We start from the raw sequence: 46,595 nt of genomic DNA, 5'->3' as shown, positions 1-46,595 counted from the left end.
GTTACTGGCGTATCCGCCGATATTTAGTCTTGCCGTTTAAAACGGCTGAGAAGCATGTGACTTTAGCCATGTGAGGTTCACCCCCATGGACGAAAATGTTATAATTTTTATACTTTGGTTGCCGGAATCCTACGGCACAATAAATCGAAATGAGATGAATAAAATGCAAAAAAATCAAAATGATAAATCATACAAGAGAGCACAGCCAAGTGAAAAACAGGAATCCCGGATTCCAGCGGAAGGCGTTCGTTTGAATCGCTTTTTGAGCGAGGCGGGCATCTGCTCCCGGCGAGAGGCGGATCGGCGGATCGCGGACGGGCGTGTGACGATCGATGGGCGCGTGGCAGAGGTCGGGCAGAAGCTGATGCCGGGACAGCGCGTGGCGTGCGATGGCGTAGTGGTGTCCGGCAAGGATGCGCCGGTGCTTTTAGCGGTCAATAAGCCGCGGGGGATTGTCTGCACGACTTCTGATAAAGATCGGGCAGAAAATATCGTAGAATTTTTAGATTATCCGGTCCGGATTTACCCGATCGGGCGTCTGGACAAGGATTCAGAAGGGCTGCTTCTCATGACGAATGAGGGCGAGCTGGTCAATCGGATTCTAAGGGCTCGTTACGGACATGAAAAGGAATATCTGGTAACGGTGGATAAACCCATTGATAGTGAGTTTGTCCGGAAGATGAGCGCAGGAGTGAAGATTTTAGATACGGTTACCCGTCCTTGTGAGGTGGAAAAGACCGGGAAGACGAGTTTCCGGATCATTCTGACCCAGGGACTCAACCGCCAGATCCGCCGGATGTGCGAGGCGCTGGGGTACCAGGTGCAGACGTTAAAACGCGTTCGGATGCTGAACATTACGCTGGATGGGCTGAAAACAGGCGAGTACCGGGAAGTGACAGCGGCAGAGAGACAGAAATTAGAAGATATTTTGAACGGAAAGAAGAATGGCTGAGACAATGTTGTCTGGCAGTCAGTGCAGGTTCACATATGAGGTTGCATAGAAATGCTTGAAAACGCATTCAGAGGCAGTGGAGAGAGCGATGGGAAAGGTGGAGTCAGATAGATGGCAGAGGACAAGACAAAACGGATACGGGAGCTGATTGGGACGCTGCGGGCAGCAGGGCGCGCCTATTATCAGGAGAGCCGGGAGATCATGAGCAACTTTGAGTATGATAAGCTTTATGATGAACTGGTTTCATTGGAGAAAGAGACGGGAATTGTGTTTGCGAACAGCCCGACGCAGAATGTAGGATATGAGGTAGTCAGTGCGCTTCCGAAGGAGCGCCATGAGAAACCGATGCTTTCGTTAAATAAGACGAAGAGCGTGGAAGAGCTGGCAGACTGGCTCGGCGGGCAGACCGGGCTTTTATCCTGGAAGATGGACGGTCTGACGATCGTCCTGACCTATCAGAATGGAACACTTGTCAAGGCGGTTACGCGTGGAAATGGTGAGATCGGCGAGGTTATCACGGCAAATGCAAAGGCGTTCGTCAATGTGCCGTTAAATATTTCCTACCAGGGTGAGCTTATCCTGCGTGGCGAGGCGATCATCCGGTATTCGGATTTTGAGAAGATCAATGAGCAGATCGAGGATGTCGATGCGAAATATAAGAATCCGCGAAACTTATGCAGCGGTTCGGTGCGTCAGTTAAACAGCGAAATCACAGCGCAGAGACAGGTCCATTTTTATGCGTTCAGCCTTGTAAAGGCGGATGGCATTGATTTCAAAAATTCGCGGAAAGAGCAGTTTGAATGGCTGAAAACACAGGGGTTTGAGGTCGTAGAGTACCATGAGGTGACAAAAGAGACGCTGCCGGAGACGGTCAAAATGTATTCTGAGGCGATTGCGGAAAATGATACGCCGTCGGATGGACTGGTGCTTTTGTATGATGATATTGCCTACGGCCAGTCGCTGGGGCGGACGGCAAAATTCCCGCGCGATTCGATCGCATTCAAGTGGGCGGATGAGATTCAGGAGACGAAGCTTCTCTATATTGAATGGAGCGCGTCGAGAACGGGGCTGATTAACCCGGTGGCAGTATTTGAACCGGTTGAGCTGGAGGGAACGACGGTCAGCCGCGCCAGTGTTCACAACATCAGCATCATGGAGGCGCTGGAGCTGGGGGCAGGCGACCGGATTACGGTTTATAAGGCAAATATGATCATTCCGCAGATCGCGGATAACCTGACGCGCAGCGGCGTCCGGGATATTCCGGAGGCATGTCCGGTGTGCGGCGGTCAGACGGAGGTGCGCCAGCTCAACGATGTAAAATCACTCTACTGCACGAACCCGGACTGCCAGGCGAAGAAGATCAAGAGTTTTACTCTTTTTACAAGCCGCGATGCCTTAAATATTGCGGGACTTTCAGAGGCGACGCTGGAGAAATTTATCGGCGTCGGCATGATTCATGAGTATGCGGACATTTTCCATCTGGACCGCCATCAGGAAGAGATCGTCGAGATGGACGGATTCGGGCAGAAATCGTATGACAATCTGATTGCGGCGGCTGAGAAAGCGTCCCACACGACCCTGCCGAGAATGGTGTACGGTTTGGGCGTTGCAGGCATCGGTCTGGCAAATGCCAAGATGATTTGCCGTCATTTTAAAAATGATTTTGAGGCGATGCGCCATGCCACCGTGGAAGAGCTGGTCGAGATTGATGGAATCGGGGAAGTTCTGGCGCAGGCGTGGACGGCATTCTTTTCGGATGGAAAGAATAATGCGATCGTTGATCATCTGCTGGCGGAGCTGACCTTTGAGGCAGGAGACGAAGAAAGCAGCGAGGGTGCAGATGAGGCATTCGCCGGGATGAATTTCGTCATTACCGGTTCGCTGGAACATTTCAAAAACCGGAAAGAGCTGCAGGAGCTGATTGAGCGCCGCGGCGGCAAGGTGACTGGAAGCGTGACGTCCAAGACGAATTATCTGATCAATAATGATGTGGCGTCGTCGTCTTCGAAGAATAAGAAGGCGCGGGAATTGGGGGTGCCGATTCTTTCGGAGGAGGAGTTTTTGAAGCTATAGGAGAGGTGAAAAGCCGGACGCCAGACTGTGTTTAGCTGGCTTTTTTTTGCAGCTTGTGTTATGATTAGGAATGCTGATATAGTTTTTATTGTAAGTAGAAATGAATCATATCGGTATATAATAGAATCCTAAAATTCAAACGAATTTTATATAAAAAGGGGATATATAACTATGCCAATTAAAATACAAAAGGATCTTCCTGCTAAGGCAATTTTGGAATCGGAGAATATATTTGTGATGGATGAGGATCGGGCGATGAGCCAGGATATTCGTCCGCTTGAGATTTTGATTCTGAACCTGATGCCGATCAAGGAGGATACGGAGACGCAGCTTCTGCGGGCACTTTCGAATACACCGCTGCAGGTGGACTGTTCATTCCTGATGCTGGAAACGCACGTTTCGAAAAATACATCGCAGACGCATCTGAATAAGTTTTATGTGACGTTTGACGAGATCCGCCGCAAGCGCTTTGATGGTATGATTATTACCGGCGCGCCGGTGGAGAATATGGAGTTCGAGGAGATCAACTACTGGGACGAGCTGACGAAGATCATGGAGTGGAGCAAGACGCATGTGACTTCGACACTTCATATCTGCTGGGGCATGCAGGCGGGACTCTATTATCATTATGGAATTCAGAAACATCAGAGAAAGACAAAGCTTTCCGGCATTTACAGACATCGTCTTTTGAACCGGAAGATCCCGCTGGTCCGTAGTCTCGATGATTATTTTTACTGCCCGCATTCCCGTTACACGGAAGACCGGGAAGAGGATATTCTGAAACATCCGGAATTGCAGATTCTGGCGAAATCGGATGAGGCTGGCGTATTTCTGGTGATGAACCAGGATGGAAGCCAGATTTTCGTTCAGGGGCATCCAGAGTATGATCGCATGACGTTAAACAACGAGTACCACCGCGATCTGAAAAAAGGCTTAAATCCGCAGGTACCGTGCAACTATTACCCGGACAACGATCCATTTTCCATGCCGGTGCTGAAATGGAGAAATATGTCCAACACGCTGTACACGAACTGGCTGAATTACTATGTATACCAGATGACGCCGTACGTGCTGAAAGAGGATGAGCAGGAATAAAAAGAGAAAAAGGCTGTCACATCAGGCAAATTTAAATTTGGTTCCATGGATTGGAAGCAGATTGAGTGCCTGGGGCGACAGCCTTTTCTAAAAGTTATAGAATAAAAACGATACTTTTTGATACTTAAAAGCGGATTGCCATTGACTTGTACGTATGAAAATGGGATAATGAACGCAGAGGTGATTGGTATGTTTAAAATTAATCCATACAGACCCGGCGCGGGCTTGATGCCGACGTATCTGGCTGGAAGAGATGCCGATATGGATGCGATCCGGGATTTGCTTGATGCCCTGAAATTGGGGATTCCGACCCAGTCGGTTATTTTCAGCGGTTTAAGAGGAGTGGGAAAGACCGTTCTTATCAATAAGCTTCAGGAAATTGCCGAAGAAAAAGGAATTTTTTGTAAACACATTGAGGTGGAAGAACGAAAAGATTTTATTTCTCAGATTGCAAGCTGTTCGCAGGCTTTTTTGCGTCAGATCAGTACTGCAGAAAAATTTAAATCACTGATACAGAAGCCATTGGATGCAATTAAATCTTTGATTGTTTCATTTGATCCAGATGGAAATACATTTTCGCTGTCGCTGCAGGAGCGGGAGCTGTATCGTACAAGTAACCTGACACAGAGCCTGACAGATGTATTTACGGCGTTAGGGGAAACGGCGTATAAGACGGAATCGCCGCTTTGTTTTTTTATTGATGAAATTCAGTATATGAAACCGGAAGAGCTGGGAGCTTTAATTGCGGCACTTCATCGGACCAATCAGCTTGGCTATCCTCTTATGCTGATTGGAGCTGGACTGCCTAAAATTTATGCCATGCTGTCGGAAGCAAAATCATATTCGGAACGGCTGTTTATTTATAAAGAGATAGATTCTCTGGATCGCGATCAGTCGATCGAGGCAATCCGGAAACCAGCGGAAAAATTAAATGTTTCCTATACGGACGAGGCGGTTGGAGAAATCATTGATATTACGAAGGGCTATCCATTTTTTATCCAGCAATTATGCCAGATTGTCTTTCAGAACACAGATGGAAAGCGGATCGATGAGAAACATGTGGAATCCTGCATTCCAGAATTTTTCCATAACTTAGATAATGGATTTTTTAAGGTGCGCTACGAGAGATGTTCGGAAGCGGATAAGAAGTTTATTTTTGCAATGGTCTCATGCGATAAACTGCCATGTACGATTTCAAATATTGCGCAGGTTATGCATAAGACGGTCAGTGCCATTTCTACGTCGAGAGCGCAGCTGATCAATAAAGGGATTATTTATGCAGTCCGCTATAAAGAATTGGATTTTACGGTACCAGAGTTCAGTGGATTTATAAGGAGACTTCCGGAATTTGGGGAGTGGGAGAAAGAAAATCAGGAAGAGCAGAAATAGGAAATCCACTCTTCTAGATTACGCGCGCAAGTCTTATATGCGTTCCATCTAAATTACCGGGCATGTTCCCGCATCAGCGCGATTTCCGCCGCATATCCATCCGGATCGTTCGGCGTTTCCAGATAGAAGGGAAGATGCTTTAACGCGGGATGCTGTACGACGCGGATCAGGGCTTCGGCTCCGATGTAACCTTCGCCGATGCGTGCATGGCGGTCTTTGTGAGCGCCAAGCGGATTCAGGCTGTCATTCAAGTGGATGGCGCGCAGACGGGAAAGACCGATGACGCGGTCAAATTCGGTGAGAACCTCATCCAGGTGATTGACGATGTCATAGCCGCCATCCCAGATATGGCAGGTATCCAGGCAGACACCGAGATGGTCGGAGAGTTCAATGCGGTCGATGATTTCCCGAAGCTCTTCAAAGCGGCTGCCGACTTCACTTCCTTTTCCTGACATGGTTTCCAGAAGAACGGTTGTAGTCTGTTCCGGTTTCAAAATGGAATTTAACATTTCGGCAATGAAGGCAATGCCGGTTTCAACGCCCTGCTTTACATGGCTTCCCGGATGGAAATTATAGCAGTTTCCCGGTGTGTATTCCATGCGCGCCAGGTCATCCGCCATGGTGCGGCGGGCAAAGTCACGGATTCCCTCATCGGCAGAGCAGGCATTCAAGGTGTAAGGAGCATGGGCGAGAATTTTTTCAATCCCATGTTCTTTTGCAAATGAAAAAAATTTAGCAACATCTTCTGGATCGATGTCTTTGGCTTTGGCACCGCGCGGATTCCGGGTAAAAAACTGAAACGTATTGGCATTTATTTTGACCGCTTCCTTTCCCATGGCGAGATAGCCGCGGGAAGAGGAAAGAAGACATCCAATTGTAAGCATGATTAGGAACCTCCGTATGTGTAGTAAATGATTTGTGTGATATCTGATGCTGCGGATTGACTTGGCAGCAGTGATATTGAAGCAGAGCCGAACGAAATGGCTGAACTTAGTATTTATGATAGACTTATGATAGCATAGAAGACGGTTAAGAGGAAGCTGTATTATCAAATATAATTTTATAAAAGCAGTAAACAGGTTAGGATTAAAACGAGAATGGCATTGGAATCAGTTCGATGCCATTTTTTATATTTTTTTATGTAATAAAAGCAGTCCGCCCGCATACAAAAGACAGAGACCCCCAGCCTGGAAAAGCACCGACGGAAACAGGTGCGGGAGTGTTTCAAACGTAAAAAGAGTGTGTAAAAGGTGATTTGACCTCTCAAGACCCTGCAGGATTCCAAGCGCTGTCAGGAGGCAGAAGACGGGCTTTACGATCCCTTGGCCAAGCGGCAGCCGGATCGGGACTTCGCAGGCGAGGGCGTGGATGTGGAGAAAGGCGAGCACCAGTTCGCTGATGAGAAGCGCTGCCAGATAGGCGAAAATTCCCCATCGCGGGATGGCGAAAAGGACGAGCGACAGGGTGAGAAGCATGGAAACCGTATGGTGGAGGAAGACGGTTCCCGTTTTCCCAAGCCCGTTTAAAATACTTCCCATGGTGGTGGAGAGGTAGAGAAACGGGCAGAGCCAGGATAAAATCTGGATGAAACGTCCGGCATCGGCGTTGTGGTAAAAGGTTTCGCCCAGTGCTGGACCGAAGCGGGTGAAGAGCCCGACGCAGAGAATTCCCATGTACAGGCTGTATCGGAGCGCCATGGAGATGGTGTGTTCGATTTTGTCCGGCTGATTCTGCGCCTGCGCCTCCGAGACTGCCGGGAGCAGGACGACGGCGAGGGAGTTGGTGATGGCGGATGGAAAGAGGATAAAGGGGAGTGCCATGCCTGTGAGAACTCCGTAAATACTGACCGATTCAACCCGCGAGAGCCCGGAGAGGAGAAGCTGGTTCGGTACAAAGATGGCTTCGAGGCTTTGGAGAAAGCTGAGCGTGAGGCGATTCGCCATGAGGGGGAGTGCCATGGTGAGGAGGGGGAGGAGCAGGGGAGTAATAGGTGTGTTTGCATTTGGCAGTATGGCAACGGACTTCGAGCATCCATAAACTAACAGACAGAACACCGCCGAAGCCGCTTCCCCGATCAACAGCCCCCAGACAGCCAGCAGCACCGTGATCGGAATCCTGTTCGTGTGGCAGACATGGACGATCAGCAGGACGGAGAAAATGCGGATGCACTGCTCGACCACCTGTGAAAATGCCGGGACTGCCGTTTTTTTGAGCCCATAATAATACCCGCAGCAGCAGGCATGGATCGCGCAGAAGGGGATCGAGAGGGCGAGTGCGGGCAGAAGCGGCGCACATTCGGGCGCAAGAAGGACGCGCGCGGCGAGAAAATCGGCGAAGGTGTAGATCAAAGAGGTCAGCGGCAGGGCGATCGATAGTGAGAGTGCGAGGCTGACCCGCAAAAAGGCGCGTCCCTTTTCCGGGGAGGCGGCGGTCAGGCGGGAGAGTGAAGTCTGGATTGGACCGGCGCAGAGAGCAAATGCGATGCCATGTATGGGAAAAATCATCTGATATAAACCCAGACCTTCGGCGCCGATCGTCCGGGAGAGAAAGATGCGGTAGAAAAAGCCGAGAATCCGGCAGAAAAATCCGACTGCCGTCAGGAGCAGGGTTCCGGTAATCAAAGGATGAAATCTTCGCATAGCAGATCTCCGGGGAGGGTATGTTAGAAAAGTATATGAAGAAATAGAAAAAAGTAGAAGAAAGCTGGACGATTATAAAATGTTGGGAAGTCTTCTTTTTTAGATCAAGAAACAAACGAATAGAGAAAAAGCAGGGATTTTTTGCGTAAGATACAAAAATTAGCTGTATTTAATACATAAAATAACAGATGGACATTAAGGTGGAACAGGAATATACTAAAAACATCAAAAACAAAAGATTATGATGAAAAATAACAGGTTGGTAGGAAAGAGAGAGGAAGTATGCTGGAGGGAATTGTATTACTTGCATTCATCGCAGCGCTGGCAGGCTGCGTGTTTACCGGCGCGTCCGTGCTTTGGGCACTGGCGGGCGGCTATCTGATTTTCTGTGCGTATGGCCTGATTCGGAAGCACAGCCTCGCGGAACTTGGAAAAATGTCGCTTTCCGGCGTTAAAACCGTCCGCAATATCCTGATGATTTTCGGACTGATCGGCTTTATCACAGCGCTGTGGCGGGCATCCGGCACGATTGCGGTGATCGTGTGCTGGTCGTCGAAGCTGGTGTCGCCGTCGGCATTTCTGCTGATCGCGTTCCTTCTTAACTGTATGGTGTCGATCCTGACCGGAACCTCCTTTGGAACCGGCGCGACGATGGGTGTTATCTGTATGGCGATGGGACGTGCGATGGAGCTTGACCCGTTCTGGATCGGCGGCGCGATTCTTTCGGGCATCTATTTTGGCGACCGCTGTTCACCGGTATCGTCCAGTGCGAATCTCGTCTGTGTGCTGACGAAGACGGATATTTATGAAAATATCCGCGAAATGATAAAGACATCCCTGGTGCCATTTGTGGCTACATGTATTCTCTATTATATCGTGGGACGTTCCATGAGTGCCGGAAACGGACGGATGGATGTGGAAGGGCTGTTTTCCAATAGTTTTGTGCTTCACTGGAGCGCGGTGATTCCGGCGGCGATCATTCTGGTGCTGTCCACTTTTCGCGTGGAAGTCAAGAAAACGATGCTGATCAGTATTATTCTGGCGGCATTTTTGAGCGTGGTGCTCCAGGGGCGGTCATTCGGGGAAATTTTACAGATGTGTCTGACCGGTTATCAGGCAAACGATCCGGCGCTCAATGCCATGATGAACGGCGGCGGTTTGAAATCAATGATTAAGGTGGCTGCGATCGTAAGCCTTTCTTCCTGTTATGCGGGAATTTTCGAGGGAACCGGGCTCTTGAAGCCGATTCAGGGGAAAATAGAGGCACTGAGCCGGAAAATTACTCCGTTCGGTGCGACCTTTGCGGTGGCGGCGGTTGCCTCCATGATTGCCTGCAACCAGACACTCTCGATTATGCTGACCCATCAGCTCTGCAAAGAAGGAAATCCAGATAATAAACGATTTGCAATCGATCTGGAAAATACGGCGGTTGTGCTGGCACCGCTGGTTCCGTGGTCGATCGCCGGAGCTGTTCCGCTGGCAGCCGTCGGTGCGCCGATTGCGAGTGTGGCGGTGGCATCGTATCTGTACATATTGCCGATCTGGAGTTTTTTGATGCGGCTGGTAAAAAAGGGGTAAGCTGGTTTGTGTTGTTATAGATGGTGGGCAAGAGTGAGTTGATTTTGAAATAGTTTACAAGGATTTTGTGTTTGTAAACGGCTTATTCATGTATTTGGAGTGGATACAGAGTGAGAAGGATTGCAGTATAAAAGGCATGTCGTACAAAAAAGGAGGAAGCCCCATATGAATTTACTCGAACTTTGCAACCTACAGGGGGCTTTATTCCTGATGATACTGGCGGGCGCGATACTAAAACGGCGTGGGATCATCAGCAAGGAGGGAGAAAAATGCCTGACGGATCTCTGTGTGAACATCGTGATTCCCTGCAATATCGTGAAATCGTGCCTGATTTCATTTGATGCTTCGATTTTTAAAACCTGCGGACTGCTGCTGGCGGTTGGCTTTGTTTTGCAGCTTGTCTGTGTGGCGCTTAACAAAGTGCTGTTTAAGGGCTACTCGGAGCAGCATCGGAAGGTGCTCCAATACTGCACGATCGTTTCTAACGGCGGATTTCTCGGAAATCCGGTCGCAGAGGGTGTGTATGGAAGCATGGGACTTCTCTATGCGTCTATTTTCTTGATTCCGATGCGCGTCGTCATGTGGTCGGCGGGTACGTCTTATTTTGTTGGCGGTGGTTCCGATCGGAAAAAGGTATTGAAAAATGTCCTGACGCATCCGTGTCTGGTCGGCGTCTACATTGGCATGTTCCTGATGGCGACGCAGCTGCAGCTTCCGGGCGTGCTGAAATCGACGGTGACATACATCGGAAACTGTAATTCAGCGCTGACGATGTTCATTATCGGCACGATTCTGACCGATGTCAAACTGCGTGAGATTATTAATCCGACGGCTCTCAAATTCAGTGTGCTTCGTCTGTTCCTTCTTCCGCTTCTGGCATATGGAATCAGCCTGGTGGCCGGATTGGATCCGGTGGCAGCAGGTGTAGCAGTCATCATGACGGGAATGCCAGCCGGTGCAACTGCAGCGATCTTTGCGGCGCGCTATGACAGCGATGCACCGTTTGCAGCGAAAACGGTAGTGCTCACGACACTGATTTCGATGATTACGATTCCGGCGTGGTGTCTGTTTATAGGATAAAAAGAATAGGTAAGAAGCAACAATAATAGAAAAATTAAGAAAATAATGTAAATATGGTAAATGAATATAAAAAGACCTGAAAGGTGCGGTAAATGGCTGCTCTTCAGGTCTTTTATATTTTAAAATGAATAAAAGGATAAGCAAACAGAGGTTGAAAGAATTAGTTTATGATTCTTATTCATTCGTTTCACTCTTTCGTGAAATCCGCGCCTCTTCCAAGTAGTTATACAGTGTATACTTGGAAATCTGCATCGCGTCGCACAGGAGCAGGCTGGTTTTTGTGATCTTGAAGACGCCTTTCTGGTCAAGATAGTCGAGTGCACGAATCTTTTCTTCCTTGTTCATCAGCATCATCGGTTTTCCGATCATGGCTGTCTGATTTGCGCCGCTGGTACCGTCCGTGCTGCCATGTCCAGTTGATCCATTTCCGGCAGCGTTGCCGCCGCCTCTCTGTCTGTCGTAGTTCGCTTGCTTTCACAACATCTGTTCGCCTGCGACGGACTTCCGCCTCATTCGGACAGATGTGTTCAAAACGCGTACAACTGACAGCTCAGAAGGCTATGGCAGCAGCACTGGAAGCCGCTCTCAGTTTTTTCGCGTCCCACTACGGATATGGCTCATGTGGATGAGATGACAGGTGTGGAATTGTGAAGGGGTTATTGAAAAAACTCTCCGATTATTTATCTTCCCAAGTCTCAATCCGCGCCTTACGGTTCCAAACCCCTTTCTCCCATATCATTAAATGCACCTTAAATTCAATCGAATCCTGCGCTGTCGTAAAGGGTTCTTCGCGCAGCAGTTCGGAGCGGATGCCGCGCTTTTCAAGCTCTTTCTGTCTTTTTTGGGCAAGAAGTTCGAGCGCTAGGTGACGGGTCTGCTGGGCTTTTCCGAAGGTGCGGGACGGGTAGGCGGAAGAGGCTTTTTGAAGCTTCCGGGCCAGGAGATCGACTGTCTTGGCATGGGCGTTCCGGTGCAGGAGGCGGGCAATCTGACGGGCGCGGCGCTTGGTGGGGCGCTGCTCATAGTCTTTCAGGCGATGTAGCAGTTTTGGATCACCGGCTTCGATGGCGATGGACTGGAAGACGCGCGAAGCGTCTTCGGAGAGGTGCCAGGGATTTTTGCGGACGACGCGGTATTTTTCTGGAACCGCCGGGTAGCAGCAGACGTTTAAAGGAGGAAATTCCGTGAGGGCGGCAAGTTCCCGTTCTTCTGTGCTGCAGGATTCTTCGCCCAGATAGTCGAGCTTGTCGCGCAGGATGGCGATGCGGTATTCGAGCTGGCGGAGGTATTCGTAGCCTTTCATCCAGAAGTGCCCGATCTGACTGTAGTCATAGTAGTGATTTTCGAGAGTCAGATCTTCGAAAAAGAGTGTGACAACCGAGCCTCCCTGATGGACGATCAGGGCATAGCGTCTGTTTTCATCCTGGGTTAAGAGGGCATCGAGTTCGCCCTCGTATGCCGGATCGTAGGTACCGGTCAGGCGGGCGTTGTGGAAGAGAAGGAAACTTTCGACTGCATCATTCATCAGGTAAACCAGGCGGATCGTGCTAGGGGTAGCGTTATCTGTTTCCGGGAAAATAAGCTCGAATTGATTTTCGGATAGTAGTAATTGTAACATGGAAAAAGGCTCCATTTTATAAAACTCCTTATGTATAAAAATTAAAATGTTTTCCGACACAGGCAGAAAAACGGAGCCAGTGACTATCGTATTCTCAATACAGGAAAACATAGAACAATCATGGTAATTATAAGAGAAATAAGAAGAGGATGCAAGAGAATAGCCATGCTGCTGCCGGATTGTACAAAATTTTCAGCTCAGAAAAATTTTTCCAGTGAATCGTAACATTTTTTATGTTTCACAAAAAAAGATAGTAAAACCGCGCGATTCGTGTTAATATAAGAAAGCATAAGAATAATCGCGGTGTTTTTGCAGCGGCGGTGAAAACTGCAAAGCTGCGTAAGAGACTGCAAGTATGAATAGAAAGGAAAATTTATCATGGAAATCACAAAAGCAACCACGATGGGCGAGATGCTTCAGTATGATATGGGTATTGCATATGTTCTGATGGAGGCAGGCATGCACTGTGTTGGCTGTCCGTCTTCGATCGGTGAGTCTCTGGAGGAGGCTTGCATGGTACATGGTCTGAACGCAGATGAGGTTATGGCAAACATCCAGGAGTACCTGAATGCAAAGAAGGAGTCTGAGAAGGCTGAATAATCGCAACCTAGATGCTCGGTTAAATTTCGGATAAAAAGACGCTGTGCAAGAAGTAATGAGGCTTCTGCACAGCGTCTTTTTCGTTGTTTTATATGTAGAAACAGAATGCACAGAGAAAGAGCAAATTCTTATGCCTGAATCTTCTTTTCCTCCAGATTCCGGTAATACTCCTTCACCATATCGATAAAATCCTTCGCGTGTGGTGAAATAATGCTGTTCTTTTTATATAAAAGCAGCAGCGGCACGCTGAACGGTGGATTGTCTACGGTGAAGAATGCAAGCTGCTCCACGTGGGCAGTGTGGCGGATTCCGCCTTCCGGGAGGAAGGTGATGCCAAATCCTCTTGCCGCCAGGTTGACCGAAGTCGTACTGCTGGTGGTGTATAGGGCATCCTTTGGCTCCATATTCATCTTGGCAAAGAGGTTTTTCATGGCGTGTCCCATGACCTGATCCTCCTGCAGCAGGATGAAGCGTTCCCGGCGCAGCTTTTTCATATCGATTGGAAGCGGATGATCCGGAGTGCCTGCTTCCAGACCGCGGATAGCCGGATGGTCCTTGCTGGCTACCAGAAGGAGGCGTTCGTTGAAAATGGTGTCATAGACGAAATCATCCAGATTGAGCGGCATATTCATCAGGGCGAAATCGATCTGATCCTCCTGTAACAGCTTGGAAAGCTGGGCAGTGTGGTGTTCACGTAAGGTGATGCGGACATCCGGGTGGCTTTCAGAGTAGCTTGGCAGGATATCCGGCAGCAGGACGGATCCGCGCCACAGCGTCATGCCGACATTCAGAGTACGGCTGCGTCCCGTTTTCAGCTCGCCGAGCTGTTCCTCAAACTGCCCGGTCAGGACTCCGACACTTTCCAGATAACGCATATAGATTTTTCCTGCCTCAGTTAGTTTGAGCGGCATATGGCTGCGATCGAAGAGCTTGACGCCTAATTCCTTTTCAGTTCGTGCGATACACTGGCTTAAATATGGCTGTGACAGATATAATTTTTCAGCCGCTTTGGAAATGCTTCCCTCACGGACGGTGGTAATAAAATACTCCGGGTTTTTAATATACATTTTTCTGCCTCCATTTGGCTTAATTAGCCTTTGCTTTATAGGACTATTTTTAAATGCTTATATTATTGTAAAAAAACAATATTTATATTCTCGTTCCGGGGATGGCATTTCAAGTTGATGCGTGTTATATTATAGCCATCAGGAAAAAACAAGAGTTTTCACTTAGAAGTATCCTAATAATATATAATAATATTACAATAGCGATATGTCAAGTGAAGAACCGGCCTGATTCTATACCAAACCCTTTTATGTATAAGTATTGACAGGTATCCGTTACCAGTTTATTTCTTTTTATTTATGTAAACCCTATTGCATCAACCCTCCATGTGCGGTCAGAAGCCAATGACAGCACTACAGCAGTTATCCGAAGATTCCCTCTTGGAGGATAACGTGCGTTTCCACGGAATTGCTGCCGATTGGGTAACGGATTTCAAGGCAGAAGTGGAGCAAAGATTTAATAAAAAACCGTTTAGTCAGGAGTTGACCCCTCCTAGCTGGACGGTTTTTTATTTGGATAAATAGGGAATGTAAAGGTTTAATAAAAAGTCTATCTTAAAGCATGAAAGTTGTGGTATAATAAAGTCCATACAAATGTGTATTTTGCAAAATGAAATAGTTAGGGGGAGTACAGATGGAGATAGTTATGCTGGTGGTGTTTATAATACTGGTATATGTAGTTTTGAAAACAGTAGCGGATTATAGATATAATAAATTAGAGTCAGAGGTTCTTAAAAATCTGGGATTTTCAAATTGGAATATTATTGCTAATATTGATGCCTATGTAGCTGTTAAGAGCCGTCAAACATTAGAAAAATATGATGATATAAAGTTTTTCAAGGAAAACAAAGAAAAATTCGCAGCAGCAGAAAAAGTAATTCAACTTAAACATAAAAAGGCAGAGATATTAAAAAAATTTTTAGGAGAAAATGATTTTAAGAAACATTCAATGTATAAACGCATTGTAGAGAAGATCAATGAAAACCTGAAATATGCGGATGATTATAGAATTTTAGTAGAGTATATTTCTTCAGCTGGAAATCACCTGGCAAAAAAAATAATATGTGTAAATCAGCGAGATCTTGATAAATATAAGGAAGATCCTTCTATTCTTATGGGAAAGGGAGAATATAATAAATATTTAAAAGAGCAACAAAAAGAAGCTCTTGCTCAAAAACAACATGAATTTTACGATAGAGTAAATAATGTTATTGATTACGCAAATGAAAATAGGGAGCTTCTAGTAATTAGAGGCGATCAGGGAAAATTAGATAATTTAATAGCGCAACTGTTTGATAGAACCGTTAATAGTATTAAGAAAATCAAGGCAATAGATAGTGAAGAATGGGGTGTTATTAGTAATTTTATTTTACGTGTTGAAGAGGATATAAAGAAAATTGTAAATGGAAATCAGATAATTCTCGATTACTATGATTCATCTGAATTTCAAAAAATTAAAGATACTTGTGATGCTTTAATGAGTACACAACGAGAATTCAATGAATACATTAATGAAAAAGTTCAATCTATATCTAAATTGTTTGGAACACGAGTTGTTCGGAATGAAACGGTTGTTGATGATGAACATAACTATATTCGTCCTTATAAAAAGAGTATTACTCCATTTACAGCGGAAGTATCGGCTACAGTATTTGCAAGCGCGGAAAATAATCCATTGGAATATATAGTCAAGTATTTCTACCCTAATAAAGAAATGTATCCTCAGCAGATACAGAAGTTACAGCTGCTTATAGAAGAGTTAGAAACCTTGAAAGAGGCAAAACAAATCATTGAAAATTACAAGCAGAAATATCAGCAGTATATTGGAGATGTTCCTAGCTATGTTATGGAAAATGATGAAGCTGGTTTTTATACGAGGTTAGGTTTCGCATATATTGATGAGAGTGTGCTTACTGTTGAATATAAGTTTACATACACTTCTGGGGGAGGATTTGCACAGCGTTCTTTCACTATACCAATGACCGAAGAAACGATAGTTGAGCTTGTCAATATGCTTGAAAATAAGCTTACGGCGAAAGCATTTGCTAAAGAGCAAAGAACTTTAATGACTAAAAAGCTGCGGGACTATATTAAAAACAGAGATAATTTTACCTGCTGTAATTGTGGAAATTCTACTTTTAAAGAACCTAATCTTTTGTTAGAAATTGATCACATTATTCCAGTTGCAAAAGGAGGACTTACTGAGGAGAGTAACCTTCAAACCTTATGCTGGAAATGTAATCGTTCAAAGAGTGATAAGATTATGTAATATAAATAAAATTCGAACACTTCCTTTAGTATGCTATATATAGAAAGGGTTCGAATTTTATTTGATTTTGGAGACGGAAAAAGCTAATCGCTAGAGATTATGGAAAGGAGAAAATGATGACAACACAAAATGATGCGAACAAGTCAAAAAACAATTACCAGTCAGAATCCCAGCAGGCATTCTGGCAGGCCCAAATTAAAACTGTCAACGAAAACAACCCATTTATGCGCCACAATGGCATCTATGCCACCTATCTGGATGCAGATCGCGCCGAAGTCCGCGCACAGGCGGGAGATACCGGGCGCAATGCGATGGGAAGTGTCCATGGCGGGCTGATGTTTATCATGGGCGAGATGGCGGCAGGGCTGCTTGCGAGAGGCAACGGACGCAAATACGTGACGCTGGACACCAGCTTCCGTTACCTGCGCTCCAGCATGGGGGAGAAAGAGCTGGTGGCAGAAGCTTCTTTTATTAAAAGAGGAAAAAGCATCGTGAACTGCCGGTCGATCATTCATGAGGATGGGAGCGAGAAAACGCTGGCGGAAGGAGAGTTTAGTTTTTATTGTCTGGATAAGTAGAGCAGCTTTTTTAGTAGAGAGCACATTATATACCCCATTTTTAACTAGGTTTTTTCAAAAACCCGCTCATTCTTGCTTGTATTTTTTCAATTTTCCTATATAATAATAAAGAACGTAGATGAAGCTTTTACCTTTATTGCTACAAACTATGTACGCAGCAAATGTTTACAGGCGGGGAGTTCCTGCCGTGAGATTCCGTGTGATACAATCACAATAAAGGCAGGCGTGCATACACTAAGAAGAAAGGCGGATTTATTAGTTATGAAACAGTTGATTTATCTGGACAATGCGGCGACAACCAAAACGCGTCCGGAAGTAGTGGAGGCAATGCTCCCGTATTTTACGGAGTATTACGGCAACCCGTCTTCCGTTTATGAATTTTCGGCAGAGCCGAAGAGAGCGATTGCACAGGCTCGCGAGACGATCGCGAAAGCGCTGGGCGCAAAGTCCAACGAGATTTACTTTACCTACGGCGGCACGGAGTCTGATAACTGGGCGCTGATTTCCACAGCAGAGGCATATCAGGCAAAGGGCAAGCACATTATCACGACCAAGATTGAGCACCATGCGATTCTGCACACCTGTGAGTACCTGGAGCAGAGAGGCTTTGAGGTTACTTATCTGGATGTAGATGAGTTCGGTGTTGTTAAATTAGACGAGCTGGAGAAGGCGATCCGTCCGGACACCATCCTCATCTCTGTTATGTTTGCAAACAATGAGATCGGTACGATTGAGCCGATCAAGGAAATTGGTGAGATTGCGAAGAAACACGGCATTTTATTCCACACCGATGCGGTACAGGCATTTTGTCATGTTCCGATCAATGTAGATGAGTGCCATATCGATATGCTCAGTTCCAGCGCCCACAAGTTAAATGGACCGAAGGGAACCGGCTTCCTTTATATCCGTACCGGATTAAAGACACGTTCCTTCATCCACGGCGGCGCACAGGAGCGTAAACGCCGCGGCGGTACCGAGAATACGGCTGGTATCGTAGGATTCGGCAAGGCAGTTGAGATTGCGATGGCGACGATGGAAGAGCGCACAGCAAAAGAAAAAGCGATGCGTGACCACCTGATCGAGCGTGTATTAAAAGAAATTCCATTTGCACGCCTCAACGGACATCCGTCCCAGAGACTTTCCAACAATGCAAACTTTGCATTCCAGTTCATCGAGGGTGAATCCATGCTGATCATGCTTGACATGGAAGGCATCTGTGGTTCCAGCGGTTCTGCATGTACCTCCGGATCCCTGGATCCGTCCCATGTACTTCTGGCGATCGGACTGCCGCATGAGATTGCACACGGTTCCCTGCGTCTGACCCTGTCAGCCGAGACAACCATGGAGCAGATTGATTTCACGGTAGACTGCTTAAAGAAGATTGTAGAACGTCTTCGTTCTATGTCTCCGCTGTATGAGGATTACATTAAGAAACATCCGCAGCAGTAAGATTTAGACATTTTAAGCAAAATGAACATCCACAGTGAATGAAGATATAGAGAGGAAACACCCGATGTATTCAGAGAAAGTAATGGATCATTTCCAGCATCCGAGAAATGTAGGCGAGATTGAAAATGCCAGCGGTATGGGTACCGTCGGCAACGCAAAATGCGGTGATATTATGCGTATTTACCTGGATATCGATGACAACCAGATCATCCAGGATGTAAAATTTAAAACATTTGGCTGCGGTGCAGCCGTTGCGACCAGCAGCATGGCGACCGAGATGGTAAAAGGAAAAACCATCCAGGAAGCGATGGAAGTTACCAACAAAGCCGTTATGGAGGCACTGGACGGACTTCCGCCAGTTAAGGTACACTGTTCTCTGCTTGCAGAGGAGGCAATTCACGCTGCTCTCTGGGATTATGCTCAGAAGAATGGCATTGAGATCAAAGGACTCGTAAAACCGAAGACGGATATCGGCGAGGAAGAAGTCGAAGAAGAGTATTGATGAAAAAGAAAAAAGTAGTAGTCGGCATGTCAGGAGGAGTTGACTCCTCCGTGGCTGCCTGGCTTTTAAAAGAACAAGGATACGATGTGATCGGCGTCACAATGCAGATCTGGCAGGATGAGACGAATGTAGAGCAGGAAGAGCACGGCGGCTGCTGTGGTCTGAGCGCTGTCGATGATGCCAGACGGGTTGCGGAACGGCTTGAGATCCCGTATTACGTGATGAACTTCAAAAAAGAGTTCAAAGAAAATGTCATGGATTACTTTGTACAGGAATATCTGGACGGACACACGCCGAATCCATGTATTGCCTGTAACCGATATGTAAAATGGGAGTCCCTTTTGCAGAGAAGTCTGGAAATTGGGGCTGATTATATTGCAACGGGACATTATGCGCGCGTGAGAAAGCTGCCGAATGGCCGCTATGCGATCTGCAAGTCTGCGACGGCGGCGAAGGATCAGACCTACGCGCTTTATAACCTGACCCAGCATCAGCTTGCACACACTTTGATGCCGGTCGGCGAATATACGAAAGACAAGATTCGAGAGATGGCGGAGGAGATTGGACTTCCGGTGGCACACAAGCCGGACAGTCAGGAGATCTGTTTCGTGCCGGACAACGATTATGCAAAATTTATCGAGGAAAATAGTGATTGCCGGATTGACGAAGGCAATTTTGTAGATAAGTACGGCAATATTTTAGGTCGTCATAAAGGAATTACCCATTATACGGTGGGACAGAGAAAGGGTTTAAATCTGGCACTCGGTCATCCGGTGTTCGTGACGGAGATCCGTCCGGAGACGAACGAGGTTGTGATCGGGGAAAATGAGGACGTCTTTTCTAACCGCCTGACCTGCCGGAACCTCAACTGGATGGCGATTGAGGATCTGGGCGATCAGGAGATGCGCGTCAGTGCGAAGATTCGTTACAGCCACAAAGGGGCATCCTGTACGATCCGCAAGATTGGCGAAGATCGGGTGGAATGCGTATTTGATGAGCCGCAGAGAGCGGCGACGCCGGGACAGGCAGTCGTTTTTTATGACGGCGAATATGTCGTAGGCGGCGGTACGATCGAATAATTTAGAAATGAAAGAAGATTTTAATTGGGCAGAAATCTCTGTCGGCATCAAAGTTGCGCTGCGATGCGATTGATTGGAAACAGTGAATGCATGGATCATGGAGAGGTTAGAATCTTCTGTAAGATTGGAGTTTTTTATAAATGGCAAGAGGAGAAAGCAGAAAAAGAAAGCCAGGCACACCGGATTACCGGAAACGTTTCTGGGCGGCGGTGACCGCGATTGTGGTCGCGGCGGGTTCCATTGGCGTAAGCCATGCGGGATTTACCCTTCCGAATCAGGCACAGAAGCAGGTGCAGATGGCGGCTGCTGAGACAGAACCGGCGGAACAGACAGCGAAGAAACAGGTGCCGAATGCGGCAAAGCGAAGTCTGGAGCTGGAAGATGCACAGGGCATTCAGGAGGCGGATGCAGCGGCGGTTGCGGATCAGAGCGAGCTGGAGAGTGACAAAACGACGGCGAGCGGCTTCCAGAGTGTCGATGAGACAGTGTATGCGACTGAGAACCTGCTCAACGTGCGTTCGGGCTGTGGAACGGAGTATGAGATTGTGACACAGCTGAATCAGGGCGACAGCGTGCAGCGCGTCGGTATCGGAGACGGCTGGAGCGAGGTGCTTTATAAGGACAAGAGCTGTTTTATCCGTTCCGAATACCTGACGACGACCGAGCCGGGCAGTGAGGAAGCAACGGTTACAGCGCAGGGGGCAGAAGCGGATGCACAGGGTGCACCGGTGTCCAACGGACGTATCGTAGCGATCGACGCGGGACATCAGGCAAAGGGCAATCCGGACAAAGAACCAGTTGGACCGGGCTCCTCGACCATGAAGGCGAAGGTGGCTTCCGGCACCGAGGGCGTATCGACGAAGCTGCCGGAATATGAGCTGACTTTATCCGTTTCGAAGAAGTTAAAACGGATTCTGGAAGAGAGAGGCTATCAGGTCGTCATGATCCGGGAGTCCAACGATGTCAACTTAAGCAATGCGGAGAGAGCGGAGATCGCCAACAAGAGCGGCGCCTCCATTTTTGTCCGGATTCATGGCAATTCGCTGGATAACACGACGGTCAACGGAACACTCTCCATGTGCCAGACGGCGACCAACCCGTACAACGGCGGGCTTCACGCGGCAAGCTATTCTCTTTCCAAGAAGATCACGGACTCTGTCTGCGCGGCAACCGGCTTCAAGAACCGCGGTGTGCAGGAGACAGACAGCATGAGCGGCATCAACTGGTGTAAGATTCCGGTTTCCATTGTCGAGATGGGCTTTATGAGCAACCCGGAAGAAGATCAGAAGATGGCACAGGATGATTATCAGGAATTGATTGCCGGGGGAATTGCGAACGGAATTGATGCGTATTATCAGTAAATAGTGAAAAAAACAGATGACAAAAGTCAAAATATCATGTATAATAGTATAGGTGTTTCGAAGAGAAACACCTAATATCTGGAGACGTAGCGAAGCGGCCGTAACGCGGCGCACTCGAAATGCGTTTGTCGGTTCATCCCGGCACGAGGGTTCGAATCCCTCCGTCTCCGCTTTCTGGGGATCCTTGTAAATACAGGGATCCCCTTATTTTATTTCATAGGAAATTGCGTCCTATGAAACAAAAAATGCTCCGCGAGGATGCGCACTTGCGCGAAGCAGAAACATGTCGCAAGCGAAAAAGAGCTGCCACGTTTTGAGTGACAGCCCTTGATTGGAAAATTTATGGATTTTTACCGTACCTTCGTATCTTCCGCATAAAACTCCGCATAAGCATCCTGCAAAGTCTTCAGCGTCTTCGGATCTTTTCCTCCGATTGGTTTTCCATCGAGTTCAACGGCCTGGATGCAGAGCCCGCCGGAGCTGCTGACGATGATTTCGTCGGCGTCTGCCAGTTCCTGCATGGTAAATGGTGCCTCGCTGGTCGGGATGCCGTTTTTCTCAGCTAACATCAGAAGATGTTTTAACGTGATGCCCGGAAGAATCAGATTATCTCTCGGTGGGGTGCAGAGAACGCCGTTCTTGATGATTAAGATATTGCTGTGGGCGCATTCGGTGACGCGTTCGCCGCGGTGGAAGACCGTTTCCTGACAGCCCTGTTCGATGCAGCGCTGGTAAGCAATGACACTTGGAATCAGGTTCAGCGTCTTGATGTTGCAGTGAAGGAAACGGGTGTCCTCCATCGAGATCAGGCGGAAAGTCTTATCAAATGGAATCAGGTCGCACGGAACAGTAAAAATCATCAGATTTGGTTTTACGGAAGCAGGTGGAAACTGATGTCCACGATAGGTAGTTCCGCGGGAACACTGCCAGTACAGCATACCGTGGTCAATCTCATTGGCATCGATGCATTTCTGCAGCTCGGCACGCAGTTCTTCGCGCGACATTTCAAACGGGATTTCCAGCAGCTTGCAGCTGTTGTAGAAACGGTCGAGGTGGTCGTCTGCGGCAAAAATGTTGTTGTTTGCAAAGGTGGTGGCATCGTAGCAGCCATCTCCAAAATAAACGGCGCGGTCCAACATCGGGATTTTCATTTCCTCGAGGGGACCGATTTCTCCATTGTAATATCCGACATATTTCATTGCATATACTTCCTTTCTATGTTGATTCGAAAATACCTCGTCAAGTGTTTACATTATACCACATCCGCCTATAAGATGAAATCTCCCCCAGGCGGATGTGTTCTTATCATTACATATTTATTTGTCTTTATGTTTAATAATCTTATATCCGCCTACCAGCAGCGTCGGCAGCAGGTAGAAGAGGATAAATCCGTAAGACAGGTACGAATAGCCCTGCTCGATCAAGGTGACAACGCCGACGCGGGATAATACGAGTGCAGCGATCAGCGTGATGACCGTAATCAGACCGCGGTTTGTATCGGACAGCTTGGCAGCGCCCTTTTCCTCCATGGCAACGTCGAAACGATCGATGATCATGTGGATGCAGCCAGTTGCCGTCTCAACCAGCGTCCAGCCCATAACGAGACTGAACAGTGCCATCAGTGCCGGTCCGCCGTTGACTGCCTTGATCATTTCCATCCACGGGGTTGTGACATCCGCGCCAACGATGGAGGTGTCACCGTAGAAGCACATCATCGCAAAGTAAGACAAAAACCACGGAATAACCATCAGAAGACCGGCGATCAGACCGGAAATAAAGGTTTCTTTCCGTTTGGTCTGGCGTGTCAGGGAGAACATGCCCATCGGGATGGCATTGATGTTGTAGGCAACATACAGGATACCGGTGTAAATGCACAGCGGAACAGTGACAGAGCCGTCGTAGGTGCTGGTGTCCATCGTGCTGAATACATGGGAAATGTTGCCGCCCTTGTTGACGAGTACCAGAATTGTAAACAGAATATAGCCGCTGTACAGTAAAATAGTACCGATCGATTCAAATTTCTCGATCACCTTGGAACCCTTAAAGTTCAGGAGTCCGCAAATCAGAACGATCACAACGGAGCCGAGAATATTCGGAAGTCCGACCTGCTCGAAAATACTTCCAGTTGCGGCTGCCATAACGGCAATCAGCAGAATCGCGATGAGGACAGTTAAAATATCCATCATCGGCCAGAGCGGTCCAATGACCTGCTTGATATAGTTTTTATAATCGTAAACCTTGTAGATCCGGCAGATCTCAAAGGTCAGGAAGGCAAACAGGGCAAAACCGATGCCGATCGTCAGTCCGGAGATCCAGCCCATCGCTCCGAATTTCGCACCGTAAGAATAAATCTCACGTCCGGTTGCATAGCCGCCGCCAATCAGAACCGATTGCAGCAGGACGCCCGGCAGAATGTACTTGGCGTATGCGCCTTCGTAGAAATTGTTGAATTGTTTCATACCTTTCACTCACTTTCTTTTGTTGACTATTAAAAATTATAAAGGATGAATGAAAAACTTGCCAATAGAAAGAACAGATATTATAATAAGGGAAACTTATAACGAAACAGGAAAAGCCGGATCGAAAGCCCGTAAATTGGGCGGCGTGATTCATTTTTCTGCTCGATCGAAAAGAAACGATTACATATAGGATATAGAAATGGGAAAATGAGATGAATTTAAAACAGATGGAATATTTTGTGGCGGCGGCGGAGCAGCTGAATTTTACGCGGGCGGCGAAAAAATGTTTTATTTCGCAGACAGCGATGACGTTGCAGATTCAGTCGTTGGAGGAGAAGATAGGGGTGCCGCTTTTTGTGCGGGACAAGCACCATGTCGAGCTGACGGCGGCGGGAAAGGTATATCTGAACGAGGCGCGGGCGATTCTGGTCCGCGCCGAGGAGGCGGCGAAGCTCGCGCGGACGGCAGCGGAAGGCATAGCTGGGGAGCTGACGATCGGATTTATCCGGGGATATGAGCAGAGTCGTTTTTCGGAGACGCTCAGAAGTTTTCATGAAGCGTACCCGAATATTTCGATTCATCTGCTGCGGGAAAATATGAGCGCGCTCTATGAGCTGTTAGATAATGGAACCTGCGATCTTGCGTTTAATCTGTCTTTGTACACGCAGAATTACGAGGATTTAAAGCACCGGTTCCTCAAACGGTTTCCGATGATGGCGGTTCTTTATCCGGGACACACGCTGGCGGGAGATAGCCATCTGATGTACCGTGATCTGGCGCGGGAAGACTTTATCATCATGCAGCCGCAGGGACGTTCCAACGATGAGGCGGAAGAAGTATTGATTTGTTACAATAAGGGCGGTTTTATACCGAATATCGTGGCGCGTGAACGGGAGGTACAGACGGTGCTTCTGGAGGTGTCAGCGGGATTTGGCGTGGCGATTCTCCCGGAATATGCCGTCCGCCATTATCGGAATGCGCGGAATTTGGTAGTGGTTCCGCTTCTCCGCGCGGACGGCAGCCCGGAAGAACTTGATTTTGAGATTGCATGGCGTCAGAGCAACCCGAATCCGGCGATTGAAAAGCTGCTGCAGTGGGTGGAGACGCATGAGTACGTGGAGTAGAGAAGAGAATTAAAGACAATTAGAAAAGAATAAAAACAGGCATATCGCAGAGTCTTTGCTTGAAATGATTCAAGAATCTTGCGGTATGCCTGTTTTGAATGGATGACAAGGCTTGTGTTTATAGAATGACACTTATCAAGCATTCTGTCTCTTAAGAAAAAAATTTACGTTTAGTCAAATGGGAAAATAACCGTCAACATCCACTTAAATGCCTCTGGCGCAAACACCGCGTGCGGCTTTTTCGCCGGCATGACGAGCACTTCACCGGCATGAACGAGATGCTCAACGCCGTCAACGGTAAAACGTCCGGTGCCTTCCAGAACCGTTACCATCGCATCGCCGGTGGAATCGTGGGTGGAGATCTCCTCGCCCTTTGCGAATGCGAACAGGGTAACGCTGACCGCCTCATTCTGTGCCAGTGTCTTGCTGACGATCTGACCGTCCTCGGCATTTACCAGACTGGTTAAAGTCTGAACTTTTTCATGGGTGATGTTTTTGATATATGGGTATTCCATGGTGCTCCTCCATAATAAAAAATTATAGTTGTTTATAATGTGCAGATTCCTAGGAAAAGAGAATCTGCGGATGGGTGAAAAATAAAAGTTGTTTGTGAATTTAGTCCAAGATTCTTCCATCAATCGAAATCGTTGTCACCTGCCACGGAATGAATTTTCCACTTGCCTGCAGGGCATTTTTTACGGCGTGCTCGATACCGCCGCAGCACGGAACCTCCATGCGGACAACGGTCACGCTTTTGATATCGTTGTTACGGATGATTTCGGTCAGCTTTTCGGAGTAGTCGATGCTGTCAAGCTTTGGACATCCGCTCAAAGTTATTTTACCATGGATAAAGTCCTGATGGAAGCGGCTGTATGCGTAAGCGGTACAGTCGGCAGCGATCAAAAGTTTGGCATCGTCGAAATACGGGGCGCGGATCGGGGCTAATTTGATCTGAACTGGCCAGTTGGACAGAGCGCTTATTGGGATGTTTTCTGAATGGTCACAAGCAGCGGATTCAGAAAAATTGTCATGTGTGATAGCGGAAGCAGCACTGCCAGGACAGCCTGTGGATGTGGCTGCTGAGGATGCATGGGAAGTAGCTGTGTCAGGACGTTTCAGGAAACGGCTCATGGATCCAGGACATCCGCCAAATGCCGGTGTCGCCGGTTTTGCTTCGGAACGTGCGGATGCATTTGCCGCTGCGTTTGCCTCTAATACCTGCTTTGCTTTGCGTGCTGCCATGTGAACCTGGACTGCCGCCTCATCGTAAGCCGCCGCCTCGCGCTCGACAAAAGAGATCGCGCCGGTCGGACAGGCTGGCAGGCAGTCGCCCAGACCGTCACAGTAATCATCTTTTAAAAGGGTTGCTTTACCGTCCACCATGCCGATCGCGCCCTCATGACAGGCGGAAGCGCAGAGACCGCAGCCGTTGCATTTTTTCTGATCAATTTCTACAATTCTTCGTACCATATAAATTCCTCGTCTTTCTTATTCGTGTGCATCTGACCCATTTTCATACATGAAAGGATGAGATATGTCAGAACATCTATTTTGATTTTTTTTGTTTTCTTAAGTACATGATAAGTATAATCGTCCGGCACAGAAAAGTCCGTTGTTTTTACAACATTTTTGAAAAGTTATAATAGCTGTCGAGAGCTGTTATCCTCCCTTTACTTTCCCATATCCATGTACTATAATTAATACTTATATAGCCTGATGATGCAAAGCTGGATTGATAAGATTCAGCGAGGGCAGTTCGATGTGATTTGGTGGAACTGGTTGAATAAGTCATTTGACAGAGTGATCGGGCGGATGGGAATTATTAGAGTTTTAAAGAGGATTCATAGAGATAAAAATAGAAAAGGAAAGGAAATCGGAGATTTCTTTCAAGAAAGGACAACACAAGATGAGATTTGCAAATAGAATGGACCGGTTTGGCGAGGGCGTGTTCTCTATGCTGGCACAGATGAAGAAGAAAAAGCTGGCGGAAGGGGAGGCGATCGTTGATTTGAGCATCGGCGCGCCGAATATCGCGCCGGCGCCGCATATTTTAAAGGCGCTCAGCGAAGCCTGTCTGGTACCGGATAATTATCTGTACGCGATTCAGGATCAGCAGGCGCTTCTGGAGGCAGTATCGGAGTGGTATGCGCGCAGGTACGGGGTAGAATTGAACCCGGAGACGGAAATTTGTTCCCTGCTTGGTTCCCAGGAGGGACTGGCACACATTGCGCTTTCGATCGTGGACGAGGGCGATGTGGTTCTGGTGCCGGATCCGTGTTATCCTGTCTTTGCGGATGGTCCGTCGCTGGCGGGGGCGGAACTTTACTATATGCCGCAGCGCGAGGAAAATCACTACATCATTGATTTGAAGGAAATTCCGGAGGAAGTCGCTCAGAAAGCGAAATTCATGATTGTTTCCTACCCGAATAATCCGACGGCGGTGCTGGCTCCAGACAGTTTCTATGAGGAATTGATTGCATTTGCAAAGAAATATGATATTATCGTTCTTCACGACAACGCCTACAGTGAGCTTGTGTTTGACGGAAGAACCTGCGGAAGTTTCCTGCGTTTTCCGGGCGCACGCGAGGTCGGTGTGGAGTTTAATTCGCTGTCAAAAACGTACGGATTGGCGGGTGCGCGCGTCGGCTTCTGTGTGGGAAATGAGGAAGTGGTCAGCCATCTGAAAACATTGAAATCCAACATGGACTATGGTATGTTCCTGCCGATTCAGAAAGCGGCGATCGCGGCGATCAGCGGTGACCAGAGCTGTGTGGCTTCGACGAGGGCGGCATATGAGAGACGGCGCGACTGTCTGTGCGACGGACTTGCATCCATCGGCTGGAAGATGGAAAAACCGGAAGGCACGATGTTTGTGTGGGCGCCGATCCCGGCAGGATTTACAGATTCACTGGAGTTTGTAAAGGCTTTATTTGAAAAAGCAGGTGTTTTGGTGACACCGGGCAGCGCATTTGGACCGTCGGGCGAAGGTCATGTGCGGATGGCGCTGGTGCAGGATGAGGACGCAATCAACCTGGCGGTACGCCGGATCGATGAGAGCGGGATTCTGAAATAAATAAGAGATGGAGAAAAAATGCCAGATCGAAATATAAAAATTACCCTGCAATATGACGGAAGCCGTTATGACGGCTGGCAGAAGCAGGGAAACACGGACAAGACGATACAGGGAAAATTAGAGCAGATTCTGGAGAAAATGGCGGGGCGGACGGTAGAGGTGCACGGTTCCGGACGGACAGATGCAGGCGTCCACGCATGGGGACAGGTGGCGAATTTCCACCTTCCGGCGTCCTGTGCCGGGATGAGCGCGGAGGAGCTGAAAGCGTACCTGAATCGCTATCTCCCGGATGATATCGCCGTTTTATCGGCACAGGAGGCGGGAACGCGTTTTCACAGCCGTTTAAATGCTGTTTCCAAGACGTACTGCTACCGGATTGAGACGGCAGCGAAGAAAAATGTATTTGAGCGCCGATATGTGTACGGTCTGGGGGAACCGCTGGACATAGCGTCTATGAGACGTGCGGCTGCGTATCTGACGGGTGAGCACGATTTTAAAGCATTCTGTTCGTTGAAACGGATGAAAAAATCGACGGTGCGGAATCTCACTGCTATTGAGCTGACCATGCAGGAAAGTGTGTGCGAACTGCATTTTCGTGGCAATGGCTTCCTATATAATATGGTAAGAATCCTGACCGGTACACTGATCGAGGTAGGACTTCATAAGCGGACACCAGAATCAGTGGCGGAGGCGCTTTTTTCCTGTGACCGAGCGCGGGCAGGCTTTACGGCGCCGCCGGAGGGGCTTTTTCTGGAACGGGTCGAGTATGAATAAAGCTGCATTGATTTTTGCCAGCTGCCGTGAGGAGCTGGACAGAAATCAGAAAAAATTCATAACAAATGCAATAAGAACTGGTTTCTCTGCATTAAGTTATATAGAAAGGAAATTTCGTCCATGTTTTTGATGGGGCTTTTAACGACCATGGAAGAGCCGGTCGCCTATGATAAGATGAGCGATGAAAAGCTGCTTCTGCGAGTGGCAGAGGGAGATAAGGCGGCGTTTCAGCAGCTTTATCAGAATACGGATAAAACTATATACGGTTTTATTCTATCGATTTTGCGGAATCCGCAGGACTCTGAGGAGGTCATGCAGGAGCTTTATTTAAAGGTCTGGACTTCGGCTGGAAGCTATCAGTCGCAGGGCAAACCGCTGGCGTGGATGTTTACGATCGCTAGAAATCTTTGCTATATGCGCTTCCGTGACCAGAAGCATGAAGCGGATATCGGGCTTTCGGATCTTTCTGAGATGGAGACAGGGGAATTCTGTCCCCAGATAGAGGATGCTGCGGATAAGATGGTATTACACGCAGCACTCAAAATATTAAATGAAGAAGAACGGCAGATTGTACTTCTGCGGACATCAGCGGGGTTAAAACATCGTGAGATCGCGGCAGATTTGGAGATGCCGCTGGCAACGGTGCTTTCCAAGTACAACCGTGCTATGAAAAAACTGAAAAAACACCTGAGAGAGGAGGGAGTACATTGACCGATCACTCTGAAACAGCGTGGGAACAGGATGAGATTGAGTCACATCTGCGATCGGCGATGGACGCCCTGACTCCCAACGTATTCGATAAAATCGATCTCTCGACACCACAGGAGATCTATGTAAAACCATCCCGCCGTGTACGGATGTACCGCCGGATGCGAACCGTGGCGATGGCAGCAGCCGCCTGCCTGTGTGTGGCTGTGTTAGGAGGCGGTGTTTCATTTTACCAGAATCACCGTGTCGATTCGGTGATTGGCATCGATGTCAATCCGAGTATTGAGCTTTCCGTCAACCGGAACGAGAAAGTATTGCAGGCGAATCCGCTTAATGAGGATGCGGAGACGATCCTGGATGATATGAATTTGAAAAATGTAGACCTTGATATAGCGGTCAATGCATTGATCGGTTCGATGGTCCGGAACGGTTATCTGGATGAACTGGACAATGCGATTCTGGTTACCGTGTCCAATGAGAATGAGAAAAAGGCATCATCATTGCGTCAGGATGTCGTAGGGGATGTAGAGTCTTCCCTGCAGGAACACGCGGTACAGGCGGTTGTCTATGACCAGCGGATGAAGGTAACCGGAGAGATTCAGGATCTGGCGGAGAAATACAATATTTCTTATGGAAAAGCGTATTTTCTGCGGGAGCTGATCCGTGATAACGACCTGACCGAAAATGATATGAAAAAATTTGCTGGTATGACGATGGAAGAGATTGCGCGGGAGATCGCAGATCGTGCTTATACGGTAGGTTATTCGAAGACGGACAGCACCATTGAGACGGATGCGGCTCTGGTTCATGAGGTGACATTGCCGCAGACCGAGGAAGAAACCTTAGCGGAGACGACTGTGGAAAGCACCGGTCAGCCGGAAAATGAACCGACGCCGGCAGAACAGCCATCGACTGCCGCACGCCCGGTGGAGACAACTGCCGCAGCAGATGAGGACGAGGAAGAAGTCGATTCGGGAGGCAAGAAAGCGAAGATTGACTATGTAGACTACGAGAGCGGTTCGCTGAACATCGTTTTTAAGGAAAAGGTTAAATGGAAAAATCCGACCGTGTCGGTGGTAGATCCGGACGGTCAGAGCTATTCGGCGAGAATCACGGACACAGGCGGAACTTCCTGTGAGATTCACGTCAAAGGGCTTCCAGCCAATACGGAGTGCACGTTTACGCTCGGCGGAGTGGCAGTGCGGGACGGCGGTTCCTTTGGTACGATAAAAGGCTATTTCGAGACGCCGGATATTGCGGATGATCTGATGGATGAGGATGACGACGATGCGGATGATGAGACAGTGGAGACAAAGCCGTCCGAGACATCCCGTGCGCCGGAGACACTGACAGAAGCAGTAAAAGAGAGCACGCACTCGGAGACAGAGTACAGTCAGATGGAGACAAAGCAGACGGAAAAAGAAACGAAGACAGATGCGGAGTCAGCTAATTAAAGCGGAGTGTATGAGGATATATGATTCCTGCTGCCTGAACCATGATATGTCTGGAGTTATCAGAAGTTGGATTCGGGCAGCAGGAATTTTAAGAACCATTAGAATTATTTGCAGGAAGTCTCGTGACGGAAAAATATCCGGGGCATTACGAGATTGTAAAATGTTTCGAACTGGTAAACAATTATAATTGTTCAAAAAAACATAAGTGTTTGAAAAAAATACTTGACGAAACAAAAATTTATGATATAATAATAAATGTGGCTGAGACAGCTATGAAATAAAAGATTGGGCTATCGCCAAATGGTAAGGCAACGGACTCTGACTCCGTCATTTTCAAGGTTCGAATCCTTGTAGCCCAGCTATTTTGAGACAGTGAGGATGATTCATCCTTGCTGTTTTTCTTTTATCTTTTCTGTGTTTTTTTCTGATTGGTAGATTCTTAAAGATTCCAACGATTGACAAATTCCCTAAAGTACAATAGACTTATCTGGAAACATAATTGAGAAAAAGTTTCAATAGTATTTTTCTCTCTATGCTTTGCTTCAAAATCAGGCGGATGTAGAAGCCTGATGACATACAATGAGTTTGACCAATGAAGAGAGATGGAGGCAGAGAATGACATTAAAGGATTTACCAATAGGAAAAACTGCAACCGTTCGGGCAGTTGGCGGAGAGGGTGCACTGCGGCATCATTTTCTGGATATGGGATTGATTCCGACTGCATCGGTTACGATGGTAAAATATGCGCCGATGGGCGATCCGGTTGAGGTGCGGATTCATAGCTATGAACTGACGTTGCGCCTGGCGGATGCAGAGAAGATAGAGATTGAGAATGTACGCGAGGCAGGAACTGAAGCAGCGGATAAAAAGGAACATGGGATTCCGATGGCGCGCGCGATCGATCACCCTGGACTCGGAGAAGGTGGAAAATACCATACAAAGGCGGAGGAACACCCATTGCCGGATGGCACCGTCCTGACGTTTGCCCTGGCAGGTAATCAGAACTGTGGCAAAACGACGCTTTTTAACCAGCTGACCGGCTCCAATCAGCATGTGGGGAATTTCCCAGGCGTGACGGTGGACCGGAAGGATGGCACGATCCGCGGACATGAAAATACGAAAGTGACCGACCTGCCAGGAATCTATTCCTTATCGCCATATTCGAATGAGGAGCTGGTGACGCGTCAGTTTATTTTGCAGGAGCACCCGAAGGGAATCATCAATATCGTGGATGCGACGAACATTGAGCGCAACCTGTATCTGACCATGCAGCTTCTGGAACTGGATATTCCGATGGTTCTGGCGCTTAATATGATGGACGAGGTGCGTCAGAACGGCGGTTCTGTCCGTGTCAACGAACTGGAGGAAGAACTGGGAATTCCGGTTATCCCGATCTCAGCGGCAAAAAATGAAGGAATCGGAGAGCTGATCGATCATGCGCTTCATGTAACGCATTTTCAGGAGAAACCGGGACGGCAGGATTTCTGTGATGCGGATTATCACGGTGGTGCGGTGCACCGCTGCCTGCATGGCATTATGCATCTGATCGAAGATCACGCGCAGAATGCGGGTATTCCGGTGCGCTTTGCTGCATCAAAGCTGGCAGAAGGCGATGAGGAGATTGAGGCGCGTCTGAATCTGGACACGAATGAAAAAGAGACACTGGAACATATTATCTGCCAGATGGAGAAGGAACGCGGGCTGGATCGGGCAGCTGCGATTGCGGATATGCGGTTTGGTTTTATCGAAAAAGTCTGCAGGCAGACAGTCGTCAAACCGAGGGAAAGCCGGGAACACCGGCGAAGTGTGAAGATTGACCGTCTTCTTACCGGAACCTACACGGCGATTCCGGCATTTATTGCAATCATGGGTCTGGTATTCTGGCTGACATTTAATGTGATTGGCGCGGTTCTTTCAGATGGTCTGGAACTGGTGATTGGATGGCTGACAGAGCGGGCAGACGCAGCGCTGACAGCGGCAGGTATCAATCCGGTGCTCCATTCCCTGCTGATCGATGGTGTGTGCAATGGTGTCGGAAGTGTTTTGAGCTTTCTGCCGATCATTGTGACGCTGTTTTTCTTCCTGTCGCTTTTAGAGGACAGCGGTTATATGGCACGTGTGGCGTTTGTGATGGATAAACTGCTTCGAAAGATCGGCCTTTCCGGACGGAGTATCGTACCGATGCTGATTGGCTTTGGCTGCACGGTACCAGGAGTCATGGCAAGCCGGACGCTTTCTTCGGAACGGGATCGAAAAATGACGATCCTGTTGACTCCGTTTATGAGCTGTTCCGCCAAGATTTCGATTTATGCGTTTTTTACCGCCGTCTTTTTCCCACATCATGGGGCGATTGTTATGATTGCACTTTATCTGTTGGGAATCCTGATGGGAATTTTGATGGCAATGCTTCTTAAAACAACTTTATTTAAGGGTGAAGCCGTTCCGTTCGTCATGGAGCTTCCGAACTACCGGATGCCGGGGGCGCGCAATGTCGCCCAGCTTCTCTGGGAAAAGGCAAGGGATTTCCTGCAGAAAGCATTCACGGTTATTTTTGTGGCGACGATTTTAATCTGGTTCCTTCAGACATTTGATCTGCACCTGAATGTTGTGTCCAATTCCCAGCAGAGTCTTCTGGCGGTTATTTCTGGTGTGATTGCACCACTGTTTGCGCCGATGGGATTAGGCGACTGGCGTGTCTGCACGGCACTTCTGACCGGATTTATGGCAAAAGAGAGTGTTGTATCAACGCTGTCGGTTCTGTTCGGGACGACTCAGAGCCTGCGTGACATTCTGACCCCTCTTTCAGCGGTCAGTCTGCTGGTTTTCTGCCTGCTCTATACGCCGTGCGTGGCAGCGATCTCATCGGTCAGACGCGAACTGGGCGGAAAATGGGCTTGCTTTGTCGTGGTGGCGCAGTGCGTGGTTGCGTGGATCGTAGCGTATGCGGTCTATCTTTTGCTGGGGATGGTCATGTAGGTTTTGACAGAAAGTGAACCAAGGAAAAATTTCAAGCAACAAAAGGATCTGCTGTTTTATTCTTTTTATGGGTTTACAGTAGACAACATTTTAGAAAAATGTTTATAATAGTAGGAAGTGAAAAAATAGACAGGAAAGCAACCGGATGGACAGTCATTCGAAAAAATGGATCTGTTTTTATCGAATAGAACCAGGAGGCGGGGACGGAGTTAATGCAGACGATCAATGAAGACATCAAAAATGGCACATTTAAGCCGGTTTATCTGCTATATGGCGAAGAGGCGTTTTTGAAGCAGAGTTATAAAAAGAAGCTGCGGGCGGCGATCTCGGGCGATGATACGATGAACTACAATTATTTCGAGGGAAAAGGGCTGGATATGAACGAGCTGATCAGTCTGGCGGACACGATGCCATTTTTCAGCGAGCGGCGTCTGATTCTGATCGAGGACAGCGGATTTTTCAAGACTTCTTCGGAGGCGCTGGCGGAGTATCTGCCGACGATGCCGGACACGACCTGCATCGTATTTGTGGAGGAGGCGGTCGATAAGCGAAACAAACTCTACAAAAAGGTCAAGGATCTGGGTCACATTGCGGAGATGAAGCGGCAGGACAGCGCGCAGCTCGCCAGATGGGCGGCGACGATCCTGGCGCAGAATGGGCGGAAGATCACGCCGTCCACGATGAATCTCTTTTTGGAGCGCGTCGGCGATGATATGGAAAACATCCGGATGGAGCTGGAAAAACTCATTTCCTACACGATGGGCAGTGAGGTAGTGACGGCAGAGGATGTGAAAGCCATTACGACCGTGCAGATCACGAACAAGATCTTCGACATGGTAGCAGCGATCACGGCGGGAAAGACGAAGCGGGCGATGGATCTGTACGAAGACCTGCTGACACTCAGGGAGCCGCCGATGCGGATCCTGTTCCTGATTGCCAGACAGTTTAACCAACTTTTGCTGGTGCGAGAATTGCAGGCGTCCGGCGCAGACCGGGGGACGGTTGCCTCGAAATTGAAAGTACCTCCGTTCGTAGCCGGAAAACTCAGCAGCCAGGCGGCGGCATTTACGAAAGAACAGCTCATTTCCTATGTGCAGACCTGCGTGGATGCCGAGGAGGCAGTCAAGACCGGGCGGATGGGCGACCGGCTGGCGGTGGAGCTGCTGATCAGTCAGCCCAGAAGTTCCGTGCGCTGATTCTAAAGGGCAGTGCCAGCATCAGAATCAGCGGTTCTTCGACCGGACCCGGCTGGAAAAGAAGCAACAAAAAACCATTATTCTGTCACACCCACAGAATAATGGTTTTTTAATTTGGGTTAATTTTTAATATATAATTCGAAAGATCCGCTCTGGATAATTAAGCCAGAGTATTTACAGCCTTGGAAAGACGGGATACTTTGCGGGAAGCTGTATTCTTGTGGTATACGCCCTTGGAAGTAGCCTTATCGATCTCGCTGGTAGCAGCTAATAATGCAGCCTGTGCAGCAGCCTTATCTTTTGCAGCAACAGCAGCTTCAACTTTCTTAACAGCAGTTTTAACTTTGGATCTGATAGCCTTGTTTCTTGCAGCTCTTGTCTCTGCAACTAAGATTCTTTTTTTTGCGGATTTAATGTTAGCCAATGTAGTGTACCTCCATCATAAATTCTTTTATTTTGATTCGTAATTCATTTTGTATTTGGTTTGCATTAAAGCCTGGACACGGACAGTTCAATGTAAACATACTATTACATTCTATCGAATAAAGGCAGTATTGTCAATATCTATTTGCCTGTTTTTAGGGAAAAATTCGGAAAAAATGAAAGGGGAGCTGAAAAAGCAGCTCTTGTCAAGTTGCATAAGCGGAATGAAAAATAGAAAAAATTGATCGTTCAATATGATGAAATTGTGAAAAAATAAAAAAAGTGCTTACACGAATGGAAAAAAGACGTTATAATAGCGAACCGTAACCCAAGTTGAATATAGTTTGAAAAAACGCAGTGAGATTGCATACAGCAGTAGAGATCGAAACGAGTTTCCGATTTCTGCTGCTTTTTATTTTGTGAAATTTATCACGGACAGCATCTTGCGCGTGGGTGTGCCGGACTGATTTGCCGATGCATCTGGATAGAAGCAATTATTTTATAGGAGGAGAATGAAAATGCCAAGAAATAAGAGAGAAAGTTTTATCTATTCCGTTATCATGTGTTTCACTATGGTACTCTGGATGAGTATGTACAATGTAACCCTTCATATGGGATATTTATCCTTGGAAACGATCCGCGAAGGATGGATCGGATTCCCGTTTGCATTCGTGTATGCGTTTCTGTTTGACTGGTTCATCGTGTCCGGTCCGGCGAAGGGAATTGCGTTCCGTTACTTTGTATCACCGGAGAGCAGCACACTTCGTAAAGTAATCACGATCTCCTGCTGCATGGTCGTTCCGATGGTATTTGTTATGTCCTTATATGGCGGTCTGGAAGCCTGCGTGAAATCCGGCGCATGGAGCCAGTTGCTCATCATCTGGCTGACCAATATTCCGAAGAACATCATCATGGCGCTTCCGTTCCAGCTCATCGTAGCAGGTCCGCTGGTGCGCCGCGTGTTCCGTACCGCATTCCCGGAGGGAACCGTGCTGCAGGAACCGGTTATGTAGGGAGATAGCAGAAAATTTATAATCATCGTAACTGTTCAGTGCCTTCACAGTCACGCGCAAAAATCCATTAAAAATTGCCTACGGCAATGGAATTTTTGCCTGCTGGCCCATGTTTTCGTACGGTCAGCGCAGTAAATGCGCAGACCTACTGAACAGTTACTAATCATCATTATATAAAAAGAGGATATCTGGTTTTTGTATCATTATGGGTTCAGTAATACCGAAGCATAAAATACGCGGTCCCGCCATTCAAACCGTGCATCGCCGTGGTACTGTTCGGCGATCATGCGGATCGATTCGGTTCCGATGCCGCTTCCCGCAGGTTTGGTCGATACCAGTTTTTCATTCATCCAGGTAGGGCTGAATGCGCTGGTGTTGTCCGTGGTGATGGACAGGGTGGAGGTACCCGTCTGCACCGCGGAGAGACGGATGAAAGGCGGCGTGTTTTCAGAGCCGGAACACCCGGTCTGACAGGAGAAAAAGTTGTAGCCGAAGAGCGCCTGACAGATGCAGAAAGCGGCGGCACGCACGACCAACAGATAATCGATGATAAATAAATATAGAAATAAAATCATTCCGCTCTCGGCGTCTACTATCAGCTTAAATAAAACGCCAAAGCAAGGGAGCGCGAGGTATTGCACCCATACACTGGACAAATCATCTACAATCGCGATTTTCAAAACAAAATCCCTCTTTTCTTCTGATTGTCTGGAAAAAGGCTGCTTACGCATGTTTCGAACCTTTTGATCCTAATATCATAAAAGTATCACAACATAAAAAGAAGCAAAAAAGGCATAGTTTTTACATCTTATGAAACAGACTTGATACCCTCTGCCGATCATGCGAAAATGTGTGATCGGCAGAGCTCTTTTTTGATGTCTGACAATCCCTTACAAATTTATGAAAAACCTATGAAAAATCCCCCCGCCCCCTCGCCAAGAGAAAAAAGTTATGTTATAATTTATGGAAGAATGCGTTTTTGGCGCAGCGGTTTCAGAAACGGGACGTATTGGACCGGAAGCCGCGGCATATATAAAAAAGGAACCATGTATGCTCAACGAAGACAAGATAAAATTAATGACCGAACTGGCACTGTTTGAGAAGAAGCATGCTTCCCAGATGAAAACAGTCAATCAGTATTTTAAAAGCGACTATATCAGCCGCAATCTGCTCCGGGGATTTATAAGCTATACATTGTGCAGCATACTTCTCTTTGGAATGTGGGTATTATTTAATGTAGAAGTAGTTCTGAGTTCGATAGGAATGGATGAACTGAAGGGACTGGCTTTTCGAGGAGGAGCTTTATACCTCGGGGGGCTTTTTCTGTATGTCGTGCTGACGATCATCGTGTATGGCGGGCGGTATGAGTACGAGGAAAAGATGAACCGGATCTACATAGCGAAACTGAAACATCTGGATAAGCGCTACGATATACATCGGCGCGCCAGAAAAATGGAGAGAGAGAGGAGAGGCAGATGAGAGGACTCCTTGCAGGGAAAGAAGCACTCAAGGCTTTCTATGCGAGATACAGTGCATTTGTGAATGCATTCCTGCGTTTTATAACTGCCTTTGCGGCGGTGTTTCTGATTAACCAGAACATCGGACTGATGCCGAAACTGAGCGGCGGTCTGGTGCCGCTGTTTGCGGGAATTATATGTGCATTTCTCCCATTTGGAGCCATTGCGTTTCTGATTGGGATTTTTTTGCTGGCACAGCTCTTTGCAGCATCGATGGAAGTGGCGCTCATCACCTTGGTGTTCCTTCTGATCGTGGTGCTACTGTATTACGGATTTCAGCCGGGTGACAGCGCGTACCTGATTGTAACGCCGATCTTGTTTTTTCTGAAGGTGCCGTTTGCAGTCCCGATGATTCTCGGACTGACTGGAAGCCTCGTATCGGTGATTCCGATGAGCTGCGGGATTTTTCTGTACTACGTGATTCTGTATGTGAAGCAGAACGGAAGCTTCCTGGCAGGCAGTGAGCAGACTGAGATCACGCAGATGCTGGCGCAGGTCATCAAAAACCTGCTGGCAAACCCGGCGATGCTTGTCATGATTGCGGCATGCTGCCTGGGGGCTCTGACGGTCTGTGTGCTCAAGAAACTGTCGATCAACTACTCCTGGGGGATCGCGATCGGAGCTGGCCTTATTTTACAGATTCTGGTTGTGTTTATCGGCGATTTCCGCTTTGGCGTTCCGGTGTCAGTGCCGGAGCTGGTTGTGGGAATGATTGGTGCGGTCATTGCGTCGCTGCTCTATCAGCTGTTTGTTTTTTCGGTCGATTACAGCCGGACCGAGTACACGCAGTTTGAGGATGATGATTATTATTACTATGTGAAAGCGGTTCCAAAGATTGCGATTTCGAGGACGGATGTAAAGGTACAGGAAATCAATAAAGTAAAGAGAAGATAGACTATTTTATAAAAGAAACTTGTTGTTAAAAGAAATGCGTGACGGGTCATATGTACGTGACTGGTAACAGAAACGCAGCCCGAAAGGGAGGGAAAAGAATGGCAGAGATACTGGCGGAGATTTATTCGTGGATCTCGTTCGTACCGAAGATAACCTTTAAAAATTTAATAGAGATCGCGATTATAGCAATTCTGGTATATGAAATGCTGATCTGGATCAAAAATACGCGGGCGTGGACGCTTCTGAAGGGTATTATTTTTATTCTTGCATTCTTTCTGGCAGCTGCGATCCTGGAACTGGATACGATTCTGTGGCTTCTGGAAAAGACGTCGTACATTGCGGTAACGGCGATCATCGTTATTTTCCAGCCGGAGCTGCGGAAAGCACTGGAGCAGATCGGAAGCCAGAACGTGCTGACGACGCTGTTTTCAACGGATGATACGAAGAAAAATGAGGATTTCAGCGAAAAGACGATTGCAGAGCTGGTGCGTGCTTGTTTTGAGATGGGAAAAGTCAAGACGGGCGCCTTGATCGTCATCGAGAGGGGCACGCCGCTCGGAGAGATCGAGCGGACGGGCATCGAGGTCGATGGTATCGTGACGAGCCAGCTTCTGATCAATATTTTTGAGCACAACACACCGCTGCACGACGGCGCGGTCGTGATTCGCGGTAACCGTGTGACGGCGGCGACCTGTTATCTGCCGCTCTCGGACAATATGGATATCAGCAAGGCATTGGGAACCAGACACCGTGCGGCAGTCGGAGTCAGTGAGGCGACCGATAGCGTGACCCTGGTTGTATCGGAAGAGACGGGGCGCGTGTCGGTGGCTGTGTCCGGACGGCTTAAGAGTGTCAAGGATGGTGATGAACTGAGAGATATGTTGTCGGTTCTGGTAAAACGGGAAACGGAAAACACAGGTCGTTTCAGAATATGGAAGGGAAGACGCAGAAATGAAAGAAAAGCTGACGAATAATCTTGCGATCAAGCTGATTGCCCTGTTCTGTGCTTTCTTTGTGTGGCTGGCAGTCGTGAATGTGGCGAACCCGATCAAGGTATCGACGAGGGAGGTTCCGGTCACGATCACGAACGATCAGGTGCTGGAGCAGGCGGATCTTGCCTATGATGTGGTAGGCAAAAAAACGGCGGTGATCAGTTTCAAGATCCGGACGAAGGATGATTATAAGGTAAAGGCGTCGGATTTCAACGCCTATGCGGATTTGTCGGAAATGTATGATGTGACGGGGGCGATCCCGATCCGAGTGGAAGTGGTGAACAATGAGGAACTGCTGGAGTCCACGCCGGTTGTGAAGTCCCCGGAGGTCATCAAGATCACGACCGAGGCGCTGCAGACCAAGGCATTTACGCTGAAAGCGTATCCGCAGGGCGAGGCGGCAGACGGTTACGAGGCAGGTGAGGTGACAATGGTGCCATCTCAGGTGACGGTCAAAGGACCAACCTCCCTGATCGGACAGATCAGCAGCGTGGGTATCCGTTTTAATATTGACGGTGCTGTGGCGGATGTCAGTGGAACAGCAACACCGGAGTATTTTGACGCCAATGGAAATGTGCTGTCAGATTTGGGAGATTCTGTCAAGACGGTTGGCGGAGATGTCTCTTATACGATGCAGATCCTGAAAGTAAAAGAAGTACCGCTTGATTTTGACGTCAGCGGCGAGGTGGCGGATGGATACCGCTATACGGGGCCGAAGACGGATATCAAGTCGGTGTCTGTGGCAGGACTCAAGACCGATCTGGCTTCGGTCAGCACGATCACGATTCAGGGACCGTCCCTCAATGTGCAGGGCGCGACAAAGGATGTGGAGTGCGAGATCGATCTGGATGATTACCTGCCGTCCGGGCTTACGATCGTGGGACTGGACAGCACGACGATCAACGTGACACTGCAGGTGGAGAAGCTGACGGAGAAAACCTTTACGGTCAAACCGGAGAATGTGACTCTAAACGGAAAGAACAGCAGCTACAGCTATACCGTCGAAGATACGAAGATGGAAGTCAAGGTACAGGGACTCGAGGAGGATTTAAGCAGTCTGTCGGCGTCGAAGATGAATATCCGGGTCGATGTATCAGGCATGGGACTGGGCGAGCACACGGCAACGGCGCAGCTCCAGCTGGGGGACGCGTATAAGATGCTGTCGGCACCGGCTGTGACGGTGCGGGTCAGCGAGCATGGAAGCTCCAGCGCCCAGACGACGGAAAGCACCGAGAGTAACCGTGGAGACACGGACAGCCAGAGCAGTTCCAACCGGGAGAGCGGGGCAAGCTCGGCAAAAGAAAATGTGGATGCAGAGAGCGGCAATGTGGCATAAAGCATGGTACGCCGTCCACAAATGAGGAGAAAGAAGTTAAAATAATGGTAAAAGCAAAAATTAAATTAAAAAACCCGACCGGTCTGCATTTGAGACCGGCGGGAATCCTGTGTAATGAGGCGGTAAAATTCGATTGTTCCGTCCAGTTCCAGTTCCGTGGCACCGTGTCCAATGCAAAGAGTGTCCTGAGCGTGCTTGGGGCGTGCATCAAGAGCGGTGATGAGATCGAGTTTATCTGTGATGGAAAAGACGAGGAGGAAGCTCTGTCAGCGATGCTGAAAATTGTTGATGACGGGCTGGGCGAGTAGAAAAAACGGTGCGGTAAAAGACTGTGTACAGACGTACGGATAGGATGGAACTATGATCGTTTATTTGGTTTGCTATGCGGCTTCGCTGCTTCTGGCGCTCAGCCGCCATTATCTTTTATCCGGCGCAGGGCTTCTGGCGGCGGCGGTGTATCTGTATGCGTCAGACTATATCCGGAGTGGAAATCTTCTGCATCTGCGGGGAATTTTCGCTCTTTCCTTTGTAGGTGGACAGGGACTGGCGTGTATGAAGCTTAGTTATTTAAGTCAGGCATGGAGTGCGGGAACGTGGCTGGGACTTCTGGCGGCGTTTGCGGGCTTTTATCTGGCTTTTTATTATCTGGAAGCATTTTCCGGCGAAGCGTCCGTCCGTGTGGGCGGTCATTCCGGCGCGGTGCAGCGCCGGGGGCTGGAATCCTATGCCGGAACTGTTTTTTTCTGCGCGGTGGCGCTGGCGGTGGTATCGGCAGGCTGCTTCGCGATCGAGGCGGTCTATATGGGCTATATTCCGCTGCTGCTCCGTGGAGTTCCGCATGCCTATTCCTATTTCCATGTGACCGGGCTTCATTATCTGACGGTGTCCTGTGTGCTGGTTCCGGCGCTCTCTGTGATCTATTTTTGCATCGAGGGCGGTCGCAGCCGGAGACGGCTGGTGTGTATGCTTCTGGCAGATGCAGCGGCGGTGGCGATTCCGCTTCTGTGCGTGTCGCGCTCCCAGCTCCTGTTTGCGGTACTGCTGGCATTGATTACCTACATGCAGATGGAACACCAGCTGAATCCGATCTACGTTGTTTTTGCACTGGCGGGGCTGATTATGCTCTACATTCTGCTGACGATCGCGCGCAGCCATGATACTGCCTACCTGAATACGGTTTTTGAGATGAAACGGCACCTGCCGATTTTTGTGACGCAGCCGTATATTTATATTGCAAACAATTACGATAATTTCGACTGTCTGGTCAAGGGACTTGTGAAGCACAGCTGGGGCATGAAAATGCTGGCACCGTTCTGGACGCTGACGGGACTCAAGTTTCTGGTTCCGTCGTTGACAGCATTTCCATATTATGTGACGAAGGAAGAGCTGACGACGCTGACGATGTTTTATGATGCGTACTACGATTTCGGCGTAATTGGCGTGTTCGTCTTTTCTGTCCTGTTAGGAGCGGCGGCGTATCTGCTGATGCGGATGATGCGCCAGGTGCAGAATCCGATTACCTATCTTCTGTACGCACAGTTTGCACTTTACATGCTGTTATCGTTTTTCACAACCTGGTTCAGCAATCCGTCCACATGGTTTTATTTCGCGGTGACAGCGGTTGTGGCATTTCTGGTATCGCATAAGATTGCAGGGCGGTAAAAATATATGGATTAAGATATAAAAATGGAATAAAATCTGCTATAATAACAAAAAGACGACAATTCAGCAAGTTAAAGTGCTGCTTGTATACAGATTGAATTGCCGCATTGATCAATTTTATAGAAAAGAGGGTAAGCCAATGATTTCAGAAAAAATGATACCGCTTATGAAAAATAACTCCGCCATCCGTATGATGTTCGAAGAGGGCAATAAGCTGGCGGCGAAATATGGACGTGAGAATGTATTTGATTTCAGCCTTGGAAACCCGAGCGTACCGGCTCCGGCAGAGGTAAATCAGGCGATTCAGGATATCGTAAAGGAAGAAGATTCCCTGTTTGTACACGGATATATGTCCAACGCAGGCTATGAAGATGTGCGCGAGACGATCGCACAGTCGTTAAACCGCCGGTTCGGCACCTCCTTTCACGCAGGCAACATTCTGATGACGGTCGGTGCGGCAAGTGGTCTGAATGTCATTTTAAAGACCCTGTTAAATCCAGGAGAGCAGGTCATTACCTTTGCACCGTACTTTGTAGAGTATGGTTCCTATGTCCGCAACTATGATGGCGAGCTGGTGGTTGTATCTCCGAATACGGTGGATTTCCAGCCGAATCTCGTTGAATTTGAGGAAAAGATCAACGAAAAAACCAAGGCGATCATCATCAACACCCCGAACAACCCGACCGGTGTTATTTATTCCGAGGAAACACTGCAGAAGATTGCAGCAATTTTGGAAAAGAAACAGAAGGAATTTGGCACATCGATCGTGCTTCTGTCCGATGAGCCGTACCGTGAGCTGGCTTACGACGGCGCGGTTGTACCGTATGTGACAAAATATTACCGCAATACAGTGGTTTGCTACTCGTACAGCAAGTCCCTGTCCCTTCCGGGCGAGCGTATCGGTTATCTGGTAATCCCGTCTGAGATGGATGAGAGCGCAAATGTATTCCAGGCGGCAACGATCGCGAACCGTGTTCTGGGCTGTGTCAATGCGCCATCCCTGATGCAGAGAGTCATCAAGCGCTGCGTAGATGCGAATGTGAATCTGGAAGCTTACGACCGCAACCGTAACCTGCTTTACAACGGACTGAAAGAGTGCGGATTTTCCTGCATCAAGCCGGAGGGCGCGTTCTACCTGTTCGTGAAATCCCCGGTGGAGAATGAGAAGGAATTCTGCGAGGTATGCAAACAGTACAATGTACTGGTAGTACCGGGAAGTTCATTCGCTTGCCCGGGTTATGTGCGCATCGCATACTGCGTATCGTATGGGCAGATCGAGAGATCGCTTCCGGCATTCAGAAAGATTGCGGAACACTATAATCTGGTATAGCAAAATTGCATCATTGCCTCGGAAAGGAAAAGGATGAGATGAAACGATATCTTAGAATGATTCTGAATATTGTGATTCCGTTCCTGGGTCTATGTCTGGTCATCTTTTTAGGTCCTAGGCTTCTGCGCTTTTTCATGCCGTTTGTGGTTGGATGGATCCTGGCACTTTTAGCAAATCCGCTGGTCCGGTTTCTGGAACGGCGCGTGAAGCTGGTGCGGCGCCACGGCTCGATGCTGATCATTATCGCGGCGCTGGCGATCGTGATCGGTCTTTTTTACGGGGCGGGTCTTCTGGTTTACCGGGAAATGGGAAGTTTTCTGGCGGATGCACCGGAAATATATCAGAGTGTGATCGCTGAGATCGGGGATGCATTGCAGAATGGGCGGAAGCTTGCAGAATATTTTCCTCAGAATTTACAGCCGCCGCTGCTGGCATTTTCGGATAATCTGGATGGTTTGTTTGGAAAACTGGTATCGCGGGCGGCGGAACCGACCGTGCAGATCGCCGGACATGTGGCGAAGAGTATTCCGAATCTTCTGGTAAATATGGTCATTACTATCCTGTCTTCGTATCTGTTTCTGGCGGACCGGGAGTCCATCATGCGGTGGCTGAAAGGGCATCTTCCGGCATTTATATTCCGCTATATCGAGTATATGAAACGGGACGCAAAGGGAGTGATTGGAGGATATTTTCTGGCACAATTCCGTATCATGTGTGTGGTGGCGCTGATTCTCGCGGCAGGATTTTTGGTGCTGGGTGTCCGCTACGGTGTCCTGTTGGCATTTTTGACGGCGATTCTGGATTTTCTGCCGATCTTTGGAACTGGAACGGTGCTGTTCCCATGGGCGGTTGTGAAGCTGTTCGCGGGGGAGTATGCGTATGCGACCGGACTTATCCTGCTCTACATCCTGACGCAGGTCGTCCGTCAGATCATCCAGCCGAAGATCGTCGGGGAGTCGATGGGATTGCCACCTCTGATGACCCTGTTTCTTTTGTATCTGGGATTTAAGCTGCGCGGGCTGACAGGCATGATTCTGGCGGTGCCGGTGGGGCTTGTCTTTATCAATTTTTATAAATATGGGGCGTTTGATTCGATGATCCGGAATTTCAGGATGCTGATGGAGGCGATTCAGAAATTCCGGAGGGAAGAATAGGGAGGTTTCCTTCTATATAGTAAAATTCTCTTGGTAATTTAATCTGGATAAATTATGCGGCGTATCGCGATATTTTTTCTTATATGCCCGGAGGAACGCTGCATAATTGCGGAATCCGGATTGATAGCAGGCTTCTGTGACGGGGGTGCCCCGGCGCAGGAGCTCGTTTGCGTTTTGGAGGCGTTTTTCGGTCAGGTATTCGGTAATGGTGTAGCCGGTTTCCTGGCGGAAGAGACGCATCATGTGGTATTTGCTTATGTAAAAGCGGGCGGCGAGCTGGTCGATCGTATGGTCTTCTTCCGGGTGTTCAGAGAGGTAGCGCATGAGTTCCAGGATTTTTTCGCTGGAAGGGGAGGTCGGAACGTATTCCCGATGGTTTTCGGAGGCGGCGCGATCAAGGTGTACCATAAATTCCAGGAATAATAAACGCAGAAGAAGCCCGGAGCCATAACTGCTGCCACCAAGGGATTCAAAGTTAGCATTGTCTGTGCCATTGTCATTTGTACCACCTGCCTGATAGGCATTTTCCAGTCTTGACAGCGCCTCTAAGAGCGGCGTCATGGTAAGGGAACCGAGGCGCAGAACATCGGACTGCTGTTCTCTGGCAAGCTGGAAACAGAGGTCGAGCGCACAGTCAGCACAGGAGAATGCATCCAGGCATTCCGGCGACAGGTAGAGGATGATGCGCTCATATCGGCTGTGGTATGGCACGACCGGCTTGTGCAGGCAGTGCGCGCCGACGAGGACGATGTCGAGCGGGCGGAGGTGGTAGGAACGGCCTTCCACGATGTAGTCTGCTTCGCCATTTAACAGGATCAGGACTTTGTGGAAATCATGATAGTGGTAGGCAACCGGTGTATCCATCTGCCCGCGCAGGTGGAAGAGGCGGAATTCGTGGTTGAGGTAGCCGCGTTTTTCGTAGGCGGGGGATTCGTGGGTGGTATTTTCTGGCATAAGGGGACTCCTTTTTTGAGTGTATTGCAGGTTGATTGTTGCGGGAAATTATATCTTGTATAAATGCATTGAGTTTGTTGTTTCCCTCTGAGATAAATATGTTTTGAAACACAGACATTTCATTTCTTATTTCGTAACTGTTCAGTACCTTCACAGTCACGCGCAAAAATCCATTAAAATTGCCTACGGCAATGGGATTTTTGCCTGCTGACCCATGTTTTCGTACGGTC

The 46,595-nt window shown here is 48.3% G+C and carries 41 protein-coding genes and 2 tRNA genes; 31 read left to right on the top strand and 12 right to left on the bottom strand.

The features are described from left to right. Positions 1–250: 250 nt before the first annotated feature. The 4 genes from PUQ60_RS07190 to PUQ60_RS07175 all read left to right on the top strand — a co-directional run bounded on the left by PUQ60_RS07190 (position 251) and on the right by PUQ60_RS07175 (position 5,509). Positions 251–952, top strand: a complete 702-nt coding sequence (locus tag PUQ60_RS07190; RefSeq protein ID WP_337411730.1) for a pseudouridine synthase — start codon at positions 251–253, stop codon at positions 950–952. 111 nt (positions 953–1,063) lie between these two features. Further along, positions 1,064–3,025 (top strand): NAD-dependent DNA ligase LigA, encoded by a 1,962-nt coding sequence (gene ligA, locus PUQ60_RS07185; RefSeq protein ID WP_118638514.1) that lies wholly within the window; start codon positions 1,064–1,066, stop codon positions 3,023–3,025. Between the two features lie 171 nt (positions 3,026–3,196). Further along, the gene (gene metA, locus PUQ60_RS07180; protein ID WP_107001283.1) at positions 3,197–4,120 is read left to right on the top strand and encodes a homoserine O-succinyltransferase; all 924 of its coding nucleotides are present in this window, start codon (positions 3,197–3,199) and stop codon (positions 4,118–4,120) included. A gap of 189 nt (positions 4,121–4,309) precedes the next feature. Continuing rightward, positions 4,310–5,509 (top strand): ATP-binding protein, encoded by a 1,200-nt coding sequence (locus PUQ60_RS07175; RefSeq protein ID WP_273379450.1) that lies wholly within the window; start codon positions 4,310–4,312, stop codon positions 5,507–5,509. Positions 5,510–5,562: 53 nt separating this feature from the next. On the opposite strand, the gene PUQ60_RS07170 is transcribed toward PUQ60_RS07175, so the two are convergent. Next, positions 5,563–6,393, bottom strand: a complete 831-nt coding sequence (locus PUQ60_RS07170; protein WP_273379449.1) for a deoxyribonuclease IV — start codon at positions 6,391–6,393, stop codon at positions 5,563–5,565. A 243-nt stretch (positions 6,394–6,636) separates the two neighbouring features. Beyond that, positions 6,637–8,148 (bottom strand): polysaccharide biosynthesis protein, encoded by a 1,512-nt coding sequence (locus PUQ60_RS07165; RefSeq protein ID WP_273379448.1) that lies wholly within the window; start codon positions 8,146–8,148, stop codon positions 6,637–6,639. A 282-nt stretch (positions 8,149–8,430) separates the two neighbouring features. Between PUQ60_RS07165 and PUQ60_RS07160 the strand changes: the two genes are divergently transcribed. Both PUQ60_RS07160 and PUQ60_RS07155 read left to right on the top strand, forming a co-directional pair. Further along, the gene (locus PUQ60_RS07160; RefSeq protein WP_273379446.1) at positions 8,431–9,726 is read left to right on the top strand and encodes a Na+/H+ antiporter NhaC family protein; all 1,296 of its coding nucleotides are present in this window, start codon (positions 8,431–8,433) and stop codon (positions 9,724–9,726) included. A gap of 165 nt (positions 9,727–9,891) precedes the next feature. After that, on the top strand, positions 9,892–10,806 hold the full coding sequence (locus PUQ60_RS07155; RefSeq protein ID WP_273379444.1) for an AEC family transporter: 915 nt from the start codon (positions 9,892–9,894) through the stop codon (positions 10,804–10,806). 174 nt (positions 10,807–10,980) lie between these two features. Here PUQ60_RS07155 and PUQ60_RS07150 read toward each other — a convergent pair whose 3' ends face one another. Together PUQ60_RS07150 and PUQ60_RS07145 are read right to left on the bottom strand one after the other, a co-directional pair. Continuing rightward, positions 10,981–11,175, bottom strand: coding sequence for a helix-turn-helix domain-containing protein (locus PUQ60_RS07150; RefSeq protein WP_273379442.1), 195 nt, complete (start codon positions 11,173–11,175; stop codon positions 10,981–10,983). Positions 11,176–11,482: 307 nt separating this feature from the next. Further along, on the bottom strand, positions 11,483–12,439 hold the full coding sequence (locus PUQ60_RS07145) for a DUF3878 family protein (RefSeq protein WP_273379440.1): 957 nt from the start codon (positions 12,437–12,439) through the stop codon (positions 11,483–11,485). Positions 12,440–12,802: 363 nt separating this feature from the next. On the opposite strand from PUQ60_RS07145, the gene PUQ60_RS07140 reads away from it, so the two are divergent. Continuing rightward, positions 12,803–13,024 (top strand): DUF1858 domain-containing protein, encoded by a 222-nt coding sequence (locus tag PUQ60_RS07140; protein WP_022358756.1) that lies wholly within the window; start codon positions 12,803–12,805, stop codon positions 13,022–13,024. Between the two features lie 128 nt (positions 13,025–13,152). Here the strand turns inward: PUQ60_RS07140 and PUQ60_RS07135 are convergent, their stop codons facing one another. Further along, entirely contained in the window at positions 13,153–14,091 is a 939-nt protein-coding gene (locus PUQ60_RS07135) for a LysR family transcriptional regulator (protein WP_273379438.1), read from the bottom strand. A 631-nt stretch (positions 14,092–14,722) separates the two neighbouring features. On the opposite strand from PUQ60_RS07135, the gene PUQ60_RS07130 reads away from it, so the two are divergent. The 7 genes from PUQ60_RS07130 to PUQ60_RS07100 all read left to right on the top strand — a co-directional run bounded on the left by PUQ60_RS07130 (position 14,723) and on the right by PUQ60_RS07100 (position 21,496). Then, on the top strand, positions 14,723–16,357 hold the full coding sequence (locus PUQ60_RS07130; RefSeq protein WP_273379436.1) for an HNH endonuclease: 1,635 nt from the start codon (positions 14,723–14,725) through the stop codon (positions 16,355–16,357). 113 nt (positions 16,358–16,470) lie between these two features. Then, positions 16,471–16,935 (top strand): PaaI family thioesterase, encoded by a 465-nt coding sequence (locus PUQ60_RS07125; protein WP_273379434.1) that lies wholly within the window; start codon positions 16,471–16,473, stop codon positions 16,933–16,935. Positions 16,936–17,196: 261 nt separating this feature from the next. Continuing rightward, positions 17,197–18,384 carry a cysteine desulfurase NifS gene (gene nifS, locus PUQ60_RS07120; protein ID WP_022358754.1) on the top strand — a complete coding sequence of 396 codons (1,188 nt, stop codon included), beginning with the start codon at positions 17,197–17,199 and terminating at the stop codon, positions 18,382–18,384. Positions 18,385–18,448: 64 nt separating this feature from the next. Next, complete coding sequence (gene nifU / locus PUQ60_RS07115) at positions 18,449–18,886, top strand: Fe-S cluster assembly scaffold protein NifU (protein ID WP_117795995.1); 438 nt, start codon at positions 18,449–18,451, stop codon at positions 18,884–18,886. Beyond that, positions 18,886–19,965, top strand: a complete 1,080-nt coding sequence (gene mnmA, locus PUQ60_RS07110; protein WP_022358752.1) for a tRNA 2-thiouridine(34) synthase MnmA — start codon at positions 18,886–18,888, stop codon at positions 19,963–19,965. The genes nifU and mnmA overlap by 1 nt, the downstream gene beginning before the upstream one ends. A 140-nt stretch (positions 19,966–20,105) precedes the next feature. Beyond that, positions 20,106–21,326, top strand: a complete 1,221-nt coding sequence (locus PUQ60_RS07105; RefSeq protein WP_273379428.1) for an N-acetylmuramoyl-L-alanine amidase — start codon at positions 20,106–20,108, stop codon at positions 21,324–21,326. 80 nt (positions 21,327–21,406) lie between these two features. Next, positions 21,407–21,496, top strand: a tRNA-Ser gene (locus PUQ60_RS07100). A gap of 180 nt (positions 21,497–21,676) precedes the next feature. On the opposite strand, the gene PUQ60_RS07095 is transcribed toward PUQ60_RS07100, so the two are convergent. Both PUQ60_RS07095 and PUQ60_RS07090 read right to left on the bottom strand, forming a co-directional pair. Further along, complete coding sequence (locus PUQ60_RS07095; RefSeq protein WP_273379426.1) at positions 21,677–22,525, bottom strand: aminotransferase class IV; 849 nt, start codon at positions 22,523–22,525, stop codon at positions 21,677–21,679. Between the two features lie 117 nt (positions 22,526–22,642). Next, the gene (locus PUQ60_RS07090; protein ID WP_022358749.1) at positions 22,643–23,785 is read right to left on the bottom strand and encodes a hypothetical protein; all 1,143 of its coding nucleotides are present in this window, start codon (positions 23,783–23,785) and stop codon (positions 22,643–22,645) included. A gap of 212 nt (positions 23,786–23,997) precedes the next feature. Here PUQ60_RS07090 and PUQ60_RS07085 point away from each other — a divergent pair, with 212 nt between their 5' ends. Beyond that, on the top strand, positions 23,998–24,909 hold the full coding sequence (locus PUQ60_RS07085) for a LysR family transcriptional regulator (protein WP_273379424.1): 912 nt from the start codon (positions 23,998–24,000) through the stop codon (positions 24,907–24,909). A gap of 170 nt (positions 24,910–25,079) precedes the next feature. On the opposite strand, the gene PUQ60_RS07080 is transcribed toward PUQ60_RS07085, so the two are convergent. Continuing rightward, positions 25,080–25,424 (bottom strand): cupin domain-containing protein, encoded by a 345-nt coding sequence (locus PUQ60_RS07080; protein WP_270234326.1) that lies wholly within the window; start codon positions 25,422–25,424, stop codon positions 25,080–25,082. A 100-nt stretch (positions 25,425–25,524) separates the two neighbouring features. Beyond that, a complete protein-coding gene (locus PUQ60_RS07075; RefSeq protein WP_273379420.1) occupies positions 25,525–26,379 on the bottom strand; it encodes a 4Fe-4S binding protein in 855 nt (284 codons plus the stop codon). Between the two features lie 436 nt (positions 26,380–26,815). Between PUQ60_RS07075 and PUQ60_RS07070 the strand changes: the two genes are divergently transcribed. The 7 genes from PUQ60_RS07070 (at position 26,816) to holA (ending at position 35,090) form a co-directional block, all read left to right on the top strand. After that, positions 26,816–27,982 carry an aminotransferase class I/II-fold pyridoxal phosphate-dependent enzyme gene (locus tag PUQ60_RS07070; RefSeq protein ID WP_273379418.1) on the top strand — a complete coding sequence of 389 codons (1,167 nt, stop codon included), beginning with the start codon at positions 26,816–26,818 and terminating at the stop codon, positions 27,980–27,982. Positions 27,983–28,000: 18 nt separating this feature from the next. Further along, a complete protein-coding gene (gene truA / locus PUQ60_RS07065; RefSeq protein WP_273400923.1) occupies positions 28,001–28,756 on the top strand; it encodes a tRNA pseudouridine(38-40) synthase TruA in 756 nt (251 codons plus the stop codon). A gap of 120 nt (positions 28,757–28,876) precedes the next feature. After that, a complete protein-coding gene (locus tag PUQ60_RS07060; protein WP_118467068.1) occupies positions 28,877–29,467 on the top strand; it encodes a sigma-70 family RNA polymerase sigma factor in 591 nt (196 codons plus the stop codon). Then, positions 29,464–30,918, top strand: coding sequence for a hypothetical protein (locus tag PUQ60_RS07055; RefSeq protein ID WP_273379412.1), 1,455 nt, complete (start codon positions 29,464–29,466; stop codon positions 30,916–30,918). Before PUQ60_RS07060 ends, PUQ60_RS07055 begins: the two co-directional genes overlap by 4 nt. A 286-nt stretch (positions 30,919–31,204) precedes the next feature. Beyond that, a tRNA-Gln gene (locus PUQ60_RS07050) sits at positions 31,205–31,277 on the top strand. Positions 31,278–31,533: 256 nt separating this feature from the next. Further along, the gene (feoB, locus tag PUQ60_RS07045; RefSeq protein WP_273379410.1) at positions 31,534–33,894 is read left to right on the top strand and encodes a ferrous iron transport protein B; all 2,361 of its coding nucleotides are present in this window, start codon (positions 31,534–31,536) and stop codon (positions 33,892–33,894) included. 212 nt (positions 33,895–34,106) lie between these two features. Continuing rightward, positions 34,107–35,090, top strand: coding sequence for a DNA polymerase III subunit delta (gene holA, locus PUQ60_RS07040; RefSeq protein WP_273379408.1), 984 nt, complete (start codon positions 34,107–34,109; stop codon positions 35,088–35,090). Between the two features lie 160 nt (positions 35,091–35,250). Here the strand turns inward: holA and rpsT are convergent, their stop codons facing one another. Further along, positions 35,251–35,514, bottom strand: coding sequence for a 30S ribosomal protein S20 (gene rpsT / locus PUQ60_RS07035; RefSeq protein WP_022358531.1), 264 nt, complete (start codon positions 35,512–35,514; stop codon positions 35,251–35,253). 517 nt (positions 35,515–36,031) lie between these two features. Between rpsT and PUQ60_RS07030 the strand changes: the two genes are divergently transcribed. After that, complete coding sequence (locus PUQ60_RS07030) at positions 36,032–36,526, top strand: DUF2798 domain-containing protein (protein WP_273379406.1); 495 nt, start codon at positions 36,032–36,034, stop codon at positions 36,524–36,526. Between the two features lie 203 nt (positions 36,527–36,729). Here PUQ60_RS07030 and PUQ60_RS07025 read toward each other — a convergent pair whose 3' ends face one another. Then, a complete protein-coding gene (locus tag PUQ60_RS07025; RefSeq protein ID WP_022359165.1) occupies positions 36,730–37,206 on the bottom strand; it encodes a GHKL domain-containing protein in 477 nt (158 codons plus the stop codon). Positions 37,207–37,489: 283 nt separating this feature from the next. Here PUQ60_RS07025 and PUQ60_RS07020 point away from each other — a divergent pair, with 283 nt between their 5' ends. The 8 genes from PUQ60_RS07020 to ytvI all read left to right on the top strand — a co-directional run bounded on the left by PUQ60_RS07020 (position 37,490) and on the right by ytvI (position 45,411). Continuing rightward, complete coding sequence (locus PUQ60_RS07020) at positions 37,490–38,005, top strand: hypothetical protein (RefSeq protein WP_243022831.1); 516 nt, start codon at positions 37,490–37,492, stop codon at positions 38,003–38,005. Beyond that, a complete protein-coding gene (locus tag PUQ60_RS07015) occupies positions 38,002–38,937 on the top strand; it encodes an ABC transporter permease (RefSeq protein ID WP_273379401.1) in 936 nt (311 codons plus the stop codon). The genes PUQ60_RS07020 and PUQ60_RS07015 overlap by 4 nt, the downstream gene beginning before the upstream one ends. Positions 38,938–39,035: 98 nt before the next feature. Then, positions 39,036–39,911 (top strand): diadenylate cyclase CdaA, encoded by an 876-nt coding sequence (gene cdaA / locus PUQ60_RS07010; protein WP_118538866.1) that lies wholly within the window; start codon positions 39,036–39,038, stop codon positions 39,909–39,911. Beyond that, positions 39,889–41,265, top strand: coding sequence for a CdaR family protein (locus PUQ60_RS07005; RefSeq protein ID WP_273379398.1), 1,377 nt, complete (start codon positions 39,889–39,891; stop codon positions 41,263–41,265). The genes cdaA and PUQ60_RS07005 overlap by 23 nt, the downstream gene beginning before the upstream one ends. A 44-nt stretch (positions 41,266–41,309) precedes the next feature. Continuing rightward, complete coding sequence (locus PUQ60_RS07000; RefSeq protein WP_107001249.1) at positions 41,310–41,573, top strand: HPr family phosphocarrier protein; 264 nt, start codon at positions 41,310–41,312, stop codon at positions 41,571–41,573. A 52-nt stretch (positions 41,574–41,625) separates the two neighbouring features. Further along, on the top strand, positions 41,626–42,927 hold the full coding sequence (locus PUQ60_RS06995) for an O-antigen polymerase (protein ID WP_273379390.1): 1,302 nt from the start codon (positions 41,626–41,628) through the stop codon (positions 42,925–42,927). A 139-nt stretch (positions 42,928–43,066) separates the two neighbouring features. Beyond that, positions 43,067–44,257: a pyridoxal phosphate-dependent aminotransferase gene (locus tag PUQ60_RS06990; protein WP_273379388.1), complete on the top strand. Its 1,191-nt coding sequence runs from the start codon at positions 43,067–43,069 to the stop codon at positions 44,255–44,257. A 38-nt stretch (positions 44,258–44,295) separates the two neighbouring features. Next, positions 44,296–45,411 (top strand): sporulation integral membrane protein YtvI, encoded by a 1,116-nt coding sequence (ytvI, locus tag PUQ60_RS06985; RefSeq protein ID WP_273379386.1) that lies wholly within the window; start codon positions 44,296–44,298, stop codon positions 45,409–45,411. Between the two features lie 12 nt (positions 45,412–45,423). Here the strand turns inward: ytvI and PUQ60_RS06980 are convergent, their stop codons facing one another. Continuing rightward, positions 45,424–46,365 (bottom strand): AraC family transcriptional regulator, encoded by a 942-nt coding sequence (locus PUQ60_RS06980; protein ID WP_273379384.1) that lies wholly within the window; start codon positions 46,363–46,365, stop codon positions 45,424–45,426. Between the last annotated feature and the right edge of the window lie 230 nt (positions 46,366–46,595).

It is taken from the genome of Clostridium sp. AF02-29, from assembly GCF_934835585.1.
Taxonomy (GTDB): Bacteria; Bacillota; Clostridia; order Lachnospirales; family Lachnospiraceae; genus Otoolea; species Otoolea fessa.
This window is presented reverse-complemented; position numbering and strand designations above follow the sequence as displayed.

Bases quoted from the DNA above. Each gene is read 5' to 3' on its own strand.
- ligA (WP_118638514.1), top strand. From the start codon at position 1,064: ATGGCAGAGGACAAGACAAAACGGATACGGGAGCTGATTGGGACGCTG.
- metA (WP_107001283.1), top strand. From the start codon at position 3,197: ATGCCAATTAAAATACAAAAGGATCTTCCTGCTAAGGCAATTTTGGAA.
- PUQ60_RS07175 (WP_273379450.1), top strand. From the start codon at position 4,310: ATGTTTAAAATTAATCCATACAGACCCGGCGCGGGCTTGATGCCGACG.
- PUQ60_RS07170 (WP_273379449.1), bottom strand. From the start codon at position 6,393: ATGCTTACAATTGGATGTCTTCTTTCCTCTTCCCGCGGCTATCTCGCC.
- PUQ60_RS07165 (WP_273379448.1), bottom strand. From the start codon at position 8,148: ATGCGAAGATTTCATCCTTTGATTACCGGAACCCTGCTCCTGACGGCA.
- PUQ60_RS07160 (WP_273379446.1), top strand. From the start codon at position 8,431: ATGCTGGAGGGAATTGTATTACTTGCATTCATCGCAGCGCTGGCAGGC.
- PUQ60_RS07155 (WP_273379444.1), top strand. From the start codon at position 9,892: ATGAATTTACTCGAACTTTGCAACCTACAGGGGGCTTTATTCCTGATG.
- PUQ60_RS07150 (WP_273379442.1), bottom strand. From the start codon at position 11,175: ATGATCGGAAAACCGATGATGCTGATGAACAAGGAAGAAAAGATTCGT.
- PUQ60_RS07145 (WP_273379440.1), bottom strand. From the start codon at position 12,439: ATGGAGCCTTTTTCCATGTTACAATTACTACTATCCGAAAATCAATTC.
- PUQ60_RS07140 (WP_022358756.1), top strand. From the start codon at position 12,803: ATGGAAATCACAAAAGCAACCACGATGGGCGAGATGCTTCAGTATGAT.
- PUQ60_RS07135 (WP_273379438.1), bottom strand. From the start codon at position 14,091: ATGTATATTAAAAACCCGGAGTATTTTATTACCACCGTCCGTGAGGGA.
- PUQ60_RS07130 (WP_273379436.1), top strand. From the start codon at position 14,723: ATGGAGATAGTTATGCTGGTGGTGTTTATAATACTGGTATATGTAGTT.
- PUQ60_RS07125 (WP_273379434.1), top strand. From the start codon at position 16,471: ATGATGACAACACAAAATGATGCGAACAAGTCAAAAAACAATTACCAG.
- nifS (WP_022358754.1), top strand. From the start codon at position 17,197: ATGAAACAGTTGATTTATCTGGACAATGCGGCGACAACCAAAACGCGT.
- nifU (WP_117795995.1), top strand. From the start codon at position 18,449: ATGTATTCAGAGAAAGTAATGGATCATTTCCAGCATCCGAGAAATGTA.
- mnmA (WP_022358752.1), top strand. From the start codon at position 18,886: ATGAAAAAGAAAAAAGTAGTAGTCGGCATGTCAGGAGGAGTTGACTCC.
- PUQ60_RS07105 (WP_273379428.1), top strand. From the start codon at position 20,106: ATGGCAAGAGGAGAAAGCAGAAAAAGAAAGCCAGGCACACCGGATTAC.
- PUQ60_RS07095 (WP_273379426.1), bottom strand. From the start codon at position 22,525: ATGAAATATGTCGGATATTACAATGGAGAAATCGGTCCCCTCGAGGAA.
- PUQ60_RS07090 (WP_022358749.1), bottom strand. From the start codon at position 23,785: ATGAAACAATTCAACAATTTCTACGAAGGCGCATACGCCAAGTACATT.
- PUQ60_RS07085 (WP_273379424.1), top strand. From the start codon at position 23,998: ATGAATTTAAAACAGATGGAATATTTTGTGGCGGCGGCGGAGCAGCTG.
- PUQ60_RS07080 (WP_270234326.1), bottom strand. From the start codon at position 25,424: ATGGAATACCCATATATCAAAAACATCACCCATGAAAAAGTTCAGACT.
- PUQ60_RS07075 (WP_273379420.1), bottom strand. From the start codon at position 26,379: ATGGTACGAAGAATTGTAGAAATTGATCAGAAAAAATGCAACGGCTGC.
- PUQ60_RS07070 (WP_273379418.1), top strand. From the start codon at position 26,816: ATGAGATTTGCAAATAGAATGGACCGGTTTGGCGAGGGCGTGTTCTCT.
- truA (WP_273400923.1), top strand. From the start codon at position 28,001: ATGCCAGATCGAAATATAAAAATTACCCTGCAATATGACGGAAGCCGT.
- PUQ60_RS07060 (WP_118467068.1), top strand. From the start codon at position 28,877: ATGTTTTTGATGGGGCTTTTAACGACCATGGAAGAGCCGGTCGCCTAT.
- feoB (WP_273379410.1), top strand. From the start codon at position 31,534: ATGACATTAAAGGATTTACCAATAGGAAAAACTGCAACCGTTCGGGCA.
- holA (WP_273379408.1), top strand. From the start codon at position 34,107: ATGCAGACGATCAATGAAGACATCAAAAATGGCACATTTAAGCCGGTT.
- PUQ60_RS07030 (WP_273379406.1), top strand. From the start codon at position 36,032: ATGCCAAGAAATAAGAGAGAAAGTTTTATCTATTCCGTTATCATGTGT.
- PUQ60_RS07020 (WP_243022831.1), top strand. From the start codon at position 37,490: ATGGAAGAATGCGTTTTTGGCGCAGCGGTTTCAGAAACGGGACGTATT.
- PUQ60_RS07015 (WP_273379401.1), top strand. From the start codon at position 38,002: ATGAGAGGACTCCTTGCAGGGAAAGAAGCACTCAAGGCTTTCTATGCG.
- cdaA (WP_118538866.1), top strand. From the start codon at position 39,036: ATGGCAGAGATACTGGCGGAGATTTATTCGTGGATCTCGTTCGTACCG.
- PUQ60_RS07005 (WP_273379398.1), top strand. From the start codon at position 39,889: ATGAAAGAAAAGCTGACGAATAATCTTGCGATCAAGCTGATTGCCCTG.
- PUQ60_RS07000 (WP_107001249.1), top strand. From the start codon at position 41,310: ATGGTAAAAGCAAAAATTAAATTAAAAAACCCGACCGGTCTGCATTTG.
- PUQ60_RS06995 (WP_273379390.1), top strand. From the start codon at position 41,626: ATGATCGTTTATTTGGTTTGCTATGCGGCTTCGCTGCTTCTGGCGCTC.
- PUQ60_RS06990 (WP_273379388.1), top strand. From the start codon at position 43,067: ATGATTTCAGAAAAAATGATACCGCTTATGAAAAATAACTCCGCCATC.
- ytvI (WP_273379386.1), top strand. From the start codon at position 44,296: ATGAAACGATATCTTAGAATGATTCTGAATATTGTGATTCCGTTCCTG.
- PUQ60_RS06980 (WP_273379384.1), bottom strand. From the start codon at position 46,365: ATGCCAGAAAATACCACCCACGAATCCCCCGCCTACGAAAAACGCGGC.